The organism is Alcaligenes phenolicus (assembly GCF_032063905.1).
Lineage (GTDB): Bacteria > Pseudomonadota > Gammaproteobacteria > Burkholderiales > Burkholderiaceae_B > Alcaligenes > Alcaligenes phenolicus.
In genome coordinates this window covers 1-54,926 of the sequence record NZ_DAMBOE010000011.1, presented here as the reverse complement: position 1 = coordinate 54,926, position 54,926 = coordinate 1, and the positions used below count along the sequence as shown (strand labels likewise).

At 56.2% G+C, this 54,926-nt stretch carries 48 protein-coding genes and 4 tRNA genes; 22 read left to right on the top strand and 30 right to left on the bottom strand.

Annotation, left to right across the window (positions count from 1 at the left end; translation table 11 throughout):
• The first annotated feature begins 344 nt into the window (after window positions 1-344).
• From U2949_RS18705 to bioD, 5 genes are all read left to right on the top strand, one after another.
• On the top strand, window positions 345-1,589 hold the full coding sequence (locus tag U2949_RS18705) for a benzoate/H(+) symporter BenE family transporter (RefSeq protein WP_321289355.1): 1,245 nt from the start codon (window positions 345-347) through the stop codon (window positions 1,587-1,589).
• A gap of 269 nt (window positions 1,590-1,858) precedes the next feature.
• Window positions 1,859-3,055, top strand: coding sequence for a cytochrome P450 (locus U2949_RS18700; protein ID WP_321289354.1), 1,197 nt, complete (start codon window positions 1,859-1,861; stop codon window positions 3,053-3,055).
• The gene (locus tag U2949_RS18695; RefSeq protein ID WP_321289352.1) at window positions 3,052-4,218 is read left to right on the top strand and encodes an aminotransferase class I/II-fold pyridoxal phosphate-dependent enzyme; all 1,167 of its coding nucleotides are present in this window, start codon (window positions 3,052-3,054) and stop codon (window positions 4,216-4,218) included. Before U2949_RS18700 ends, U2949_RS18695 begins: the two co-directional genes overlap by 4 nt.
• Window positions 4,219-4,224: 6 nt before the next feature.
• Window positions 4,225-5,565: an adenosylmethionine--8-amino-7-oxononanoate transaminase gene (gene bioA / locus U2949_RS18690; protein ID WP_230019105.1), complete on the top strand. Its 1,341-nt coding sequence runs from the start codon at window positions 4,225-4,227 to the stop codon at window positions 5,563-5,565.
• Entirely contained in the window at window positions 5,562-6,254 is a 693-nt protein-coding gene (bioD, locus tag U2949_RS18685) for a dethiobiotin synthase (protein WP_321289349.1), read from the top strand. The genes bioA and bioD overlap by 4 nt, the downstream gene beginning before the upstream one ends.
• A 16-nt stretch (window positions 6,255-6,270) precedes the next feature.
• Here bioD and U2949_RS18680 read toward each other — a convergent pair whose 3' ends face one another.
• From U2949_RS18680 to U2949_RS18655, 6 genes are all read right to left on the bottom strand, one after another.
• Window positions 6,271-6,645 carry a FecR/PupR family sigma factor regulator gene (locus U2949_RS18680; RefSeq protein ID WP_026485273.1) on the bottom strand — a complete coding sequence of 125 codons (375 nt, stop codon included), beginning with the start codon at window positions 6,643-6,645 and terminating at the stop codon, window positions 6,271-6,273.
• Between the two features lie 10 nt (window positions 6,646-6,655).
• Complete coding sequence (locus tag U2949_RS18675; protein WP_257723497.1) at window positions 6,656-6,976, bottom strand: sigma-70 region 4 domain-containing protein; 321 nt, start codon at window positions 6,974-6,976, stop codon at window positions 6,656-6,658.
• Between the two features lie 427 nt (window positions 6,977-7,403).
• Window positions 7,404-8,537, bottom strand: coding sequence for an outer membrane protein assembly factor BamC (gene bamC, locus U2949_RS18670; protein WP_026485271.1), 1,134 nt, complete (start codon window positions 8,535-8,537; stop codon window positions 7,404-7,406).
• Window positions 8,534-9,439, bottom strand: a complete 906-nt coding sequence (dapA, locus tag U2949_RS18665) for a 4-hydroxy-tetrahydrodipicolinate synthase (RefSeq protein WP_009457899.1) — start codon at window positions 9,437-9,439, stop codon at window positions 8,534-8,536. Before dapA ends, bamC begins: the two co-directional genes overlap by 4 nt.
• A 79-nt stretch (window positions 9,440-9,518) precedes the next feature.
• Window positions 9,519-10,169, bottom strand: coding sequence for a site-2 protease family protein (locus U2949_RS18660; protein ID WP_022983510.1), 651 nt, complete (start codon window positions 10,167-10,169; stop codon window positions 9,519-9,521).
• A gap of 159 nt (window positions 10,170-10,328) precedes the next feature.
• Complete coding sequence (locus U2949_RS18655; protein WP_009457902.1) at window positions 10,329-10,955, bottom strand: L-threonylcarbamoyladenylate synthase; 627 nt, start codon at window positions 10,953-10,955, stop codon at window positions 10,329-10,331.
• Window positions 10,956-11,150: 195 nt separating this feature from the next.
• Here U2949_RS18655 and U2949_RS18650 point away from each other — a divergent pair.
• The 4 genes from U2949_RS18650 to paaX all read left to right on the top strand — a co-directional run bounded on the left by U2949_RS18650 (window position 11,151) and on the right by paaX (window position 14,420).
• Window positions 11,151-11,226, top strand: a tRNA-His gene (locus U2949_RS18650).
• A 364-nt stretch (window positions 11,227-11,590) separates the two neighbouring features.
• Window positions 11,591-11,827: a hypothetical protein gene (locus tag U2949_RS18645; RefSeq protein ID WP_035275551.1), complete on the top strand. Its 237-nt coding sequence runs from the start codon at window positions 11,591-11,593 to the stop codon at window positions 11,825-11,827.
• Window positions 11,828-11,831: 4 nt separating this feature from the next.
• Window positions 11,832-13,301 (top strand): phospholipase D-like domain-containing protein, encoded by a 1,470-nt coding sequence (locus U2949_RS18640; RefSeq protein WP_026485269.1) that lies wholly within the window; start codon window positions 11,832-11,834, stop codon window positions 13,299-13,301.
• Window positions 13,302-13,460: 159 nt separating this feature from the next.
• A complete protein-coding gene (paaX, locus tag U2949_RS18635) occupies window positions 13,461-14,420 on the top strand; it encodes a phenylacetic acid degradation operon negative regulatory protein PaaX (protein ID WP_022983507.1) in 960 nt (319 codons plus the stop codon).
• 189 nt (window positions 14,421-14,609) lie between these two features.
• Here paaX and U2949_RS18630 read toward each other — a convergent pair whose 3' ends face one another.
• The 3 genes from U2949_RS18630 to U2949_RS18620 form a co-directional block, all read right to left on the bottom strand.
• Window positions 14,610-16,328 (bottom strand): cation acetate symporter, encoded by a 1,719-nt coding sequence (locus U2949_RS18630; protein ID WP_026485268.1) that lies wholly within the window; start codon window positions 16,326-16,328, stop codon window positions 14,610-14,612.
• Window positions 16,325-16,633, bottom strand: coding sequence for a DUF485 domain-containing protein (locus tag U2949_RS18625; RefSeq protein WP_026485267.1), 309 nt, complete (start codon window positions 16,631-16,633; stop codon window positions 16,325-16,327). The genes U2949_RS18630 and U2949_RS18625 overlap by 4 nt, the downstream gene beginning before the upstream one ends.
• 215 nt (window positions 16,634-16,848) lie before the next feature.
• A tRNA-Arg gene (locus U2949_RS18620) sits at window positions 16,849-16,925 on the bottom strand.
• A gap of 328 nt (window positions 16,926-17,253) precedes the next feature.
• Here U2949_RS18620 and U2949_RS18615 point away from each other — a divergent pair.
• The gene (locus U2949_RS18615; protein ID WP_022983506.1) at window positions 17,254-18,495 is read left to right on the top strand and encodes a phospholipase A; all 1,242 of its coding nucleotides are present in this window, start codon (window positions 17,254-17,256) and stop codon (window positions 18,493-18,495) included.
• Between the two features lie 6 nt (window positions 18,496-18,501).
• On the opposite strand, the gene U2949_RS18610 is transcribed toward U2949_RS18615, so the two are convergent.
• The gene (locus U2949_RS18610; protein ID WP_257723522.1) at window positions 18,502-19,455 is read right to left on the bottom strand and encodes a LysR family transcriptional regulator; all 954 of its coding nucleotides are present in this window, start codon (window positions 19,453-19,455) and stop codon (window positions 18,502-18,504) included.
• Between the two features lie 127 nt (window positions 19,456-19,582).
• On the opposite strand from U2949_RS18610, the gene U2949_RS18605 reads away from it, so the two are divergent.
• From U2949_RS18605 to U2949_RS18590, 4 genes are all read left to right on the top strand, one after another.
• Window positions 19,583-23,140, top strand: coding sequence for an indolepyruvate ferredoxin oxidoreductase family protein (locus U2949_RS18605; protein ID WP_321289343.1), 3,558 nt, complete (start codon window positions 19,583-19,585; stop codon window positions 23,138-23,140).
• A gap of 242 nt (window positions 23,141-23,382) precedes the next feature.
• Window positions 23,383-25,272 carry an LTA synthase family protein gene (locus U2949_RS18600; RefSeq protein ID WP_026485263.1) on the top strand — a complete coding sequence of 630 codons (1,890 nt, stop codon included), beginning with the start codon at window positions 23,383-23,385 and terminating at the stop codon, window positions 25,270-25,272.
• A 59-nt stretch (window positions 25,273-25,331) separates the two neighbouring features.
• Window positions 25,332-25,408: transfer RNA gene (locus U2949_RS18595), tRNA-Pro, on the top strand.
• Window positions 25,409-25,527: 119 nt separating this feature from the next.
• Window positions 25,528-25,788, top strand: a complete 261-nt coding sequence (locus U2949_RS18590) for a hypothetical protein (protein WP_026485262.1) — start codon at window positions 25,528-25,530, stop codon at window positions 25,786-25,788.
• Window positions 25,789-25,822: 34 nt separating this feature from the next.
• On the opposite strand, the gene U2949_RS18585 is transcribed toward U2949_RS18590, so the two are convergent.
• The 3 genes from U2949_RS18585 to U2949_RS18575 are packed head-to-tail and all read right to left on the bottom strand — an operon-like array spanning window position 25,823 to window position 28,378.
• A complete protein-coding gene (locus U2949_RS18585; RefSeq protein WP_009457931.1) occupies window positions 25,823-26,317 on the bottom strand; it encodes a DUF421 domain-containing protein in 495 nt (164 codons plus the stop codon).
• Between the two features lie 19 nt (window positions 26,318-26,336).
• Entirely contained in the window at window positions 26,337-26,753 is a 417-nt protein-coding gene (locus U2949_RS18580) for a c-type cytochrome (RefSeq protein WP_026485261.1), read from the bottom strand.
• Window positions 26,754-26,755: 2 nt separating this feature from the next.
• Window positions 26,756-28,378, bottom strand: a complete 1,623-nt coding sequence (locus U2949_RS18575) for a flavin monoamine oxidase family protein (RefSeq protein ID WP_035275549.1) — start codon at window positions 28,376-28,378, stop codon at window positions 26,756-26,758.
• Window positions 28,379-28,664: 286 nt separating this feature from the next.
• Here U2949_RS18575 and U2949_RS18570 point away from each other — a divergent pair.
• Window positions 28,665-28,741 (top strand) — tRNA-Pro (locus U2949_RS18570).
• Between the two features lie 70 nt (window positions 28,742-28,811).
• Here the strand turns inward: U2949_RS18570 and U2949_RS18565 are convergent.
• Window positions 28,812-29,249, bottom strand: coding sequence for a PACE efflux transporter (locus tag U2949_RS18565; protein WP_009457937.1), 438 nt, complete (start codon window positions 29,247-29,249; stop codon window positions 28,812-28,814).
• A gap of 97 nt (window positions 29,250-29,346) precedes the next feature.
• Here U2949_RS18565 and U2949_RS18560 point away from each other — a divergent pair, with 97 nt between their 5' ends.
• The gene (locus tag U2949_RS18560) at window positions 29,347-30,252 is read left to right on the top strand and encodes a LysR family transcriptional regulator (RefSeq protein ID WP_026485259.1); all 906 of its coding nucleotides are present in this window, start codon (window positions 29,347-29,349) and stop codon (window positions 30,250-30,252) included.
• Here U2949_RS18560 and U2949_RS18555 read toward each other — a convergent pair.
• On the bottom strand, window positions 30,236-30,961 hold the full coding sequence (locus tag U2949_RS18555) for a transporter substrate-binding domain-containing protein (protein WP_026485258.1): 726 nt from the start codon (window positions 30,959-30,961) through the stop codon (window positions 30,236-30,238). The two genes, U2949_RS18560 and U2949_RS18555, sit on opposite strands and share 17 nt — an antisense overlap.
• 82 nt (window positions 30,962-31,043) lie before the next feature.
• Here U2949_RS18555 and U2949_RS18550 point away from each other — a divergent pair, with 82 nt between their 5' ends.
• Window positions 31,044-31,445, top strand: a complete 402-nt coding sequence (locus tag U2949_RS18550; protein ID WP_009457944.1) for a DoxX family protein — start codon at window positions 31,044-31,046, stop codon at window positions 31,443-31,445.
• A 232-nt stretch (window positions 31,446-31,677) separates the two neighbouring features.
• Here the strand turns inward: U2949_RS18550 and U2949_RS18545 are convergent, their stop codons facing one another.
• Genes U2949_RS18545 through U2949_RS18535 form a run of 3 tightly spaced genes read right to left on the bottom strand, consistent with a single transcriptional unit; the run spans window position 31,678 to window position 34,251 of the window.
• A complete protein-coding gene (locus U2949_RS18545; RefSeq protein ID WP_321289335.1) occupies window positions 31,678-33,039 on the bottom strand; it encodes a sensor histidine kinase in 1,362 nt (453 codons plus the stop codon).
• Window positions 33,036-33,701 (bottom strand): response regulator transcription factor, encoded by a 666-nt coding sequence (locus U2949_RS18540; protein WP_321289333.1) that lies wholly within the window; start codon window positions 33,699-33,701, stop codon window positions 33,036-33,038. Before U2949_RS18540 ends, U2949_RS18545 begins: the two co-directional genes overlap by 4 nt.
• Window position 33,702: 1 nt before the next feature.
• A complete protein-coding gene (locus U2949_RS18535; protein WP_321289331.1) occupies window positions 33,703-34,251 on the bottom strand; it encodes a PepSY domain-containing protein in 549 nt (182 codons plus the stop codon).
• Window positions 34,252-34,473: 222 nt separating this feature from the next.
• On the opposite strand from U2949_RS18535, the gene U2949_RS18530 reads away from it, so the two are divergent.
• Both U2949_RS18530 and U2949_RS18525 read left to right on the top strand, forming a co-directional pair.
• Window positions 34,474-34,890 carry a hypothetical protein gene (locus tag U2949_RS18530; protein ID WP_321289329.1) on the top strand — a complete coding sequence of 139 codons (417 nt, stop codon included), beginning with the start codon at window positions 34,474-34,476 and terminating at the stop codon, window positions 34,888-34,890.
• Between the two features lie 209 nt (window positions 34,891-35,099).
• Entirely contained in the window at window positions 35,100-36,725 is a 1,626-nt protein-coding gene (locus U2949_RS18525; protein ID WP_321289327.1) for an acyl-CoA synthetase, read from the top strand.
• 230 nt (window positions 36,726-36,955) lie between these two features.
• On the opposite strand, the gene pstB is transcribed toward U2949_RS18525, so the two are convergent.
• The 5 genes from pstB to ppk1 form a co-directional block, all read right to left on the bottom strand.
• Window positions 36,956-37,735: a phosphate ABC transporter ATP-binding protein PstB gene (gene pstB, locus U2949_RS18520; RefSeq protein ID WP_009463840.1), complete on the bottom strand. Its 780-nt coding sequence runs from the start codon at window positions 37,733-37,735 to the stop codon at window positions 36,956-36,958.
• A gap of 33 nt (window positions 37,736-37,768) precedes the next feature.
• Window positions 37,769-38,632, bottom strand: coding sequence for a phosphate ABC transporter permease PstA (pstA, locus tag U2949_RS18515; RefSeq protein WP_051316439.1), 864 nt, complete (start codon window positions 38,630-38,632; stop codon window positions 37,769-37,771).
• A gap of 12 nt (window positions 38,633-38,644) precedes the next feature.
• Window positions 38,645-39,583 (bottom strand): phosphate ABC transporter permease subunit PstC, encoded by a 939-nt coding sequence (pstC, locus tag U2949_RS18510; RefSeq protein WP_026485253.1) that lies wholly within the window; start codon window positions 39,581-39,583, stop codon window positions 38,645-38,647.
• A 220-nt stretch (window positions 39,584-39,803) separates the two neighbouring features.
• Window positions 39,804-40,847 carry a phosphate ABC transporter substrate-binding protein PstS gene (gene pstS, locus U2949_RS18505; RefSeq protein ID WP_321289324.1) on the bottom strand — a complete coding sequence of 348 codons (1,044 nt, stop codon included), beginning with the start codon at window positions 40,845-40,847 and terminating at the stop codon, window positions 39,804-39,806.
• Window positions 40,848-40,943: 96 nt separating this feature from the next.
• On the bottom strand, window positions 40,944-43,016 hold the full coding sequence (gene ppk1 / locus U2949_RS18500; protein WP_026485251.1) for a polyphosphate kinase 1: 2,073 nt from the start codon (window positions 43,014-43,016) through the stop codon (window positions 40,944-40,946).
• 239 nt (window positions 43,017-43,255) lie between these two features.
• On the opposite strand from ppk1, the gene U2949_RS18495 reads away from it, so the two are divergent.
• Window positions 43,256-44,746 (top strand): Ppx/GppA phosphatase family protein, encoded by a 1,491-nt coding sequence (locus tag U2949_RS18495; RefSeq protein WP_026485250.1) that lies wholly within the window; start codon window positions 43,256-43,258, stop codon window positions 44,744-44,746.
• Window positions 44,747-45,058: 312 nt separating this feature from the next.
• Here U2949_RS18495 and U2949_RS18490 read toward each other — a convergent pair whose 3' ends face one another.
• From U2949_RS18490 to U2949_RS18470, 5 genes are all read right to left on the bottom strand, one after another.
• Window positions 45,059-45,841, bottom strand: coding sequence for a GNAT family N-acetyltransferase (locus tag U2949_RS18490; protein WP_026485249.1), 783 nt, complete (start codon window positions 45,839-45,841; stop codon window positions 45,059-45,061).
• A 68-nt stretch (window positions 45,842-45,909) separates the two neighbouring features.
• The gene (glmM, locus tag U2949_RS18485; RefSeq protein WP_009463095.1) at window positions 45,910-47,253 is read right to left on the bottom strand and encodes a phosphoglucosamine mutase; all 1,344 of its coding nucleotides are present in this window, start codon (window positions 47,251-47,253) and stop codon (window positions 45,910-45,912) included.
• The gene (gene folP / locus U2949_RS18480; RefSeq protein WP_257723502.1) at window positions 47,250-48,092 is read right to left on the bottom strand and encodes a dihydropteroate synthase; all 843 of its coding nucleotides are present in this window, start codon (window positions 48,090-48,092) and stop codon (window positions 47,250-47,252) included. The genes glmM and folP overlap by 4 nt, the downstream gene beginning before the upstream one ends.
• Window positions 48,093-48,118: 26 nt before the next feature.
• Window positions 48,119-50,032, bottom strand: coding sequence for an ATP-dependent zinc metalloprotease FtsH (gene ftsH / locus U2949_RS18475; protein ID WP_009463092.1), 1,914 nt, complete (start codon window positions 50,030-50,032; stop codon window positions 48,119-48,121).
• 107 nt (window positions 50,033-50,139) lie between these two features.
• On the bottom strand, window positions 50,140-50,778 hold the full coding sequence (locus U2949_RS18470) for an RlmE family RNA methyltransferase (RefSeq protein WP_009463090.1): 639 nt from the start codon (window positions 50,776-50,778) through the stop codon (window positions 50,140-50,142).
• A gap of 17 nt (window positions 50,779-50,795) precedes the next feature.
• On the opposite strand from U2949_RS18470, the gene U2949_RS18465 reads away from it, so the two are divergent.
• Window positions 50,796-51,392, top strand: a complete 597-nt coding sequence (locus U2949_RS18465; RefSeq protein WP_026485246.1) for a YhbY family RNA-binding protein — start codon at window positions 50,796-50,798, stop codon at window positions 51,390-51,392.
• A 96-nt stretch (window positions 51,393-51,488) separates the two neighbouring features.
• Here the strand turns inward: U2949_RS18465 and greA are convergent, their stop codons facing one another.
• Both greA and U2949_RS18455 read right to left on the bottom strand, forming a co-directional pair.
• On the bottom strand, window positions 51,489-51,965 hold the full coding sequence (gene greA / locus U2949_RS18460; protein ID WP_022983494.1) for a transcription elongation factor GreA: 477 nt from the start codon (window positions 51,963-51,965) through the stop codon (window positions 51,489-51,491).
• A gap of 407 nt (window positions 51,966-52,372) precedes the next feature.
• Window positions 52,373-53,698 carry a solute carrier family 23 protein gene (locus tag U2949_RS18455; RefSeq protein WP_035270974.1) on the bottom strand — a complete coding sequence of 442 codons (1,326 nt, stop codon included), beginning with the start codon at window positions 53,696-53,698 and terminating at the stop codon, window positions 52,373-52,375.
• 319 nt (window positions 53,699-54,017) lie between these two features.
• On the opposite strand from U2949_RS18455, the gene U2949_RS18450 reads away from it, so the two are divergent.
• Entirely contained in the window at window positions 54,018-54,656 is a 639-nt protein-coding gene (locus U2949_RS18450; protein ID WP_257723503.1) for a histidine phosphatase family protein, read from the top strand.
• The last annotated feature ends 270 nt before the right edge of the window (window positions 54,657-54,926 follow it).

The window sequence follows — 54,926 nt, the reverse complement described above, 5'->3', positions numbered from 1 at the left end:
CGGTTGCGGTTGCGGTTGCGGTTGCGGTTGCGGTTGCGGTTGCGGTTGCGGTTGCCACAGCATTATTCACGCCGTACAGCAAAAAAAGTACTATCATGAAAACCGCAATTCACAGGCCGAGCAACTTGTCATAAAGCCGCCCTTAGTGGCTTTGCAGTTTCGCTTCAAGCCATCTCGGGCCACACTCAAAAATTACGTAGCCACCCCACTCCGTATAGTCAGGCACCTACCCAACTCAAAAGTGGTCTGCTCTATATTCAGAAAGCGTCCTATCAGGCCAGTCCATTTAGTCGCTATAAATAGTGCTCGTTTGTCATCTCTCCTTTTGGAAAGCGCAGAGCACTATGTCTACCTCACGATCGACCTCATCCTCTCTAGTCAGCGACCTGATCCCGCCTATCGTGGCCGGTCTGATCTCGGTCATCGTCAACTACGGCGGCACATTTATTCTGGTTTTCCAGGCCGCCAAAGTAGCCGGCCTCAGCCCCGAGCTGACCGCCTCCTGGGTCTGGTCAATTTCCATTGGTGTGGGTGTTACCGGTTTGCTCTTGAGCTGGGTTTCGCGCGAGCCCATCATCACCGCCTGGTCCACGCCTGCCGCTGCATTTCTGGTTACGGCTCTGGCCACCACGCCATATGAAGAAGCTGTCGGCGCCTACCTGATCTCGGCCGCCGCCTTTGTCATCCTGGGCCTGTCCTCCTACTTCGAGCGCCTGATCCGCCTGATTCCCAACGGCATCGCTGCCGGTCTGCTGGCTGGCATTCTGCTGCAATTTGGCATTGGCGCATTTGGCAGCATGACACTGGACCCGAAACTGGCAGGTCTGCTGATTCTGGCCTACCTGATCATCAAACGCTTTTCCGCACGCTACGCAGTGGTAGGCATTCTGATCCTGGGCCTGAGCTTCCTGCTGCTCGAGCATCGCGTAGACCTGAGTGGCCTGAAACTGGAGCTGGCCACGCCGGTATTCACCATGCCAGTATTCACCCTGAATGCCTTGCTAAGCGTCGCCTTGCCCTTATTCCTGATCACGCTGACCGGCCAATACATGCCCGGCATGCTGGTCCTGCGTAACGACGGTTTTCGTACCAGTGCCAACCCGATTGTGTGGGTGACAGGACTGGGTTCGCTGATCATGGCTCCCTTTGGCTCCCATGCCATGAACGTAGCCGCCATTACCGCCGCTATCTGCACCGGGCCGGAGGCGCACCAGGATCCTTCCAAACGCTGGGTTGCCGGGATTGCCGCCGGTGTGTTCTACATTCTGGTCGGCGTTTTTGGAGTAACCCTGGCCGCTGTGTTCATGGCCTTCCCTGCAAGCTTTATCACCACTCTGGCGGGCTTGGCGCTGCTGGGCACCATCGGCGGCAGCCTGGCGGGAGCCATGGCAGACGTCAAATCACGTGAAGCAGCCTTGATTACCTTTTTGGCATCAGCCGCCAATATCACCCTGTTCGGGATTGGCGGGGCTTTCTGGGGTCTGGTGATCGGTCTGCTGGCGTACTTTATTTTGAATGGGAAGTTGCCGCAGCGTAAAACGGAAAAGCTGGGTACTGAGGGGCTTCCAGCGGCGTCTGATGCTCGGTAACTCATAAAAACCTATTCGGGCCAGAACAGTATTTCTGGCCTGAATGGCAGGAACATTCCCCTTGCCCATGCAGGATTACTGCCTTGAACAACACTGATTTTATTGTAAAAATTAGTCACAAAAAACCCAGCAATAAGCCCTATAAGTATGCAACTTAGCCCTACTGCAGGCAAAAAACCCTGTAAGAATTAATAGACACAATCTATTGACTGCCTCTTCCACGCTCAAGTGCTAGCCTGCGCTGGCTTTGATCTTCAGGAAACGGTGTCATGTTTGGCGATTTCGATCTTGCGTCACCCTACGCGGCTTATGCCCGTCTTCGTCAGGGGCCGCCTTTGGTTTGGGATGCGGATTTCTGCGGTGGGGCGTGGTTAGTTCATAGGCACAGCGATGTACAAGCCGCCCTGCGCAATCCCGATTTAAGTGTGCGGCGTGTTGGCGGGTGGGTGGCCCAGGCGGGCGCTGACCCCTCCCCTCGTCTGCAAGCCTTCAAGGGCTTGATGGCCAGGACGCTGGTCTTTCTGGACCGCCCCCGTCACACACGCGTCAGACGAGTAGTGAATGCGGCTTTTAGTGCGAAAGCTTTGGAAACCCTGCACAGCACGATTGAAAAGCGCGTTACGCACATCCACCTGGAGTTAAAAGACAAGCTGCGACACGGTTCAGTGGATCTGGTTGATGAGGTCTGTCGCCCGCTCCCCGCCTTGGTCATGATGGACGTGCTCGGCTTGGAGCAACTGCCTTTGTCTGTTTTTCAGGCCTGGTCAGAGCAACTGGCAGGTTTTATCGGACAAGCCACGCCGGATCTGCCTTTGCTGAGAAGCACCCAGGACGCCTTGCTGGATATGGCTGACTTTCTAGGCAACAGTGCCAATCTGCAAGAAGGCGGGTTGGCCTGGCGGCTTTTGCATGATGAGCAGCTTTCCCTTCAAGGCAGGCGCGAACGCTTGGCACAGTCCTGTATGTTGCTCTTTGCAGGCTATGAAACCTCCCGGCATCTGCTCAGCTCCCTGTTTCAAACACTGCTTGCCGCCCCCACAACGCTGCAGGACTTGCTATCGAATCCGCAGAAAATTCCTGCCGCGATCAAAGAGGTGCTGCGTCACGACAGCCCGATTCAGTACACGGCCAGACGTTTGATGCATGACCAGCACTGGCATGGTCAGCATTTGCGCAAAGGACAGTTGCTGCTTTTGCTCTTGGGCGCTGCCAACCGCGATCCGGCGGTGTTTGCCAATCCTGACGATCTGGACTTCAGCCGCAACAATCAGGCCGAGCTATCCATGGGACACGGAATTCATCATTGCCTGGGAGCCGGTTTGTTTCAGCTGGAAGCCAAGCTCGTACTTGAGCAATTCCTGCCTTTGCTCCCTCGCCTGCAATTGACGCAAGGTGAACGTATTCGGCTCCCCGCCTATCGGGGCTGGAACCGCTTGCCAGTTCAATACCGGGCGGCACAGTCATGAGTGCTTTTCTCGCCCATCTGAATCAACAACTGGAGGCTTTGAAGACCAGGAAACTGTGGCGGCAAAGAGCAATCAGCCGCCCCTTGCCAAACGCCCATATCGAACGCAATGGCCAGGTCTTGCTGAATTTCGCCAGCAATGACTATCTGGGCCTTAGTCAGCATCCACAACTCAAACTGCTTAAAGCACAAGACGTCGCCGGAGCGACGGCATCCCCGCTGATTTGTGGGCATCATGCGCTGGCTCAAGCACTGGAGCAGGAGCTGGCAGACTGGAGTGGCTTCGAGGCCAGCCGTCTTTTTGTCAGTGGCTATCAAGCTAGCTTGGGCGTGATTCCCGCACTGGTCGGCACGGGCGACACGATCTTTTGTGACAGGCTGAACCACGCCAGCCTGATTGATGCCAGCCGCCTATCCGGCGCTCGTTTACGTGTGTATCCCCATAGGGATATGGCACGGCTGGATGATTTGCTCGGCAGGCCAGCGCCGGGCTTCAAGCTGGTGATTTCGGACAGCCTGTTCAGCATGGACGGCACGATTGCCCCGGTCGATGAGCTGATCGCCTTATGCGAACGCCACGATGCCTTGCTGTATCTGGACGATGCACATGGTTTGGGAGTTTTGGGTGAAAACGGACGCGGTGCACCTGAGCATTTCCAGCTCACGGCCACGCAGCGGCGGCGTCTGATTTACCTGGGGACTTTTGGCAAGGCGGCCGGTCAAGGCGGTGCATTTGTTGCCTGCTCCCACAAGCTGGCCGACTGGTTCACGCAATCCGCCCGCAGCTATGTGTACAGCACCGGCTTGGCCCCGGCGCATTGTGCGTCCTTGCTGGCCTGTCTGCAGCTGCTCAAACAAGCCCAGCCCCAGCGGACCCTGTTGAAAGAGCATATTCAGACGCTGCAAACCTTGAGCCAGGATCTGCCCTGGCGTCTAGCTCCCTCCGATACGCCCGTGCAAAGCCTACTGGTTGGCGAGGTAGAGCCTGCTTTGCAACTGGCCGAAACCCTCCTGCAAAAAGGTATTTGGGCACCGGCCATACGCCCGCCTACCGTTCCCCGCCATCAAGCCCGATTACGCATATCCCTGTCTGCCGCCCACCGGCAACAGGACATTGAAAAACTGGTCCAGGCACTACATGAAGCCACCCACTCTTTACGGTGATTTGCCATGAACTCAAACTCCTTTCCCCTTTTGGCCCAACGCAGCCTGCAAGCGGTCTGGCATCCTTGCACTCAGATGCAGCATCACGATCAAGGCGTGCCGCTACTGGCAATCAAACGCGCCCAAGGCGCCTGGCTTCATGACGCCAACGGCAATGCCTATCTGGACGCTATCAGCTCCTGGTGGGTGAATCTGTTTGGACATAGCCACCCGCATCTGGTGCAGGCAATTAGCGATCAGGTTCAGCAACTGGATCACATCATGCTCTGCGGACTGACCCATGAGCCGGTTGTGCAGCTTTCCGAACGATTGGCCGCCTTGAGCAGCCATCGTTTAGGCCATGCTTTTTATGCCAGCGACGGTGCTTCCGCGGTAGAGATTGCCCTGAAGCTGAGTGTGCACTACTGGCGCAATCAAGGCCAGGAACACAAGCACCGCTTTGTAGGCATCGCACAGGGATACCACGGCGAAACAATAGGTGCCTTGGCCGTGACCGATGTGCCCTTATTTCGGGAAAACTACGGCACACAGCTGGGCCAGCAATACACCGCAGCCAGCCCCGATCTGCGTCAAGCCACTAGCCCGGACGAACACAGGCAGGTCACCGAAAGCGCACTCCAATCGCTGGAGCAGATTCTGGATGGTCATCAGGACATTGCCGCCGTCATTCTGGAGCCGCTAGTGCAATGTGCGGCGGGCATGCACATGCATTCCCCCGACTATCTGCGCGGTGTGCGCGAGCTGTGCGACCGCTATCAGGTGCATTTGATTCTGGACGAGATTGCCGTGGGTTGCGGCCGTACCGGCACGTTCTTTGCCTGTGAGCAGGCCGGTATCTGGCCTGATCTGCTGTGTCTGTCCAAGGGAATTACGGGCGGCACGCTGCCCTTGTCCGTAGTGCTATCCAGCCCTACGATTTATCAAGGGTTTTATGACCAGGACTTGCGTCGGGGCTTTTTGCATTCCCATTCCTACACCGGCAATCCTTTGGCCTGCCGAGCCGCGCTGGCCACTCTGGACTTGTTCCAGCAATACCCCGTCTACGAGCTGCAAAAAACGCTCGGACAAGCACTCGATGAAGGTTTACATAGACTGAACCGGCAGTATCCCAAGGTGCAGCATCTGCGCCGCTGCGGGGTAATCTGGGCCTTTGATCTGGATACGGGCCCAGCTCGCTACGATCACCAGGGCTTTGCCCGGCGCTTTTACCGCTCTGCTTTGCAACAGGGACTGATGCTGCGCCCTATCGGCAATACGGTGTACCTGATGCCGGGCTATCTCTGGGGCACAAAAGAGGTGGAGCATTTGCTGAATGGTCTGGGTCGTCTGCTGAAGGAATACGCATGAGGGCCTGCTTTGTGACGGGCACCGATACGGAAATTGGCAAAACGCTGGTCAGCTCGGCTTTACTTCATTTACTAGGCCAAAGCGGTGCGCGCACGCTCGGCATCAAGCCCATTGCTTCGGGAGCCGTAGACATAGAAGGACGTTTGCATAACGAAGATGTGGATGCACTGGCGCGGCATTCCAGCCTGAAGCTCGCTCCCGAAACCCTGACTCCATACTTGTTCAAGCCCGCTGCGGCACCCCATATTCTGGCTGAACAAGCAGGAATCGAAATAGACCCGGCTCTGATCAAAACAACGGTTCAAACGGTGGCGGAGCAGGCCGACTATGCAATCGTTGAAGGAGCAGGAGGCTTCATGCTGCCCTTGGGGCAAGGGCGGACAGGCGTAGATTTAGCACAAGCCTTGCAACTACCTGTGGTGCTGGTTATCGGTCTACGTTTGGGTGCCTTGAATCACGCTTTGCTGACGGCTCAAGCCATACGCGCCAGCGGCTTGAACTTGCTGGGCTGGGTCGCCAACCACATAGCGCCGGAGATGAGTTATGCCCAGGAGAACCTGCAAACGCTGCATGACTATCTGCCGAGCCCTTGCCTGGGTGTCATTCCAAGACTGAATGCCACCACACTGGATGATCGTATCCAGCAAGCAGCGCAATATCTGCGCTCACCATGGGGAGACAAGAACTAGGCGCTTTGCACCAGGCTTATAGAAAGTAGCTACCTACACTCCCCAGAAACGCCACGCCTAGCAGTAGACACACTGCGCCACCCAAGGCAAAGCGCAAGGCCGGGTTAGTGGACCAGGCGTCCAAACAGCTATTTAGCAAACGCTGACGCCATGTCCCCGGCCCTGCCGCGCCTGCGGCTTGCCGGGAGTTTGCACGCAAACGACTCAGATGCTCCTCGCTGATTCCATCCATGGCTTCCCACTCCAGTTTCCAGCGCAAGAAAGCGGCCTGATGCTCAGGATCAATGGACAGCCAGGCCCGGAAAGCAGACTGGCTGCGGGCATCGTTCTGATGTTTGGGGTCGTGCTGTTTGAGCAGCCAGCTCAAGGCCTGCTCATCAATGTGCTGCATGTGTTCGTCCTTAGACATACGAACCAGCCGGACGCGGCACTGCCCCGTCCGCCCGATTGACCGGTGCCGGATTATGGCGGCACGCCAGCATGGCCATGCGGATATAGTGCTCAACCACTCGGGGGCTGGTGCCCATACGAGTCGCGATTTCCTTGTAGTTCAGGCCCTCGAAGCGATGCAGCACAAAGGCTTCACGACGACGGCGGGGCAAGGCCTCGATCATGGCCAGCATACGAGCACCCGGTTCTGAAGGAGCATGAGCAGAGGCTTGTGTGCCACGCAGCATACGCAGGCAAAAACTTAAACCGTTACGGCAAAACGATTTCAGCATGGGCCACTCCCTAAAACACATTAAATGATAATGGTTCCTATTATCTTTACTGTTTTAGAGAAAGTCCAGCCCTGCTCAAGAAAGATTAACTCTGCTCACAAAAAAAGATGGCCCCTCTCAAGTCTCTGCCAAAGAAAGGCTTTGCGCCATTTCAGGGAGCACCGCAATACAGGCGCTACAAACAGAGCGCAACGCAGCCTGGAAAAGAGACCGTGTCCTTTCAGGAAATACCCCCAATCACCTCTTCTTCTGTAAAGGGAAAGCCAGTGCTAATCGCGCTGACCTCGCCAGATTCCTGGCTCCTATTGGCTCCTGTTCGATAAGAGAAAAAGAGCCAAGGTAACTCAGAAAAGGGCTAGGGCATAAAAAAAGCCCTGGCATGAAACCAGGGCTTTTTCCAGACGGCCCGCAGGCCGACTCAAAACAATCAGTTGCCGGGGCGCAGATTGGTAGACAGCACATTGATGATGCGCTTGGCTGTCGGCGTGGTCTGCTCCTGACCTTGCTGATCCAGCACCGTTACGCGAGTGCCAGCACCTTGGGCGCTCAGCTTGATGCGGAAAGGTGTGGCTTCGGCGGTGTTGCGGCTGCCGAAGATACGGCCAATGATGTTTTGCTGCTCGATCTTCTCGCCGGTATCCGAATCCAGATAGCGGATGAAGAACTCGCCAGCGGAACGGTCACGATCCTCAACCGAGAAACCGGCGGAGTCGATGGCTACGCCAACACGACGCCATGCACGATCAAAGGACTCGTTCAGCATCAACTCAGCCTGATCGCCCTTGTCCGACGCCTGGACCTGAACGCCGGAAGGATCCTTGGAGGCGTTGGCCACTTGTTCACGTGCTGTTTCAATATCCGAGCCCAGGAAGACCATCATGCGAGCCAGCATGGCCGCATTCAGACCTGGATCTTCTTTGGCGAACACCCATTTAAAGGCGGAACCGTCTGCCGTAGGTGTTTCTTCCATGTGCTGGTGGGACACATAGATTTCGGTCTTGTTGCCGACGCGCTCAAAGCGGGTACGGAAGCGGTCACGTTCGCCGCTATCAAAGACCTGGTCAATGATGGAACCCAAGGCACTGCGTATCCAGCTTTCTGGAATCTTGGCACGGTTTTCAGCCCAGTCGGTCTGAATCAAGCCGGCACGGGGGTCCTGGGACTGAATGGTAAAACCATGCTCACCCCAGAAATCGACGATGCGGGGGAACAGGTCTTCCACGGGGCGGTCTACGACCAGCCAGCGCAGATCGCCATCGCGCATCACCTTGATGGCATCAGACTGAGGCAGGATCGTATCGGCACCGCCCTTGGCCTGCTGCGCGGTTTGACCTTGCGAGTAGACCGAGTAAGACGTGGCACCTTCTGGCGCACGGTAATGTGCGTCGCGGTTGGCCTGGGTCAGATCCGGCGGAATGCTCAAGGGATCGCCTGCTACCGTACTCTTGTAATTAACCGACTCGCCCTGGCCCATAATCTGGTCCATCGTCGAGCAGCCCGACAGCACCAACAGGCTCAAAGACAGCCCGATCAGGCTTTTATTAACTGGCTTTGCAATCATGGAAGAAGATCCGCAAGTTTCAAAGATTGACGCAGCAACTCGTGATGCTGTGCATTTAACGGCGTCAATGGTAAACGATATCCCAGCTGAGTAAGGCCCATTTCTGCAACTGCCCATTTCACGGGGATGGGGTTAGCCTCAACAAACAGGTTCTTGTTCAGACCTGCCAGATAGGCATTCAAACGGCGTACCGTCGGTACGTCCATATCCAAAGCGGCCTGGCACAACTGGCTCATCAGGCGTGGGGCCACGTTGGCCGTCACGGAGATATTGCCTTTGGCGCCAAGCAAGATATACGAAGCAGCGGTAGGATCATCGCCGCTGACCACTATGAAATCTTCGGGGGCATCACGCAGCAGCAAGCCGCCACGAGCCAGATCGCCCGTTGCGTCCTTGATACCGATGATGTTGGGGATTTGAGCCAGACGCAGCACGGTGTCGTTCTGCAGATCGGCCACGGTACGACCCGGCACGTTGTACAGGAACTGCGGCAGATCCACCGCTTCTGCAATGGCGCGGAAGTGCTGGTACATGCCTTCCTGAGTAGGACGGTTGTAGTAAGGCACCACCGACAAACCGGCGTCTGCACCCACTTCCTGGGCGTGACGCGACAGTTCGATGGCCTCGCGAGTGGAGTTGCCCCCCACACCGGCAATCACGGGCACACGGCCAGCAGCGTGTTCAACGGCTACCTTGATCAGTTCAGCGTGCTCATCAACCGACACCGTGGGCGATTCGCCCGAGGTTCCAACGACCACCAGCACACGCGTTCCTTCCTGAATGTGCCAGTCGATCAGCTTTCGGTAAGCGGCAAAATCCAGACCCCCATTGGGATCCATGGGTGTAACAAGGGCAACCATGCTGCCCTGAAAATTGGAAATAGCAGAGTCCGAACTTGCCATGATGAGATGAATCTCCGGGTTTAAGGCCCTATAGCCGAAAAAAAATATGACTCACAAGTTTAACGGATAAGCCGTTAAATCATAAGAACCATTTCAATATGCCTTCGCCCAGCGCAATCAAGGGACTCATCAGGGTCCACAGTACGCCGGTAAACATCAGCAGGATCAGAATGACCATGCCATAAGGCTCGATACGAGAATAATGATAGGCCAAACGATTAGGCAATAGACTAAATACAATGCGACCGCCATCCAAAGGCGGCAAAGGCAGCAGATTCAGCGCCATCAGAACCAGGTTGACCTGCACACCAGCCACCGCCATGCCCATCCAGAAGCGGCTGTCACCCTGCCCGATCTTGACCATCAAATGAGCATACAGAACCCACAAAATAGCCATCAGCATATTGGAGGCCGGTCCGGCCAGAGCAACCCAGAGCATGTCGCGCTTGGGATTGCGCAGGCGGCCCCAATCCACAGGAACGGGTTTGGCCCAGCCAAACAGAATGCCGCCCATGCCCATCATGGCGCTGGACAGCAACAGCACCGCCGGCACCACAATCGTGCCGATAGGGTCGATATGACGCAGTGGGTTCAGGCTGATACGACCGGCCAGCATGGCCGTCGGGTCGCCAAACATGCGGGCGACATAGCCGTGGGCAGCTTCATGCAGCGTAATACCGAAAATGACTGGTAAAGCATAGACCGTCAAGGTCTGTATAAAAGAGTCCATGGTGATCCTTGGTCCAGGCCGGGGACTTATCCCCTACTTTTTCAAGACGATAAGTCGCCTGTCATCAGCCTGTCTGATTGGGACAGCGAGTGCTGCCCCAAGGTTCAGAATTGAAACACGGATAGGCACCTGGACGCGAGTTTTGTGCAAGCCCGCAGATCAGGACAGGCCCAAAGTGGCAGGATCACCCGAGCCACGACGCAACACCTCCGGCGTAGGACCGGTCAGATCGATCACGGTAGTGGCCTGCAAGGGGCAGGGTCCACCATCGACAACCGCCGCCAACTGATGGGCATAACGGTCCAGAATTTCCTGGGCGTCGTTCAAGGGTTCGTCTTCGCCCTCAGGAATCAGCGTGGTGGAAATCAAGGGGCTGCCGACTTCTTCCATCAGGGCCAGGGCCACTTTCTGGTCGGGCACCCGAATACCAATGGTTTTGCGCGAAGGGTGCGACACGCGGCGCGGCACTTCCTTGGTAGCTTCCAAAATGAACGTCCACGGGCCAGGGGTGGCCATCTTCAACAAGCGATACTGCGGGTTATCCACTTTGGCAAAGTGGCTGATCTCGGCCAGATCACGACACAGCAAGGTCAGATGATGACGATCATCCAAGCCACGCAAACGACGCAGGTTGTCAGCGGCGGACTTGTCATCCAGGCGGGCGACAACGGCATAACTGGAATCGGTAGGAATGGCGAGCAGCCCTCCTTTAGCCAATAGTTCGGCTGCTTGAGCCAATGCGCGGGGTTGAGGATTTTCGGGATGAACGACGAATAATTGAGACATTTCGCGCTTCCTTGCTATTACGAGGGGAAATCATTAAACCTGAGTCACGCTCTAACCGGCAAGACCGGAGCAAGACTCAGGGTCGAAGTATTCTTGCACGAGTGTTGCATTCTTTAAAAAAAGCATGCTAGAATACATTTTTTACTTCACAGCCCACCTTGATGTAGGCCAGAAGCAAAAAAGCAGTAAACAGTGGTGACCGTAGCTCAGTTGGTAGAGTCCCGGATTGTGATTCCGGTTGTCGTGGGTTCGAGCCCCATCGGTCACCCCAGAAATTTACCGCTTCCAAGGTTTTGCAGATCTCCTTAAATGGTGACAAGACCAGGAACTGGAAAAAACATACTTGAAAGCCCGCCACGCAGCGGGCTTTTTTGCGTTTGTTCATCGTAACAAGTTTGCCGCCTTCGCACACCCCACGCAAGTTCAGGCTGGACAATAAACTGTGTTTGATTGTGAACCCCAGGCCAGTCCTGGCTTTCGCCTGCGACCCAGCCCTTCGAGTTGGCAGGCCCGCACAGCAAAAGCCCCTCCCCATCAAACACCCGACATTTCAGCCCGCCTCCTCTGTAATAGAAACTGGCACAAAACCACGCTTTCTTATACTCTAATCTGTCCCATTTTCTGGAAGTTTGCTGATGACACTCGGTTTCCCCTGCTGGGATCAGGCACCCGCCAATTGGGACTGGCTTGCACAGGATGAAGACGGCCAATGGTTCTGGTATGGCGTCCAGCCCTCGCCTGGCATAGGTGGTGGCGTATGGCGCTCTCCCTCCCGCCTGCAGCAGTTTGCCGCCCGCGGCGCACCGAACCCGTCCTGGATGCACAGCCTCTACCAACGCCCGGACCTGCCTGACAAGAAACGTAGCACCTGAACCCATGCAAGAGCATCTGATACACCTGCGCTCCCTGCTGCACGATTACTGGCCGCATCTAGCTTTGGCGCTCAGCGTGATACTGGGCGCTTCCGCGGCCATTCATGCCGCCATGACCAAAAATGATGTCCGCGCCGCCATCAGTTGGGTAGGCGTCATCATCATGTCGCCACTGCTCGGGCCATTCCTGTATTTGATTGCCGGGATCAACCGCGTACGCCGACAAAGCCTTCTGGAACAAAGTGCAGACGTGTTCTATGAACAGGTCACGTATCTGCACCCTCCCGTCTCGGACATTGGTGCCCTGGTCGGCGCACCGTTTCGCTCCTTACAAATTCTGGGTGACCGCGTCAGCCGCAGCCAACTGCGTAACGGCAATAATGTGCGCGTTCTGGTCGGCGGCGATCAGGCTTATCCCGCCATGCTGGAGGCCATTGATCAGGCCCACAGCACCATTGCCTTGCAAAGCTACATCTTCGATAGCGACCGCCTGGGACGCGAATTTGTCAGCGCCCTGTCGCGCGCCCATCAACGTGGCGTGCAGATTCGCGTACTGGTCGATGCCATCGGGGCGAAATACTCGCGCACGCCGATTGTGCGATTGCTGCGGCGGGAAGGCATACGCTGCGCTTTGTTCATGACCAATCCGCTGGGTTTTTTGCGCATGCCCTACGCCAATCTGCGCAGTCACCGCAAATTGCTGATTGTGGATGGCACGGTGGGTTTTACCGGCGGCATGAATCTGCGTGAATCCTTTATGGCGCAGTACAGCGACGGCAAGCCCTCTCAAGACACCCATTTCCGCCTGGAAGGCCCGGCAGTCATGCAATTGCTGGCTTCTTTCCGCCACGACTGGCAGTTCACGACTCGCGAAGACCTATCGCCCGCCTACTGGCATGCCAGCTCCTCGCCCGCCCCCAGACCTCATGTTCCGGCTCGCTGCATTGCTTCGGGCCCGGATCGTTTCATGGCCAGTACCCACCACATGCTGCAAGGGGCGTTTGCCATTGCTCAGCGCCATATCCGTATTCAGTCTCCTTACTTTCTGCCCGATCAGATCCTGTTGGGTGCCTTGAACACCGCCGCCCGACGCGGCATTCAAGTGGATATCGTCATCCCCGGACAAAACAATCTGCGCCTGGTCAATTACGCCATGACAGCCCAACTGGATCAGGTGCTGCGCGCAGGCTGCCGGGTCTGGCGCGCCAGCGGCCCCTTCAACCACTCCAAGCTCATGACGATTGACGGAGTCTGGTCTTATATTGGTTCGTCCAATCTGGACCCGCGCAGCTTGCGATTGAACTTCGAGCTGGACGTAGAAATCTACAGCCGCGACACGGCCCGCCAAATCCAGAACCTGATTGATCTGGAAATTGAGGACGCCGAAGCCGTCAGCCTGGAGTCCTTAAGTTCAATTGGCTTTGGCAAGCGCTTGCGCAACCGCCTGATCTGGCTGGCCAGCCCCTATCTGTAATGTGTGCGCACCCGAAACTGTTACAAGCTTCAAGAAAGCCCCTGGCTTGCACAATCTTTCAATGCGCTTGCGCACCCACCCTTTATAATCAAGCGCTTAAACGGTCTACACAGACAGGCGTGCCGTTCCCATACAGACTTGAGCGCCATTAAAAAAACAATGTCCGAGCTTCCTTATTCCGACCTGGCCCAATGGGCCGCCCACCATCTGGAAAACCGCCCTCCCCGAGCCAAGTCCCTGGTCATGACCTTGTTTGGCGACGTGATTCGCCCACATGGCGGCAAACTTTGGCTAGGCAGTTTGATTCAGTTGCTGGCCCCCTTCGGGATCAGCGACCGACTGGTGCGCACCAGCGTGTACAGGCTGGCCGAGGAGGGCTGGCTGAGCGCGCAGCGCGAAGGGCGACGTAGCCAGTACACCTTGCGTCCCGAAGCCAGCCAGCGCTTCGAACACGCGTATCAACGCATCTACACCCCAACCTATCTGGCCTGGGACGGGCAATGGACGCTGATCTTCAGCATGCCCAGCTTGATGATGAACTCCAAACAACGGGCAGACCTGCGCAAGGAGCTGCTATGGGAGGGCTTTTGCGCCTTGTCACCCACGGCTTTCCTGCACCCGAACCCGGATCACACGATTCTGGATTACATCCTGCAGGCGACACAGGCGCAGTCGCAGGTGTATGTGGGCAAGCTGGAACCGTCCCAACTGCCGCAAACCCGCCCTCTATCCCAACTGATTCAGGACAGCTGGGATCTGGCCCAGGTGGCCAGCGGCTACGGTCAGTTCATCCAGCGCTTTGCGCCCGCTCTGGCCATGCTGGATGCAGGCCACGACTATAACGACGAGCTGGCCTTTGTGATTCGCACCCTGCTGATTCACGAATTCCGCCGTATTCAGTTGCACGACCCGCAACTGCCTATTGAGCTACTGCCAGCAGGCTGGGCAGGAAAGCAGGCTTATGAGCTGTGCCGGGATGTATACCGTCAGGTCTGCGGCAAGGCCGAGCGCTATATTCTTTCCACCTTGCGAGCCGAGGATGAACAGGCACCGGAGGCCGCCGCCTACTTCTACGAGCGTTTTGACGGCCTGCCTGTCCCGTCCGAGACCCAAGCCTGAAGCTGAATCCCTGAATAGAGAGACTGACTGCTGTGTGCTTGATATCCGCAGCACACGACCAGCAGTACTGACAGCAAGAGCGGCATGGGCAAATAAAAAACCCGGTGTGATCTGAATCACACCGGGTTTTTTGCACCCTTGACAATCAGGCTCAGGCACGGGCAAACAAGCCCGGCCTGTCAGAGCAGATTAGTGCGCAGACGCTGCCTCTGCACCCACACCTGTCTCGGAGCGAACCGACTGAGCCTCGAAACCGGCACGGTCGATCTCGGCACGTGGGCTACGGTCAGTGATCGAGAAGAACCAGATCGCCACGAAAGCCATAGGCATGGAGAACAGCGCTGCCGACGCATAGGGGAATGGCGAAGAACCGGCTGGATTGCCCAAAGTAGCTTCCCACACCGAAGGCGAGAGCAAGGTCAGCAGCAAGGCAACGATCAAGCCCAGGAAACCACCAATCGTGGCACCACGTGTCGTGCAGCCTTTCCACAGAATGGACAGGAACAGGACCGGGAAGTTAGCCGAGGCAGCAATCGCGAAGGCCAGAGACACCATGAAGGCGATGTTCTGCTTCTCGAAAATAATGCCCAGCAACACGGCAACCACACCCAGAATCAAGGTGGTAGTGCGCGATACACGCATGACTTCCTCGTTCGTAGCTTCGCCCTTCTTGATCAGCGTGGAGTACAGGTCGTGCGACACGGCGGATGTACCGGAGAGCGTCAAACCAGCCACCACAGCCAGAATCGTGGCAAACGCCACTGCCGACATAAAGCCCAGGAACACGTCGCCACCAACAGCATCAGCCAAGTGCACAGCGGCCATATTGGAACCGCCAATCAGATCGCCGCCAACTTCCAGGAAGCGGGGATTGGTGGACACCAGCACGATAGCGCCGAAACCAATAATGAAGGTCAGGATGTAGAAGTAACCGATCCAGGTGGTTGCCCAGAACACGGATTTACGTGCTTCTTTTGCATCAGGCACGGTAAAGAAACGCATCAGGATGTGTGGCAGACCAGCAGTACCAAACATCAGAGCCATACCGAAGGAAATCGCGCTGATAGGGTCCTTGATGAAGTTGCCGGGGCCCATGATGGCTTGACCAATTGTGGAGGCCTGGACAGCATCTTTACCGGCTGCAATAGCGGCATCGGTTTTGACCTGCACAGCCGCGGCGAACAGTTTTTCTGGCGAAAAACCATATTGTGCCAACACCATGATGGCCATGAAGGAAGCACCGAACAGCAGCAGGCCAGCCTTGATGATCTGCACCCAGGTGGTGGCTGTCATGCCGCCAAACAGCACGTAGACCATCATCAACACGCCCACCAGCACCACGGCCACCCAGTACTCCAGGCCAAACAGCAGCTTGATCAACTGACCGGCGCCTACCATCTGTGCGATCAGATAGAACAGAACCACAACCAGCGTGCCCGAGGCGGCGAAAGCGCGGATAGGACCTTGACGGAAGCGGTAAGCGGCTACGTCAGCAAAGGTGAATTTGCCCAGGTTACGCAGCTTTTCTGCCAGCAGGAATGTAATGATGGGCCAGCCGACCAGAAAGCCGATGGAGTAGATCAGGCCATCGTAGCCATTGATCATCACCGCCGCCGAAATACCCAAAAAGGAAGCCGCAGACATATAGTCACCGGCAATGGCCAGGCCGTTTTGAAAGCCTGTAATACCGCCACCTGCCGTGTAAAAGTCAGAGACCGACTTGGTGCGGGCAGCCGCCCATTTGGTAATCCACAAGGTCGCCAGCACAAAGACCGCAAACATGCCAATCGCAGTCCAGTTGGTCGGCTGCTTTTGCAGCTCGCCCAGGTCGCCGCCAGCCGCCAGCAAGGCGGGGCTGGCCAGCATCAGGCCCAGAGCCAGGCCGGAACGAAGATAGGAATGCTTCATTTACGCACCTCCTCAAGGACTTCCTTGGCCATCTGGTCAAACTTGGTATTGGCGCGCCAGACATAAATGCCCGTAATGACAACAGCCAACACAATGACTCCAAAACCAATAGGAATACCCAGGGTCATGACGCCATCACCCAAGCGCTCTGCAAACAATTCCTTGTCGAAAGCAATAATGCCGATATAACTGTAGTAAGCCACCAGCATGACGATGGTGAGTATCCAACCCAGCCGCAACCGGGTCTTGACCAGATTCTGATAGCGAGGATTGGCCGTAATCCGACCTACAAGGGGGTCTTGCATAGTTTGTCTCCGCATTGTTCTGAACGCCTTATTTTGCTGGCGTATCTTATTGAACCGGCCCAGCCTGAAAAGGCTGAAAACGGCGCTATGAAGACGCCTGCCGACGTCTATGCGGTGAACATTAGAGCCCGACACTTACACCATACTTACTAAATGCATCGGCTCAGGGTAATGCCTAGGAGCAGAAAAGCACGCAAGAAAAAGGGGAGTAAGGTTGGCGCGGGTGGAGGGGTTCGAACCCCCGGCCCCAGGCTTAGAAGGCCTGTGCTCTATCCAACTGAGCTACACCCGCCAGGTGATGGTGGCATCGTCAAAACCATCAGGCGATGCAAGGTCCGAGATAACGGTCCGTAAGGAATAAGGACCGAATTCAAGGCCCATTTTTTGTAAAAAACAGACCTGAAAAGGACAATCGAATATTCTAGCCTGAAAATCTGTTTTAGATAAGCAGCACTCTGGTCAGAGTGTCAATACTGTAAGAAAAATAATTATAGGTAGTATTTTTAGTCGCAAATGGTACAGTCGTGTACGGATTAACCCGTTTTCCTGGACTTTTCTCCATGCCGACCAAAAAGAAACTAAGTAAGCACTCTTTAATACTATCGGCCCCCTTTCTTATCTTGAGCGCAGTCCTGAATACCGCACAGGCAGGTATCAGCTATCAGTTGCGCCAAGTACAGGCCAGTTCTGGTGAAACCGTCGATATTGACGCTATCGTCTACAACGACACAGGCAGCTTGATGAGCTGGACCGCCCCGCAAAACCTGGTTTTGCAGTGGCGCGACAATAACGGCAACGTCATCCGCAGCCTGGCCGAGCTGGTCAGCCCGCGGCCCCGAGCATCCATCCCCATCAACAACTTCACCGCCTACAGTTGGCGAGCTGTGGTCCCCAATGGTTTGACCGGCTTGCAAGCCGTCAATATTGAAGGCGAGCGTGTGATGTTGGCGCTGGACACCAATCCGGAAGGCCAAAGCCCGATTACCTCGCAACCGGCAAACGCCGCCGTGGTGAACGCAGGTGCTGGCCATGACCCACGTGTCATTGACCCTGCTCTGCCCTATGCCCAGGCCGTCGCGGCCGGCGCACAGCGCGAAGGGCCAGCCATCAATAACGGGCAAGGCCTGAAACCGGCGAATTCCAGCTTCGAGAACTTCAGCAATGCGATTTCAGCTCACGACCCGACCTACTTTATTGTCGGCAATAAAGGCGGCACCAATGCCCGCTTCCAGCTGAGCTTCAAGTACCGTCTGCATTCGCCGGATGATCCTAGCAATCCGAAGTTCTACGATCACTTCTACATTGGCTATACGCAAACAGCCCTGTGGGATCTGCATGCCGACTCCAAGCCTTTTGTAGACACCACCTACCGCCCCAGCTTCTTCTGGCGTAAGGACTCCATCTGGGAATCCGAGCAGAAACGTCTGTTCATGGGTCTGGCCACCGGCTACGAACACGCTTCTAACGGCAAGGCCGGTGATGACTCGCGCTCCATGAACGAAGTCTTCATTCAGCCCGAGTTCAATTACCGCTTTGATCACGGTGCCACACTGACGTTTGCCCCACGCATCAAGCACTATGTGTTCATGGGCGAGAACGCAGACTGGGCACACTACCGTGGCCGTTACGACTGGAAAGTCCGCTACGCCCAGGATAACGGACTGGTACTGTCTGGCATGTACAACAAGGGCGCGGGCAGCCGCAATACGCATGAGTTCACGATTGCCTGGCCGCTGAACCGCACACCTTTGAACATGAACGGCTATCTCTACGGCCAGTACTTCTCGGGCTATGCGGAAACCATGCTGGGTTACCGCGATCGCTCCTCGCAGTTCCGTATCGGTCTGGCGCTGGTGCCGTAAGCCCGGCTACAACAGTCCCCCACCGCGTCGGCTTCCCATGCCGGCGCGGGCCATATCATGATCACAGGCCTGAATCAGAAAACGCTGAAACAAGGCCACCAATCCTTCCGGCTCACGTCCTTTGGGCCACAACAAACCCACCTCTACCGACTCCACGTGATCACTGATTCCGATCGCGTGAATACGCTTGCCCTCCAGGGACCAGGGTCGGTAAACCATATCGGACAAAATCGTCACACCAAAGCCGTAAGCCACCAAACCGCGCACTGCCTCCAGAGAGCGAGTCCGCATAGCCACACGCTCCGGAAAGCCGGGGCTGCCCCAATGACGCATGGCCGCCGTATCGGCATCGTCTACCGTCAGAAAGATGTAGGGATAGTTGTTGATCTGCTCCAGGGAGACACTGGACTCATTGGCCAGGGCATGCTGATCCGACACCCATAAGCGCCGGCGGGAACTGCTCAGGCGATGGTGCCCAAACATGGCCAAATCGGTGATATTCGACAAAATAGCAACACCCAGATCGATACGCTCGCCTTCCAGGGCTGCCTCCATCTCGGGGCGCTCCATATCAACCAGTTCGATATCGATATTGGGATAGCTATGCTTGAAACGACTGATCAGATCAGGCAAGAAATAGCCTAGAACCGTATAGCCCGCGGCTACCCGAATCTGCCCTTCGATATTCTGTCGCCGCAAATCTGCATGGTTCAGTGCATCGCTGACTGCATCAATCACGTGATGAGCGTGGTGAAAGAACGCCTGTCCCTGTGGCGTTAACTCCACGCCGTGGGGCAAACGCTCAAACAAGGCCACATTCAGCTGACGCTCCAGACTTTGCACCGCATTACTGATGGCCGACTGGGAGACGTTCTCCGCCTGGGCCGCCGCCGAGAACTGCCCGCTGACCGCCGCAGCAATGAAATACCGAAACTGCCTCAGTGTCACTTCGTGCTTCATAGCCATCCGTTTTTCAGATATCAGGTACACGTAAATTTGATTTTACGATAACAAAAAGCTGCCCTAGACTAAAGAACAAACGACAACAACTTGCACGAAAACCATCCTTCTTGCAGGAGACAAACTCATGAATGCCCCACTCAACAAACCTTACAAGGCCATGTTGGAATCCGTGTCCCTGGATGACAAATACACTGTCACCAAGGGCCGCGCCTATATGAGCGGCACCCAAGCCCTGGTGCGCTTGCCCATGTTGCAGAAAGAACGGGACCGGCGTGCGGGTCTGAATACGGCCGGCTTTATCTCTGGCTACCGGGGCTCCCCATTAGGGAGCGTAGACCAGGCTCTGTGGCAAGCCAGCAAACATCTAAAAGAACACGACATCGTGTTCAAGCCCGGTCTGAACGAAGATCTGGCCGCTACCGCCGTCTGGGGTAGCCAGCAAACCAATCTGTACCCCAGTGCCCGTTTCGATGGCACCTTTGCCATGTGGTACGGCAAGGGCCCTGGCGTGGACCGTTCCATGGACGTGTTCAAGCACGCCAACTCGGCCGGCAGCGCCCGCCACGGCGGTGTTCTGGTGCTGGCAGGCGATGACCACGGTGCCAAATCCTCCACCGTTGCCCACCAGTCCGATCACGTTTTCGCCGCCGCCGGTATCCCCGTGCTCTACCCGGCCAACGTGCAGGAATACCTGGACTTTGGCCAGCACGGCTGGGCCATGAGCCGTTTCTCCGGCCTGTGGGTAGCCTTGAAATGCGTCACCGAAGTGGTGGAGTCAAATGCCTCGGTCGATCTGGACCCGGACAGCCTGAACATTGTCCTGCCCGAGATCGAGGACATGCCCGCCGATGGCCTGAACATCCGCTGGCCAGACCCGCCACTGGCGCAAGAAGCCCGCATGATGAACCACAAGTGGTACGCCGCTTTGGCTTATGTGCGCGCCAACAAATTGAACCGCGTCGAGATTGATTCGCCCGAAGCCCGCTTTGGCATCATGACGGCCGGTAAAGCCTATCTGGATACCCGCCAGGCACTGGCCGATCTGGGTCTGTCCGACGAGCTATGCGCCGAGCTAGGCATCCGACTATTTAAAGTGGGCTGTATTTGGCCCCTGGACGGGCAGGACGCACGCCAATTCGCAACCGGCCTGTCCGAAATTCTGGTGGTGGAAGAAAAACGCCAGATTCTGGAATACGCACTTAAAGAAGAGCTGTACAACTGGCGCGATGACGTACGTCCCAAGGTCTACGGCAAGTTTGACGAGACCGAACACGGTGGCGGCGAATGGTCCAGCTTGCGCTCGCCCTGGCTACTCCCTCCTCAAGGTGAACTGTCTCCTGCGATTATTGCGCGCGCCATTGCCCGCCGCTTGTGCACCATGGACATTTCCGAGGAGCTGCAAGCCCGCATCCAGGCCCGTCTGGCCATTCTGGATGCCAAGGACCGCGAAGCCCGTATGCCGCGCGTCAGCGTAGAGCGCAAGCCCTGGTTCTGTTCGGGCTGTCCGCACAATACCTCCACTCGCGTGCCCGAAGGCTCGCGCGCCATGGCCGGAATTGGCTGCCACTACATGACGGTCTGGATGGATCGCAGCACCTCCACCTTCAGTCATATGGGCGGCGAAGGCGTCGCCTGGATTGGCCAGCAACCCTTTACCGATGAAAAACACGTCTTCGCCAACCTGGGCGATGGCACGTATTTCCATTCGGGGATTTTGGCAATCCGGGCCTCGATCGCGGCCAACTCCAATATCACCTACAAGATTCTGTATAACGATGCCGTCGCCATGACAGGCGGCCAACCCGTAGACGGGATCTTGAAAGTCACCGACGTCATTGCCCAGGTCCATGCCGAGGGCGCTCGCAAGATTGTGGTGGTCACCGACGAGCCCGAGAAATTCAAGGGCGTTACCCTGGCTGGCAACCCGCCTGTGTATCACCGTGATGAGCTGGACCGTGTACAGCGCGAGCTGCGCGAAGTGCCCGGCACCACCATCCTGGTCTACGACCAGACCTGCGCCACGGAAAAACGCCGTCGCCGCAAGAAAGGGACTTATCCCGACCCCGCCCTGCGCGCCTTTATCAATGACACGGTCTGTGAAGGCTGCGGGGACTGCTCGGTCAAATCCAACTGCTTGTCCGTTGAGCCTCTGGACACCCCCATGGGTTCCAAGCGCCGCATCAACCAGTCCTCCTGTAATAAGGACTTCTCCTGCGTTAACGGTTTCTGCCCCAGCTTTGTCACCCTGAAAGGGGCGCAAGTCCGCAAGCCGGAAGCTCAGGGCCGTTCGCTGGAATCCTTCAATCTGGCCGATCTGCCTTTGCCCAAACTGCCGGATCTGGACAAGACCTACGGCATTCTGATCGCTGGTATTGGCGGCACGGGTGTCGTGACGGTAGGTGGCCTGCTGGGTATGGCCGCTCATATCGAGCAAAAAGGCGTCAGCGTTCTGGATATGGCCGGTTTGGCCCAGAAAGGTGGTGCGGTGCTGAGCCACGTGCAAATCGCACGCCAGCCCGATCTGCTCCATGCCACCCGCGTTCCAACGGGCGAGGCCTCCTTGCTGATTGGCAGTGATGCTCTGGTTAGCGCCTCCACGGATGTACTGAGCCGTGTCAGCCGCGATCGCACCCACACCATTATCAACACCGCAGCCAGCCCGACTTCGGACCTGATCGGCAATGCGCACTGGAAGTTCCCGCTGCAAACCGCCTGCACGGATATTGAAAATGCCGTGGGCAAGGAAATCCGCTATCTGGACGCCAATGCCCTGGCCGTACACGTTATGGGCGATGCGCTCTATGCCAACCCCATCTTGCTGGGCTATGCCTTCCAGCGCGGCTGGATTCCGCTGCATATGGACAGCTTGCTGCGCGCGATCGAACTGAACGGCGTCGCTGTCAAAGCCAACCGTGAAGCCTTCCAGTGGGGCCGTCTGGCGGCTGAAAAGGGTATCGAAGCCTTGATGGAAGGTGCGACACCCAAAGCCCGCGAAGTCACTTTCCCTGAAAGCGTGCAGTCCCTGATCAAGCGCATGGAAGAGCACCTGACTGCGTATCAGAACCCGGCCTGGGCCAAGCGCTATCGCGACGCTATCAACAAGGTCATGGAACGCGAGTCGCGCCTGAATCAGGACAAGGCTCTACCCCTGACTCGCATCGCCGCCACGCAACTGGCCAAGCTGATGAGCTACAAGGACGAGTACGAAGTGGCCCGCCTGTACACCGACCCGGTCTTCCTGGACAAGCTGCGTGCCCAGTTTGCAGGTGAACCCGGCAAGGACTACCAGATTGAATACCATCTGGCCCCGCCCTTGCTCGGTCGCAAGAACAGCCAGGGCCAGCCAGTCAAGAGCAAGTTCGGTCCTTCGACCCGCAGCTTGTTCAAGATCCTGGCCCGTCTGCGCGGTTTGCGTGGTGGTGCTCTGGATATCTTTGGCTACACCCAGGAACGCCGTCAGGAACGCCAGAATATTGAAGACTATCTGGCCGACCTGAATGAAGTCAGCGCCCACCTGGATGCGGACAATATGGAAGTGGCCCAGCGCTGGTTGAACTACCCGGATCTGATCCGTGGCTACGGCCATGTCAAAGATGCGGGCCACGTCAAAGCCTACGCCCTGCGTGAACAACAACGCAGCCAGTTCCGTTCCCGTACCGAACCCAGCCAACGCGTTGCCTAAACCTATCGCCAGCCCTGGGAACGCAGGGCTGGCTCCCCTTAACTCCTCCTTAGCGGCAGGCTGTCTTTCAAAGCGGCCTGCTTTTTTTTCGTCTTTAAACCCTGAACCGGCATGCGGCCACACTTCCCCGAGAAGCCCAAGCGTTTAGCAAGATAGTTTGCTCATTAAACTGACATACAATCGTGCAATTCGATGCCAGTGCCACCGTCCGTGGCAATTAGGTCGACCAGGACCACATTCTTATGCGCCATCTTGTTTACGTTTTTGTTCCTTCAGCCCTGATTTTGCTGACCGCTTTCAGGCTGGCTTTTGCCTTGTGGCAATGGCCGCGTGTGCGTCAGGCCGGGGGTCTGCTGCCCATCCTGATTGGCGGCTTGCGTATTGACGCCCTGATGATCGCCGCGCTCAGCGCCCCCGTGGTCTTGCTGGCCCCCTGGCTAGGACACTATCCCGTCATGACGACGGTCGCCGCCATCTGGTTTACCTTCGCCTGGTTCCTGCTGACCTTGCTGGAAGTTTCCACGCCCCAATTCATTATTGAATACGACACCCGCCCCAACCGGCTGTATGTGGACTATCTGAAGCACCCTCAAGAAGTAGTAGGCATGCTCTGGAAAGGCTACAAGCTGATGATAGGCATCGCCCTGATTGGCCTGGGGCTGATTGTGTATTCGGGCTGGTCTATTTTTGGCCATGTGTCTGCCGACCCTGTCATGAGCTGGTGGCTGCGTCCCATCTGGATGCTGATTGGCGCGGCCCTGTGCGCTCTGGCGATTCGTGGCACTTTGGCCCACCGCCCCATCAACCCCTCTTCGGTCGCCTGGAGCAGCGACAGCATGCTCAACACGCTGCCCTTGAACTCGCTGTACAACGTGGCCTATGCCATCTACAGCATGAAAAACGAGCGCTCGGCCGAGGATATTTACGGTGGCCTGGACGTTGCAGAAATGAACCAGATCGTGCGCGATGCGGCTGCCTTGCCGGCTGGCCCTGACACACTACCCACCCTGCACCGTCAGACGCCAGTACAAAAACGTGAGCGCAAACCCAATCTGGTCCTGATCGTGGAGGAGAGCCTGGGGGCGCAATATGTCAGCAATCTGGGCGGCGCCAATCTAACCCCCGAACTGGACAAACTGGCCCAAACGGGCTGGAACTTCCGCCGCGCCTACGCTACCGGCACGCGTTCGGTAAGGGGTCTGGAAGCGGTTTCTGCCGGTTTCCCCCCAACCGTGGCAGACGCTGTACTGCGCCTGCCCGGCTCGCAAACCCGCTTTTTTACCCTGGCCCAATTGCTCAAGGAACAAGGCTACCGCTCACGCTTTATCTATGGCGGCGAAGCCCACTTTGACAATATGAAGAGCTTTTTCCTGGGCAATGGCTTTGATGAGCTGCATGAGCAATCCAGCTTTGAGTCCCCCGAGTTCGTCGGCACCTGGGGCGCTAGCGACGAGGACATGTTCAACAAGCTGCACCAGTTGCTAAGCCAGGACAAGGAACAACCCACCCTGACGCTGGCCTTCTCCGTCAGCAATCACTCGCCTTGGGAATACCCGGCGGGCCGTATTCAGGTGGAAGGCGATCCCGCTACGGTAGAGAACACGGTACGTTACGCCGATTGGGCCATTGGGGACTTCTTCAAGAAAGCGCGTGAATCCGACTATTGGGACAACACAGTATTCTTGATCGTGGCCGACCATGACTCGCGCGTGGGCGGTGCCAATCTGGTGCCTGTGCGTCACTTCCATATTCCTGCCCTGATTCTGGGCGCAGGCGTTCCCAGCCGTCAGGACGAGCGCATCATCAGCCAGATTGACCTGGCCCCCACCCTGCTATCCCTGATGGGCATTGAAAGCGAGCACCCCATGATCGGGCGCGACCTGACCCAGCAGGACAGCGACCGGGCCATGATGCAGTACTTCGAGAACTATGGCTATTTGAAAGGCGACATCCTGACCGTGCTGATGCCACACCTGCCGCCTTGTCAGTATCGCTATACCGCGCCGGACAAGTACGAGCCGCTGGAACAGATAGACGAAGTGCTGGCCAAGGAAGCCCTTGCCCACGTGCTCTGGCCTAGCTGGGCGTATCACGAACAGGCTTACACCCTGCCCCACCTGCAAAAACGCTAAAACCGAGGGTTCAGGGCTTGACGAAGTCCTGAATTCGTTCTACTATGCTTGTCTTTAGTCGGGGCGTAGCGCAGCCTGGTAGCGCATCTGGTTTGGGACCAGAGGGTCGCGAGTTCGAATCCCGCCGCCCCGACCATTAAAGAATTAAAGGCTTAGTTCATTGCACAGTGAACTAAGCCTTTTTCTTTGCCTGCTCCCAGAGCATCGCCTTATTTGCGTTATGCTCTGACGACCTACCCTGATCAGGAATCGGAAATGAGCAATTCAAAAATACTCGGTCTGAGCAGCCTGGCCTTGTTGCTGTGCCTCCTGACTGTTCCTACCCTGTTTCTGCTCCTGCCGGTCTTTCTGTTCCCCCTGATCGCCTGCCTGATCGGCCTCTACGTTTACAAGCGTGGCCTGCGCGGACAAACACGCAGTCTGGCTATTCGGCTTTTTGCCCTACTGCCCTTCCCCGTAGCTGTGTTCACCTTTATTTTCTGCATGCAATGGATTTCGCAGGGCTATCGGGCCTGAGCCTTCGACCCTGCCTGTTCCCGACCCGTTCAAACTACACGGATGTGTCCTTCAAAAAGCTGAGTTTGCCATTAGGCTCGATATAAGCCGCCGCTACCTCTTCCAGCGACTGGATTCCGGCCAAACGCATTTCACTCAGGATTTCATCGCGAGTCACAAACTCCCGACGCATATTGCGCCACTGCAATTGCCCGTCCCTGACCACACACACTTTGCGCGGAGTGGCCAGTGCATTGAGCGCCGGGAATCGGTACATCAGCCAATCGACGATGTACCCCCAGGCCACAATAGTTGCAGCCACCAGCAGACCATCCGTCAAGGAATTGCTGCCGCCTGACATCGCGTTACCACTGGCATCGGCAATCAGCAAAAGAATCAACAGGTCCGCGACGCCCAGCGATCCCAGTTCACGTCGTCCTGCCAGCCGTAGCAGGACGAACAGAACGAAGTAGACCACTGTGCCTCGCAGCACGGACTCCAACACGGGTATTTCCAGTGCGAAGACCGTGCTCCAATCAGGTGTCAGCATGACGACAAGCAGCCTTTGATCAGTTCAGATCAAAGTACTGGTGGTCCTTGGGACGCTGGCCTGCCACGTCCTTGGCCGTAATCTTGTCACTGAACTCGTTGCCCAAGTGAGAACGCACATAATTGACGACTTCGGCTATTTGCTCGTCATTGAGTACGCCACCAAAACCAGGCATGCCCTTATTGCCCTGGTTCACCATGAACACCACATACGCAGGCGCCCCCAGTTTCGGATTCTTGGACAGGGACGGATACATGCCCGCCCCTTGAGCGCCCTTGCCATCGATCATGTGGCAAGACGCACAGACCTGCTCATAAATTTCCTGGCCGGTTTTCTGGGTAAAGACCACCGTATCACCCCCTACCACCGCCGTATCCGCATGGCTGATGGTCAACAGTCCCGAGGCCAGAAAAACCGCTAGAGATCGCATCATCATGACTAGGCTCCTTTGGAATCGGCTTGTTGATTACCCACAATATGGCTATGCAGGCGGGAAATCGCGTTCAGGGACGACAGGATCGCGCCTTCCTGCCAGGCGTTGACGTAAGAAGCGTGCTCACCCGCCAAAACCAGTCGACCATCAATCTGGCACAGGTTCTCGTAATGCGCGGCCCGTGTCTGGTCCGTCCACATGCCATAGCAGCCCAATGTCCAGGGAACGCGGTGCCAGGCGACCGCCACCCCACTCTCGAACTCATCCTTATATTGAGGGTGGATTTGCGCACCATATTCCAGGGCCTTCTTGACCCGATCCTCGGGACTGAGCGACGACCATTCCACAGCGCTGGGACCGAACATATAGCCCCCCAGCAAGACGCCTTTGCCACCGGCCATCATGCCGCCACTGGGGTAAGAAATTTGTGTGATGGGCAGGTCGGTATAACTGATGCCGCCATAGATCGCGTCATCATCTTCCCAGAAGCGCCGTTTGAACTGCAGCCCGATCTTGACCGAAGGAGCGTAAGGCACAGCGTCAATGGCAGCGTGCATTTCCTTGCTGGCATCCAGATCTATCTGGCTCAGAATCGACAAGGGAATGGTACATACGCACCAGTCTGCCGTTTCAGTGTGCTCGCTGCCTTTGCTTTGATCCTTGTAGCTGACCGTCACCTTGCCATCGCTCTGCTTGATCGCAGTGACCTTGGCATTAAAGGTAAACAGACCCTCCAGCTCTTTGCCAAAAGCAGCGCCGATCTGGTCCATCCCGCCAACCGGCTGAAACATGGTCTGCTGAAACTCGTACAAATCATGAATGCCCATATTGTGCCAAACACTGGAGCGCACAATATCGGCCAATTTCAAAGGCTCGGAAAACTCGGGTTGAGCATTCAGACCACCTCCCGGATCACGCTCAAAACCACGCACCTCGGAACTGGCATGGCCTTTCACATAAGCCATGTTCTTGTCCAAGGCCCCCCAACTGCGCAAGGCTTCCAGCAGTTTTTCCTGATCTTCCTTGGACAAAGGTGCATCCAGCGACTGAGTATTAATGGCTTTGGACAAGAGCTCGGAGACCTGCCCCTGAAAATCCGCGTGGATATGGCGAAACCGCTGAGGCTTGCCACCAAAATGCTCTTTGCTATGCAGATAGGCGTTGTAGTTGTACTGGATAAACGGCTCCAGCCTGACTTTCAGCCGCTTGCAATAATCCAGCAAGGCCCGGTGATGGAAAGGAATTCGCCACGGGCCGGGGTTGATGTATTGATCCTTGTCGAACTTGACATCCTGCTTGGCGCCCCCCAGCTCGGTATAGCTGTCCCCGCCGTGCAAGGACCAGTTGCGCCCCCCCACTTTTTCCCGAAACTCCAGGATTCTGACTTTGTACCCTGCATTGCGCAGCTCCAAAGCGGCCACCATGCCAGCCAGACCCGCTCCCAGGATCACCACAGAGGTCCCTGGCTTGGGCTTGCCTTCCAGGCGAATCGGGCCATCGTAACTGCCCTCCGCCGCATGGCCCAGACGCATCATGGCCTGATACATGGCCGCGCCACCTGCGGCATACCCCACCATGGTCAGGAAATGTCGCCGTGTCAGTATTCCACCCTGTGAAACTTGGCTCATCGTCCTTTCTCCTTTTGGAAAAATGATGAGCAGCATTCGCCCCCAACTTCTTTGCCTGCCCCCGGTACATGAATGCTACTCGTGTGGAAAAAAACAAAGAACACAATGCCTTATGATCAGCTTGTCACTTAACTATAAGCACCTAAAATGTTTAAGCCCAACATAAGAAACACATCTTTACAGGGCTGAAAATTAGCTGACTCCTGATAAATGCGTACAAGCCCCTTTTTGATGTGGGCCCATGCTTGCCAAGTTCACCACGACGGGATATAATTTTTTTCTTAGTCGGGGCGTAGCGCAGCCTGGTAGCGCATCTGGTTTGGGACCAGAGGGTCGCGAGTTCGAATCCCGCCGCCCCGACCAAAAAATTCAAAGGCCTTGCAGAGCAATCTGCAAGGCCTTTTAGTTTTGCCGGTTCGGTTCACTGCGTCATTTAACTTTGGCTGGCGCTCACACCCACCGAGTCGGGCAAACCAAAAATAGAATCAAATGCCCAGTTGTAGATAAAGGCGAAGATGGGAAAGAAAGCCAGTAACACCGCCTCCATCAAAAAAGCTTTCCACAAGCTGACATTCAGCCACCACGCAATCAGCGGGATCAGCAAAGACACCAGCACAATCTGAAAACCGGCCACATGCAGCACCCGGTGCCAGAACGTACGCGCCTGAATCTGACGACGGCGCTCCCAGGCTTCAAACAGCATGTTGTAGAACAGGTTCACCGATACCGCGCAGGTGCTGATCATGAAAGACAGCATCCCGCTTTCCATGGCCCCTGCCCCACTCAAGTGCCCTAATACAGTTGCCGCTACCATCATGCCCAATAACTCGAACATACCTATGTAGACAACTCTTCTTTTCCATCCCTGCACAATAAATATCCTTGATCAAAAGCTCAGAAAGCATGATTATCCGCAGTACAGCTTCTAGAAAAAGTCAGATTCCATCAGTTTTACTTATGGTTTAGCCATGCTTACCAGTGATCATCTTGAGCTCTTGCTTGCCGTGGTTGAACACGGCTCCTTCTCCGCCGCCGCGCGGGCGTTACGCCGCACACAATCGGCCGTCAGTATGGCCGTGGCCAATCTGGAGGCCGAGCTGGATCTGTCGCTTTTTGACCGCAGCCGCCGTGAACCTGTGCCCACGGCCGAGCTACTGGCCATGCTGCCCGACGCCAAGCTGATCGCCAGCCGCTTGCAGAGTTTGCGACTGCATTTGCAGGAATTATCGGGGGGACTGGAAAGCCATTTACGGCTGGGTATCGTGTGCGATGTCGATCCCGAACCGGCGTTGATTGCCTTGCAGGCTCTGGAGCAACGCTATCCCGGTCTGGACATAGAACTGCGAACCGCGCCCCAAGACGCACTGGTCGAAGCATTGCAAAAGCGCGAGCTGGATCTGTGCATTGCCTATGGCGGGCGGGAACTGGAAAGCGTGGGGATTGTGCAATCGCTGTGGACCGAAACCATTAGCGCTGTCGCTGCACCCGGCCATCCCTTGCTACAAGACAGCCCCAGGCCCCTGGAAGATTTGAAAGCCTACAGGCAGATTGTGATTACCAGCCCCGACAAGGATATACGCAAGGACCGCTCCATGCTCAGCCTGCGTCAATGGAAAACGGACAGTCTGCCCATGACACTGGAACTGGTGGAACGGGGATTAGGTTGGGCGAATCTGCCCTTGTCTTGCCTGCGACCCTCACTGGAGTCTGGCCGATTGCATCGTATCCAGTTCTCTACCGGCAGCAATGGTCTGGACTTGCCCATTTATCTTCTGCAATCCAAGAGACAGGATGTAGGCAAGGCGCAGGCCCTGTTCAGACAGGCCCTGCAAGACGAATTGAATACGCGCCTTGCGCCTATTCCGGTACGGTGACATTCGCCTGGCCGCTATCAGCCAGGAACTGCGCCACCATCCCTTCCTTTTTCTGCCGGGCAATAAAGGCCTCGACCCAGGCATGGGCCAGCGTACGCTCCGACGGCACCGCCATGGCCTGACGAATCACAGTGAAACTATCGGGCAGCACACGCAAGCCGCTGCGGGAACGGGCATAGCGCTCCAAAGGCTGTCGTACGCCCGCAGCGGCATCCAGCTCTTCTTCCACAAACAGATCAATCGCAGCGGCAGAGGTCGTCGCCCGCACCAGATCGGCATGCTTTAAATGACGGCTCAGAAACAAATCGTAGGCCGCACCTTTACCAACGGCAATGCACACGCCTTGCTGATCCAGCTGATCCACGTTCTGAAAGGCGGACTCGTCACGCACCAGATAGGTGCCTTCGATATGCACATAGGCTTCACTAAAGCGAATCTTTTCCGCACGCTTGGGATCAATCGCCAAAAAAGCCAGATCCCACTCGTCCCTGTAGACCGCCTCTACGACGGCCTGGGCCGCATCGTAGCCATGAAATTGCACGCTCAGACCCAGCTCTTGCGCCACACTGCGCGCCAGGTCCGCCGAGACCCCTTTGGGCGACTGCTCATTGGCACCGCGTTGGGCCAGGACGGGATTGCCATAATTCATGGCAACACGCAAAACCCCGCTGGGGGCCAGTTCTGCTGCGACAGCCTGCTTTTGTGTCATGTAAATGCTCCGTCATACTTTTAAGAACCCGGTCTTCTACAATAACGCACCTTCCTGTCCCACTACATAATGGAGCGCCTGTATGTCTCGTGATGATCTTGGAAAACTCTTGCTGCGTGTCACGGTCGGTGTGTTGATCCTGCTGCACGGCATCGCCAAGATACGTTATGGCATCGGAGGAATCGAAAGAATGCTGATCGCCAACAATATGCCCGGCTTTCTGGCCTGGGGCGTGTACATAGGCGAAGTGATTGCTCCTGTCCTGATGATTCTGGGCTTTTACGCCCGTGCCGGCGGTTTGATTGTAGCCATGAACATGGTCATTGCCTTATTACTGGCCCATAGCAACCAGATCGGCAGTTTCAATGCTCAAGGTATTTGGGCCTTGGAGTTGCAAGGCATGTTCCTGATTGGCGCGCTCACAGTCGGCTTGATTGGCGCCGGACGCTACAGTCTGGGTGGCGATGGCGGCCCCTGGAACTAAGGTCGGTCCGAGTCATGTGCTGGAAAACGCCCGCTTCGCCGGGCGTTTTTAATGGATGATCAAGCTTAACCCCTACCTGCCCCCCTTGTTCGCCCTAGCCACTCAGTCCGCTGGCCTCTGGTAGCTCTACGCTCGACAATACTGCCCTTGCACGGGAGTTAAAGTTGGCGTTGGCGTTGGCGTTGGCGTTGGCGTTGGCGTTGGCGTTGGCGTTGGCACCTAGCTTCCTGCCTTAACTCGCCAAGGTCAAATCCAGCCGCAAACCACCTTTTTCCGACGCACTGGCTTGCACCTTCCCCTGATAGCTGCGCGCCAATTCACGCACAATATCCAGTCCCAAGCCAAAGCCTGGATGCCGCTCATCCGCACGCTGTCCACGGCCAAACACTCGCTCCAGCTGCTCCGGCTCCAGGCCAGGACCATCATCTTCCACCACCAGATGCAGCACATTGTCCTGCTGCCACACCTGACACCACACATTCTGTGTCGCCCATTTGCAGGCGTTATCCAGCAGGTTCCCAGCCATCTCCTGCAAGTCCTGCTCTTCGCCTTTAAAGACCAACTCCTGATCGGGTAAATCCAGATGAATCTGCTTGTCGCTATGCAAACGCCCCATCACCCGACACAGGGACTGCAGACAACTAGACACATCCGTACGCACACCTATGGCGCGTACCGCCATGGCCCGTGCACGAGACAAGTGGTGGTCAACCTGACGCTGAGCCAAGGCCACTTGCTCACTGACCAAAGTCGCCAGATGCGGATCTTCGGCTTGTGCGGCGTTGCCCATAATCGTTAGCGGGGTTTTGACCGCATGGGCCAGATTTCCCGCCTGCGCCCGTGCGCGGTCCACCATGCCCGCATTAGCACTAAGCACGGCATTGAAGTCGTCCACCAAGGGTTGAATTTCACTGGGGAAATTGCCACTGACTTGTGGCTCCCGCCCCTCCTGCACATCCAGTAAACGGCGTCGCAGAAGATGCAAAGGATACAAGGCCAGCACCACTTGCAAGATTGCCGCCAGGATCAAACCCACGGCCAAACCACCTAGCGACAGGAACAGAATCCGCTCAAAACGGGCTAATGGCTCGGCCAGAAGCTCCCGGTTGCCGGCCACCATGATCTGCAAGCTTTGTCCCTTGTCATTCACCTCGTCCAGCTCCTGCCGCAGTACAACCAGACGCTGCTTTTCCGGCCCCGTCAACGACAAGACGCCATTGGGCGTATCCGGAGCATTCACATCCAGCGCCTCGTCCCACAAGGAGGTTGAGCGCAAAACCACCGTCCACTGCTCACTGCCCGCTTCCTGGCGCGCAATTTGCCAGTACATGCCCGAATAAGGCTGTTCAAATAAAGGATCGCTCAGACGCGATTGCAGAGTCACCCCATCCGCATTGTCCAGATTCACGTCCGCCATGATCTGGTCCAGATGAGTTTGCAAACGCTGTTCGAACTGACGGTAAACGTGGTCTTGAAACAGGCGGTTCAGGCCCAAACCGGCCAGAACAATACTGATCAGAATCCAGGCCAAAGTCCCCAGCAGCAAGCGGCCACGCAGGGAGCCCAGAATGGTATGACCCCGCAAGGCAATCATGCTTCTGGGTCCACCAGACGGTAGCCCATACCTCGCACCGTTTCGATATAACCAGCGGGCAATTTCTTGCGCAGACGGCCAATAAAAACCTCGATGGTATTGGAGTCGCGCTCGAAGTCCTGAGAGTAAATATGCTCGGTCAGTTGAGTACGCGACAGCACTTGGCCAGGGTGATGCATCATGAACGCCAGCAAACGGTATTCATGACTGGTCAGCGACAAGACCATGCCCGCACAACTGATGGAGGACGAGCGCGCGTCCAGCTCCAATTTGCCCAGTTGCAAACGCGGGTTCGCCTGACCGGCCGCACGCCGTAGCAAGGCGCGCATACGAGCCAGCAATTCTTCCATGTGAAAGGGCTTGGCCACGTAATCGTCGGCACCGGCATCCATACCTTCGACCTTGTCGTGCCAATCATTGCGGGCCGTCAGAATCAGCACCGGCATATTGATGTCCGAAGCACGCCAACGACGCAAGACCGATACCCCGTCCATGCCCGGCAAACCCAGATCCAGCACTACAGCATCAAAGGCTTCTACCTCACCCTGGTAATGGCCTTGCTCACCATCCTGAGCCACCTGAACGGCATAGCCGGCCCGTTCCAGCGCCTGCTGCAATTGCGCTGCCAGGGTAGGCTCGTCTTCAACAACCAGTATCCGCATCTTAATGTCCTCGGGAATGCGAGCGTTTCACGCCGCGCACAAGCAGCACTTTGGCGGTCAAGGCGTCCACTTTCAGACGCAACAGGCGGTTGTCGTCAACCAGCATGCGCAAGTCATACACCCAGAGCTCAAAGCGCTCGTCATATTCAAACTGCACACGCAGCACTCGTCCGGGATAGGTCTCGCGCACCCGCTTCAGGACTTCCCGCAGCGGCAAGGCTTCTCCACGGCGCACGGCTTCGCGGGCCTGATCGTGGCCCCGATAGGCCGGGCCCGGAGGCCAATACGGGCTGGGGCCGAAACGCTCGTTAGGAGGGGGAGGCGGGGGTGGAGGCGGCGGAGGGGGCAAACGACGAAAACAGTCATCGTCCCCGAGGTAATCATATCCTGACCAATCCGAACGCTGCTCCCTGTCCCACGACGAATCACCCTTCTGCTTTTTGCTGCCGCAGTCGGGGTAATCGTGAGAATGGGCCAGTGCCAATGGCATCACCGCCGTCAAAACGGCGGCCAAACTCATCAGCAAGGCGGATTGTTTAATGGACGTCATAAGAATCAGTACGTGCAGAAAAAAAGAGGGATCAAACGATCACTCCCCCTTATATAGCAAGCTGCGGATGAACATAACATGAACAGCGGCTTCAGTTTAGATTCAGAGCCACCTGTCCATAATGGGCACCAGGCTGACAGGACAAACAAACCTTCCCACCTCAAAAGGAAGCTACCCAGGAATCTGACAGCACCACTTTTTGATTACATGAAGGAGCTATACATGAAACGCACTTCCCTCTTTTCTGCCCTGGTATTGAGCGCAAGTCTGTTGGGTGGCACCGCTGCCATTGCACAGGAAGCCACAAGCGCGGCTCAAACACAAAGCACCCAGAAACAAGCCCGTCAGGCCCGCGACCACAAACCGCTGACCGCTGATCAAGTCACCGATATCGGTCCCGCCTACCAGCGTCTGAAAGATGCCGGCTACACCAAAGTGGGCAGCCTGCACCAGCGAGGCGACAACATCATGGCCATGGTGGTCGATAAGGACGGTAAGGTTGTACGTGTCCGTTCCGAAGGTGCCAATGGCGAGTTTACGGTTGTAGAGCGCAAGAACGACGGTCAGCATCGTCGCGGCCACCGCTCCGGTCACGATCAGCAAGGTGACAGCGCCACGAAAGAGGCCACCAAGTCCTGATCATCACATCACTTTCCCCTAAGCAGTTGATGTTCGCAAGCAGTAGAAGTGACAACTCGCAGTTGTTTCAGCAGTAGAAGTCGGTAGCAGGACGAAAAACGGCGCACCCCCAGCGCCGTTTTTCTTTTCTACTGATTAGCCCGGATAGGGTCATCCCGCTCAAGGCGTTAGGATGGGAGTCTGTTTCACCTTTGGGAAAAGTGTCTCTCATGCTGTCTGCTGATTCGGTTTACTCACAAAGCTACTCGGAATTTCACTGGTCCATCCCCGAGCACTACAACATCGCTCACGACACCTGCGACAAATGGGCTGACGGGTCCGGGCGTCTGGCCCTGATCCAGCAATTGCCCGATGGTCAGATCAAGCGCTACACCTTCGATCAGCTCAAAGCCTGGTCCGATTCTTTAGCGGCCGCCTGGCAAGCCCAGGGTATCCAGGCAGGCGACCGTATCGCCATCTTTCTGGCGCAGGGGCTGGAAACAGCGCTGGCGCATTTGGCGACCTACAAGATTGGCGCCATTGCCATGCCCTTGTTCACCCTGTTTGGCACGGACGCGCTGCGCTATCGCCTGAATGATTCCGGCGCCAGCACCTTGATTACCGATCAACAAGGCCTGGAGACGGTGTTGCCCCTGCGCGAGCACCTGCCACAGCTCAAACATCTTTACCAAAGTGATAGCCAGCAGGATCAGGGCGAGGCCCTGTCCCTGTGGCAAGCCATTGCCGCTCACCCTGAACCGGCACCGCGCACATTGAACACCCGTGCAGACGACCCCGCCGTGCTCATCTATACCTCCGGCACCACAGGTTCGGCCAAAGGTGCTCTACATGCCCACCGTGTACTGCTGGGGCATCTGCCGGGCGTAGAGATGTCGCACAACTTCCTGCCCACAGGCGAAGGCCTGATGTGGACACCTGCCGATTGGGCCTGGATTGGCGGCTTGCTGGATGTGCTGCTACCGGCCTGGCATCACGGCATACCCGTACTGGCCTACCGCTTCCCCAAATTCGATGCCGAGGCCACCTGGAAGCTGATGTCCGAGCACGGTGTCACGCATACCTTCCTGCCCCCTACTGCCCTGAAAATGCTGCGTCGCAGCCAATGGTCACGCGAGCAATGGCCTTTGAAGCTGCAATCCATTGCCAGCGGTGGGGAGTCTTTGGGTGCGCAGTTGCTGGATTGGGCAAAACAAGAACTGGGCATCACCATCAACGAGTTCTACGGACAAACCGAGTGCAACATGATCGTGTCCTCCTGCTCGGCCTGGTTTCCGGGCCAGGCAGGCAAGATCGGCAAGGCCGTGCCTGGTCACAAGGTCGCGATTGTGGATGATCAGGGGCAAATTCAGAAACCCGGCATCGAAGGCCATATTGCCGTGCGAGCACCCGATCCGGTTATGTTCCTGGGCTACTGGCAACGACCCGAGGCCACTCGCGAGAAATTTGTAGGCGACTGGCTGCTGACCGGCGACAAAGGCATGCAGGACGAGGACGGCTATATCCAGTTCGTAGGCCGCGATGATGATGTCATCACCAGCTCCGGCTACCGCATTGGGCCCGGCCCGATTGAGGATGGCCTGATGGGGCATCCCGCTGTCGCCATGGCGGCAGTGATTGGTGTGCCCGACCCCGAACGCACCGAAGTCGTCAAAGCTTTTGTGGTGCTGAAGGAGGATATCGAACCGTCCCAGGAGCTGATCAAGGAGATTCAGGAGCACATCAAACGCCGGGTAGCTGCACATGAGTACCCACGGCTGATTGAGTTTGTCGATGCCCTGCCCATGACAACCACCGGCAAAGTCATACGTCATGCTTTACGCAAATTGAGCCAGTAAAGGCACAAGCTGCAGGCGGCACCCGCACAACACAAGGCCGTTGCTACTCCCTTTACTGGAGCCAACACAGCATCGCCGCCCCTATGGATAAAAAAACACCCCAATCATTGGACATAAATCCAGCGATTGGGGTGTTTACCACACAGGAACGACTGTCCCGATGTGGAGGCATGGTTTTATTCAAACTCCAGGCAAAGCGCCGCAAGGCCGCTCTGCCCGCATCCGTCTGATTAACCGAAACGACCCGTGATGTAGTCTTCGGTTTCCTTGCGAGCGGGCTTCACGAAGATCTGGTCAGTTTCACCAAACTCCATCAACTCGCCCAGATACATATAGGCGGTGTAATCCGAGCAACGTGCCGCTTGCTGCATGTTGTGGGTCACGATCACCACGGTGTAATCCGCTTTCAGTTCAGCAATCAGCTCTTCAATCTTGGCCGTGGAAATCGGGTCCAGTGCCGAGCAAGGCTCGTCCAGCAGCAGAACTTCGGGTTTGATCGCCACACCACGGGCAATACACAGACGCTGTTGCTGACCACCGGACAGGCCGTTACCACTTTGGTGCAGCTTGTCTTTCACTTCGTTCCACAGCGCAGCTTTGGACAAGGCCCATTCCACACGCTCGTCCATTTCGCCTTTGCTCAGGCGCTCGAACAAACGCACGCCAAAGGCCACGTTGTCATAAATGCTCATGGGGAACGGTGTCGGCTTCTGGAACACCATGCCCACTTTGGCGCGGATCAGGGAAATATCCTGCTTGGACGTCAGCAGGTTCTCATTGTCCAGCAGGATTTCACCTTCAGCGCGCTGGCCGGGGTACAGCTCGTACATGCGGTTCAGCGTGCGCAGCAAGGTGGACTTACCGCAACCGGATGGTCCGATAAAAGCCGTGACCTTCTTTTCCTTGATAGACATGTTCACATTGCGCAGGGCATGGAATTTGCCATAGAAGAAATTCAGGTTGCGGATTTCAATCTTGGTCGATTCGTCGGAGGTAATAATTTGACTCATAGCGTTGGCCGACTAGGGCGCTCCGTGAAAACGTTATTTTTGGCGGAAAAGGCTGCGAGCCAGGATATTGATACCCAAGACCAGCAAGGTAATCAGCACCGCACCTGCCCAGGCCAGACGGTTCCAGTCCTCAAAGGGGCTGGCAGCATATTGGAAAATCACCACCGGCAAGTTGGCCAGCGGCGCATTCATGTTCAGGGACATGAACTGGTTGTTCAAGGCGGTGAACAACAAGGGAGCCGTTTCACCCGCAATACGAGCCACAGCCAGCAGAACGCCCGTCACGATACCAGGCAAGGCTGCACGGTAGGAGATGGACATCACAATCTTCCACTTGGGGCAGCCCAGGGCCGCCGCGGCTTCGCGCAGACCGTTGGGAACCAGCATCAGCATATTGTCTGTGGAACGTACCACCACGGGGATCACCAGAATGGCCAAAGCCAGAGCACCGGCCCAACCCGAATAGTGACCCACCTGTGCCACATACACGGCATAGATGAACAGACCAATAATGATGGACGGTGCCGACAACAACACGTCGTTCAAAAAGCGGGTGGCCGGGGCCAACCAGCCACGCTGACCGTATTCGGCCAGATAGGTGCCGGCCAGAATGCCGATAGGTGTGCCGATCAGGGTACCGACGCCAGCCATCATGACACTGCCAACAATGGCGTTCAGCAAACCACCCTCACCACCAGGAGGCGGGGTGCTTTCAAACAGCAGGGACCAGGCCATGGCACTGCTGCCCTTTTCAATCAGGGTCCAGATGATCCAGAACAGCCAGAACAGGCCGAAGATCAAGGCAGCAAAAGACACACCCAGCATCAGGCGGTTAAACACCTGCCTGCGTTTGTAAATCGGGTTGCTCAGACTAATTGCGGATTTTTTATCAAACATGGTAGGTGATCCTTAACGCGACGTGCCTTCGTTCTTGGCCAGACGCAACAAGAGCAACTTGGAGATCGCCAATACAACCGTGGTGATCAGGAACAGGATCAGACCCAGCTCCAGCAAGGCGGATTTCTGCATGCCACCGGCTTCGTTAAACTCGTTGGCCAGTGCAGACGCAATCGAGTTCGAGGGCGAAAACAGCGAGCTTGGCAAGTTAAAGGAGTTACCAATCACAAAGGTGACAGCCATGGTTTCACCCAAGGCGCGCCCCAGACCCAACATGATCCCGCCAATCACCCCGTTCTTGGTGAAAGGCAGCACCACACGCCACATCACTTCCCAGGTCGTGCTGCCCAGACCATAAGCGGACTCCTTGAGCATGGGAGGCACCAGCTCGAACACGTCGCGCATCACGGCGGTAATGAAGGGGATCACCATAATGGACAGAATCAGACCGGCGGTGAACACACCAATCCCGAAGGGAGGGCCCGCAAAGATCTGACCCAGCACTGGCACTCCGTCAAAAAAGGAGATCAGGCCGGGCTGTACATAGCGCTGGAACAGGGGCACAAAGACAAACAGGCCCCACATACCGTAAATAATGGAAGGAATCGCAGCCAGCATTTCAATGGCCGTCCCCAAGGGGCGACGCAACCAGGCTGGCGAGAGCTCTGTCAGGAACATCGCAATGCCAAACGAGACTGGCACGGCAATACAGAGTGCGATGAAAGAAGTCAGCAAGGTACCGGCGATAGGCACCAATGCGCCATATTCGTTATTGACCGGATCCCAGTTATTCGTCCAGAGAAAAGAGAAACCGTATTCGGCAATGGATTCCCGGCTTCCATAGATCAGGGAAATAGAGATGGCAGCCAGCAATATGAACACGAGAAACGCAAACGAGCGTGTCATGTTCTTGAAAATGCCGTCCATAAAGGCGTTCTGATTTGATTTCATGTAGACAGATGAAGGGTCAGGCCGGAATAGGACGAACGCACTGCAACCGATTCACAGATTCTGTAACAGCCAAGGCTGCTCCAGCCCAACAAACCGGATAACGCTACGCGCTGTGCGTTCAAGACAAAACCGTAATTTTTACATAATAAAGACGGCACCACCTAGAGGTGGGCCGTCTCGCAGGATCAATTTACAACTGACCTGTATTTGAACACGAATCTTACTTCCAGATCGCAGCGCCGTCTTTGGACTTGATCTCCGATGCCCAGGCCGCCTTGATCTGGTCGGTTACGTCCTTAGGCAACGCAACGTAATCCAGCTCTTCAGCAGATTTGGCACCGTTCTCGAAGGCCCAGTTAAAGAAGTTCAGCACTTCTTTACCGTTCTCGGGCTTGTCCTGCACCTTGTGCATCAGGATGAAGGTAGCCGAAGTGATAGGCCAGGATTTTGCGCCAGGCTCTTCGGTCAGAATCACACCCATGCCAGGCGTACCGGCCCAGTCTGCGTTGGCAGCGGCGGCTGCAAAGCTTTCCTGACCAGGCTGGACGAATTGGCCGTCCTTGTTCTGCAGCTGGGTCCAGGACAGTTTGTTTTGCTTGGCGTAAGCGTATTCAACGTAGCCGATCGAGTTCTGCAGCTGGCGCACGTAAGCAGCCACGCCTTCGTTACCCTTGCCACCCTGACCGGTAGGCCACTTTACAGCCTTGCCTTCACCAACCTGGGACTTCCAGTCTGGGGACACTTTGGACAAGTAGTTGGTCCAACCGAAAGTGGTGCCCGAACCGTCGGAGCGGTGAACCACCACGATGTCCTTGTTAGGCAAGGTCAAGTCGGGGTTCAGTTCCTTGATGGCTGCATCGTCCCACTTGGTGATCTTGGCCAGGTAGATATCGCCCAGTACTTTACCGGACAGTTTCAGCTTGCCAGGCTCAATGCCTTCGACGTTGATCACAGGCACCACACCACCGATCACGGCGGGGAACTGCAACAGATTTTCTTTTTCCAGTGTTTCGACCTTCATTGGGTCGTCCGAAGCACCAAAATCCACGGTCTTGGCAATAATCTGCTGCTGACCACCACCCGAACCAATCGACTGGTAGTTGACGCGGTTATTCGTTTGTTTGGCGTATTCAGCCGCCCATTTGGCATAGATTGGGTAAGGGAACGACGCACCAGCACCGGTTACGTCTGCAGCTGTGGCAGTGGCCGCAAAAGCGCTGAACGCCAGAGCAATACTTACCTTGTTGAATACACGTTTTAACATCGAGAAATCCTCTTGATGATAGTCAGATCACAGGCCCACCCTGTATGTGTCGTCATAGTAAACAGACTATATGACACGTTCATGACAGTCTGTATTTCACACACCGCCCAAGCGCTGCATCATGCTCAGATGCAGATTGAACGGGGCACCGCGACTGCGGATGCGGTTATAAGTGCCATCCGGATTGGCCTTCCAGGACAGCTGATTGTCACGCAAGGCATAGGTGAAGGCTTCGGCAATAACCCGCTTTTTCAGGCTGCGATCCAGCACCGGCACACCCAGCTCCACGCGACGGAAGAAGTTGCGGTCCATCCAGTCAGCCGAAGAAATAAAGACCTCTTCCTGGCCGCCATTGTAGAAATAGAAAACACGCGAGTGCTCCAGAAAACGTCCGATGATTGAACGCACCTGGATATTCTCCGACAAGCCCTTGACTCCCGGACGCAAGGCGCAAGCACCCCGCACGACCAGGTCTACCCTGACTCCGGCCTGGCTGGCGTCATAAAGCGCCTGAATGATCTTGGGCTCCAGCAGGGAGTTCATCTTGGCCATGATGCGGGCTTTCTTGCCTGCCAGAGCACGCTCGGTTTCCGCCTGGATGCGATCCATCATGCTGTCATGCAAGGTGAACGGCGACTGCAGCAAGCGCTTCAAAGGTCGCCAGGCACCCAGCCCGGTCAGCATGGAAAACACCTTGTCCATGTCCTCGCAAATTTCCTGATTGGCGGTAATCAGGCCAAAGTCCGTGTACAGGCGAGCGGTGCGCGGGTGATAGTTACCGGTACCCAAATGGCCATAACGCCGGATCGAGCCCCCTTCACGACGCAGCACCAGGGCCATCTTGGCGTGAGTCTTGTGGCCAACCACCCCGTAACTGACGTGCGCTCCCACCTCTTCCAGCTTGGCGGCCCAATTGATATTGGTCTGCTCATCAAAACGAGCCATCAGCTCCACCACCACGGTTACTTCTTTACCTGCACGCGCCGCCGACAGGAGGATATTCATCAACTCCGAGTCTTCACCAGTACGGTAAATCGTCTGCTTGATACCGACGACTGCCGGGTCCGCCGCTGCGGCACGCAAGAAGCTCAAGACGGGCTGGAAGGACTGATACGGATGGTGCAGCAGTTGGTCTTTGCGGGAAATCGCCTCAAAAAACTGTGCGGGGGATTCAAATGAAGAATCAAACGGCGCCGGAATAGGCGCACGGTAATCCGGGAACAGAAGATCCGGACGGTCTGGCACATTACACAGCTGCATCAGGCGCGTCAGATTGACCGGGCCGCTGACGCGATAAGTATCTGGCACATCCAGCGAAAACTCGCTTTGCAAAAAGCGCTCCAGGCGCTCGGGCATGGAACGGTCAATTTCCAGACGTACGGCCGCACCAAAGTTACGTTGCGACAGCTCGCCCTGCAAGGCGGCGCGCAAGTTGGTGACTTCTTCCTCGTCCACAAACAGATCACTGTTACGGGTAACGCGCCACTGATAGCAGCCCTTTACGTCCATGCCGGGAAAAAGCTCGCCCACAAAAACGCTGATCAGGGAAGTCAGCAGCATATAGCCCTGGGGAATGCCGGCGATATCGTCTGGCACACGAATCACACGTGGCAAGGCACGGGGTGCCTGCACAATGGCAATCGTGCCGGTGCGGGCAAAGGCGTCTTCACCGCTCAGCTCAACAATGTAGTTCAGGCTTTTGTTGTAGACGCGCGGAAAGGGATGCGCCGGGTCCAGACCAATAGGCGTGAGCAAAGGCATAACGTCACGCAAAAAGGTTTGATACGCCCACTCACGCTGAGCAGGTGTCCATAGCGCGGTCAGCAGCAACCCTATGCCTTCATCCATCAAGGTCGGCAAGACCTCGTCCATCAGCAAGTCGTTTTGTTTCTCGACCAATTGATGAGCCGCAGCCTGCACCTTGTCAAACGCTTGTTGAGGCAAAAACCCGTCATCCCCCACTTGATGAGGATTTTGCAAAATCTGTTCTTTCAGACTGGAAATACGAATTTCAAAGAATTCATCCAGGTTAGAACTCACGATACAGATGTAGCGCAAGCGCTCCAGCAAAGGCGTGGTCGAATTTTCGGCCATGGCCAGCACTCGCTCATTGAACTTGAGCAAGGACAACTCACGGTTTAGCAAGGTTGAATCTGGAGAAGGCAGCATGGTGAGGTCGTTAAAAAGCCAAAGAAAATGGGATCGTGAGACTTTTACTACATGAATGTTACAGCTCTATGACCCGTAGCAATTCAAGTCTAAAACAGCTCTGCCTGGCAGGAGCGCAAATATCACGTAGCCGTTCCCAAGATGCTTTCGTCTAACTTTTCTTAATTTTCCGGTTCATGTAACAAAACCCATGATTAATGTCCTTATAATCGCACAGTAATCATCCCGAGCGATGCCTCATGGAACAACTTCTTGCCGCTGTGGACCTGGGCTCCAACAGCTTTCGTTTATCCATTGGACGAGTGGTTCAGCACAACGGTCATGCCCAGATCTACACCATTGACCGCCTTAATGAATCCGTCCGACTCGCCGCCGGCATGGGCCCCGACAAGTACATTAGTCCCGATGCCATTGAACGTGCGGTAGTCATCCTGAAACGCTTTAACGAACGTCTGGCCGGTTTTCACCCCAATCGCGTTCGTGCCGTGGCCACCAACACCTTTCGGGTGGCACGCAATTTAAGCGAGGTTTTGCCGGCTGCCGAGGCGGCCTTTGGCTTTCCTATCGAGGTCATCTCCGGCCACGAGGAAGCCCGCCTGATTTTCTCTGGAATCAGCAACGAGCTGCCTCCCTCCCCCAATCGCCGTCTGATGATCGACATCGGCGGCGGTTCGACCGAAGTCATTATTGGCAAGGGCCTCAAACCTCTGCTCCTGTCTTCGCTCTACATGGGCTGTGTCAGCTATACCGACAAATTCTTCTCCGATGGCGTGATCACTGAAGAGCGCATGAGCAATGCAATCCTGACGGCTCGTCGCGAGCTGGAAGGAATTACGCGCCAATACCGCAAAACGGGCTGGCAGGAAGCGTATGGCTCCTCCGGAACCGCCAAGGGCCTGATCGCCATCCTGCAAGAGAACGGCATGTCCAAAAAGGGGATTACCCTGGAAGGCATGGAGTTGCTGCGCAAACGCCTTGTGCACGATGGCAAGGTGGACACACGCAATCTGAGCGGCATCAAACCACACCGCGCGCCCGTGCTGGCAGCAGGTCTGGCCATTATGATGGCCGCCTTCCAGGAACTGAAGATTCGTCAGATGCTGCCTGGTGAAGGCGCACTGCGTGTGGGTGTGCTCTACGACATGCTGGGGCGCGAATCGGAACACGATCAGCGTGACCAGACCGTTCAGCAAATGATGAAGCGCTATCAGGTCGACACACGCCAGGCCCATCGTGTGCACGACGCGGCGATGAAGTTCTTCGCACAACTGAAGCTGCCCGACACCCCTGAAGTGCAGGAACTGCAGCGTCAATTGGGCTGGGCCGCCGATCTTCACGAAGTGGGCCTGAGCATTGCACACGCGGATTACCACAAGCACACGGCCTACGTGCTGGAACATGCCGATATGCCCGGCTTTTCCAACGACGACCAAGCCTTGTTGAGCTTCCTGAGCCTGGGTCACCAGGGCAAGCTGGGCAAGCTCAAGCGCTTTGAATCCAATAACGCCTGGTGGCTGACATTGCTGAGCCTGCGTCTGGCCGTCATGCTGATGCGTCGTCGCGAGGACAGGGAAACCCTGCCGCTGAGCCTGCAAGCGCGTGGCAAAACCGTCATGATTCATCTGGATCATGAATGGATGGCCAGCCATCCCCTGTCCCAGGCCTCCTTGCTGGCTGAAGTACAGGCTTGGCAAAGCGATATCAATGATCTGAGCCTGGAGCTGGTCTGACAAGGCCTGCTGGACGTGTAGAGGCTGGGTAGGTCTGTTGAACAACACTTCACCCAGCTTGCAGCCACGATAGCCTTGCTGACAAGCCCGTTGATTGGAGTATGGCTGACGCTAGCTGGCCGAGCCGCTCATTGACAGCGCCAAAGCCAGCCAAGCCAAGCCAAGCCAAGCCAAGCCAAGCCAAGCCAAGCCAAGCAGATCATCAGAACCTAAAAAACCCCCGAAAGTTGGATTGCCATCCAACTTTCGGGGGTTCTTTTTATTCGCAGGCCCTATTCAGGCCCGACTTGTTCAGGCCTGAGCAGTACGCAATCAGACCAGGCCAAAGTGACGTTTATAGCGCTCGTCCATGGCTTCCAGATCCAGCAGGACAGGAAAGTCTGCCGTATTGAAGTCCGGATCCCAGGCAGGCTCCCCACAAATCGTGGCCCCCAGCTTCAGGTAACCTTTGATCAGCGGTGGAATGCGCGCTGGCAAATCGCTGTCCAGTCGTTCAACCGGATAGCGATTCAAGGGTTGCACATGCGGAATGTGCTTGTTGTCCTGCATGGACTTCTGGGCCACACGCCAGACTTCGGCGGCGGTGACGCCATCGTCACGCAAACTGACACTGGCACAACCCAGAAGGTAACGGTAACCGCCTACACGCGTCAGGGCAGCAATGCCACCCCACAGCATCATGATGGCCGAGCCATTACGGTAGTCGGGGTGGATGCAGGAGCGCCCAACCTCAACCAGGCTGGGACGCAGCGCATCCAGGGCGCTGATATCGAATTCGGACTCTGAGTAATAGCCGCCCGCTTTATTGGCATTTTCAGGGGTCAGCAAGCGGTAGGTTCCTACAACCCGGTTTTCTTCGGGTTCGGTAACCATGAAATGCTCGCACCAGGGGTCGAAGCGGTCTATATCCAGACCATTGTGCTGGTCTGGAAAGACGGCGTTCATTTCCTGGGTGAAAACCTGAAAACGCAAGCGCTGAAGGCATTCAAGCTCAGCCTGGGTACGAGCCAGGCGCAAGGCCAGGCCTCCAACGGTATGACCTGCCCAAGTACTCGCCCAATCCACTTCAGTACGTTCGCGCTCAAGATTTAGCATCGTGATGACTCCAAACACTTTCGTGCATCATGCACAAACAATGTTTCAGGTATTTGATAGCCACATTACTATTTCATTAAATCCACTGCAAGCAAGGTATCGATGCCTGCTTGAGCCAGATCGGCCTGTTCCGCTTCCACCATCAAGCGCAGCTTGGGTTCTGTGCCTGATGCGCGAATAAGCACTCGCCCACGGTCACCCAACATTTGCTCCACTTCACGGGTTGCCTGTTGCAAACCTGCATGGTTTTTCCAGTCCTGGCCCGCTTGCAATGGCACGTTAACCATAATTTGCGGGTACATCTTCAGGCCTTCCATCAATTCTGGCAGGCTCTTGCCGCTATGGCACAGAGCGGTCAGAACTTGCAGGGCGGCAATAATACCATCGCCTGTGGTGTGCCAGTCCAGGCACAGCAGGTGTCCGGAGCTTTCGCCACCGAACACCCAGCCGTTTTGCTGCATCAATTCCAGCACGTAGCGGTCGCCCACTTTGGCTCGGGCAAACTCCACGCCCAATTCCTGCATTTTTTTCTCGAAACCCAGGTTGGTCATCAACGTGCCAACCACGCCTTTTACAGGCTGGGTCTGCAGATGATCAGCAACAATTAGATACAATAGTTCGTCGCCATTGTAGATGCGCCCCTGGGAATCGACCATTTGCAGACGGTCTGCGTCACCATCCAACGCAATACCCAAATCTGCGCCGTGCTTGCGTACTTCTTCGGCCAGCTTCTCGGGATAAGTCGCGCCCACTTCCTGATTGATGTTGAACCCATCAGGCTGAACACCCACGGCAACCACTTCGGCACCCAATTCGCGGAATACGTGCGGAGCGATGTTGTAAGCTGCGCCATGAGCGGCATCCACAACAATCTTGAGCCCGTTCAGGTTCAAGTCGTTCGGGAAGGCACTCTTGCAAAATTCAATATAACGGCCAGCCGAGTCAGCCAGACGACGGGCGCGGCCCAGGGACTCGGACTTCACCCAGTGCATGGGCTGGTCAATGGCTTGCTCGATTTTCAGCTCGATCTCGTCAGGCAGCTTGGTGCCCTGTGCGGAAAAGAACTTGATGCCGTTGTCGTAATACGGGTTGTGCGAGGCAGAGATCACGATACCGGCCGTCAGGCGCAAGGTACGTGTCAAATACGCCACAGCGGGCGTCGGTACAGGGCCTGCCAGCAATACATCGATCCCGGCAGCCGACAAACCGGCTTCCAGCGCCGATTCCAGCATGTAGCCGGAAATACGGGTGTCCTTGCCAATCACTACGGTGGGGCGGCCGGTACCTTCATACTGGGCAGCCAGAACCTGCCCGGCAGCGTAACCCAGGCGCAAAGCGAACTCGGGGTTAATCGTTGGGCCACCTACTTCACCGCGGACACCATCGGTGCCGAAATACTTACGATCGCTCATTCAGAGACTCCACATTCAACCGCGTTCCACACATCCAGCGCTTCGCGCGTGGCGGCTACATCATGGACACGGACAATTTTTGCGCCCCGTGCCACGCAGGCAAGGGCTGCCGATAGACTGCCAATCAAACGCTCACTGGCGGGTTTCCCCGTGACATGGCCAATCATGGATTTGCGCGACAAGCCGATCAACCAGGGGTAACCAGGCACTGCCGCCTGCTGCAAATCCCGTAGCAACTGATAATTATGTGCCGCTGTTTTACCGAAGCCAAAGCCGGGATCCAGCATGATACGCTCGGATTGAATGCCTGCGCTCACTATGGCGTCACATCGTTGTTGCAAAAAATGACGTACATCAACGACCACATCATCGTAGTGAACCTGCTCTTGCATGGTCCGGGGCTCACCTTGCATGTGCATGATGCACAGACCGCAATTGGAGTCCTTGACGGCCTCGATGGCACCGGGCATGCGCAAGGCATAGATGTCATTGATCATGTCTGCACCGGCCGTCAGGCTGGCGCGCATGACCTCAGGCTTGAACGTATCCACCGACAAGGCCACACCGCTGTCGCGCAAACCCTCGATCAGTGGGATGACACGCTCAAGCTCTTGTTCCAGGGAAACGGGTTCAGCACCGGGACGAGTCGACTCGCCACCAATATCCAGAATGTCTGCGCCTTCGGCGATTAATTGACGGGCGTGGTCCAGCGCCCGAGGCAAATCATTGTGTGCATTGCCGTCATAAAAGGAGTCTGGGGTGACATTCACAATCCCCATAACCAAAGGGCGCTCCAGCCCAAACTGGAAGCGCCCACAAGACCACTCAGGGTAATTCATGAAATAGGCATGGCCTATGTTGTAAGTTAAGCAACCGGCGTTGTCGCCGCGGCACCCTTGTCATCAGCTGGGCGAGGACCAGCGGCTGGTGGCGTGGAGCCATCGGAGGGGGTGTTGTCATTGCTGTTGGGCACGTGTGGCGCCCGTGGTGGCAATCCTTTCATGATGTCGTCGATCTGGTCGGCATCAATGGTTTCCCACTCCAGCAAGGCCTTGGCCATGGCATGCATCTTGTCCATATTGTCTTCGATCAGCTTGCGGGCAACCGCGTACTGTTCGTCGATAATCTTGCGGATTTCGAAGTCCACTTTCTGCATGGTGGCTTCGGACACATGCGTGGTTTTGGTGACGCTACGGCCCAGGAACACTTCGCCTTCGTTCTCGGCGTACACAACAGGCCCCAGGGAGTCTGTCATGCCGTAGCGAGTCACGATGTCACGCGCAATTTGCGTGGCACGTTCAAAGTCGTTCGATGCGCCCGTGGTCATTTGATTCATGAACACTTCTTCAGCGATACGACCACCGAACAGCACGGCAATCATGTTCAACAGGCGCTCTTTGTCCATGCTGTAGCGATCGCCTTCCGGCAATTGCATGGTGACACCCAACGCACGACCACGAGGAATGATGGTGACTTTGTGAACCGGGTCCGTCTTGGGCAGCATGCAAGCTACCAAGGCGTGACCGGCTTCGTGGTAAGCGGTGTTGCGACGCTCTTCCTCGGGCATGATCATGGTGCGACGTTCTGCACCCATGATGATCTTGTCCTTGGCGCGTTCGAAGTCCTGCATATCCACGGTGCGACCATTTCGGCGCGCAGCGAACAAAGCGGCTTCGTTGACCAGGTTGGCCAGATCAGCACCGGAGAAACCGGGAGTACCACGAGCCAGCACCACAGCGTCCACGTTGGGAGCCAAAGGCACTTTGCGCATGTGCACTTTCAGAATCTGCTCACGACCACGGATGTCAGGCAGGCCAACAACCACTTGACGGTCAAAACGGCCAGGACGCAGCAAAGCGGGGTCCAGTACGTCAGGACGGTTGGTTGCAGCAATGACCAGTACGCCTTGGCCGGTTTCAAAACCGTCCATCTCGACCAGCAACTGGTTCAGTGTCTGTTCACGTTCGTCGTTACCACCGCCAAGGCCTGCGCCACGCTGGCGGCCCACGGCGTCGATTTCGTCGATAAAGATGATGCAAGGCGATTGCTTCTTGGCGGTCTCGAACATATCGCGAACGCGGGAAGCACCCACACCCACAAACATTTCGACGAAGTCGGAACCGGAAATGCTGAAGAAAGGCACTTTGGCTTCGCCAGCAATGGCACGAGCCAACAGGGTCTTACCTGTACCCGGCGAGCCAACCATCAGGATACCGCGTGGAATGCGGCCACCCAGACGCTGGAAGCGGCTTGGGTCGCGCAGAAAGTCCACCAATTCCTGTACGTCTTCCTTGGCTTCGTCGCAACCGGCCACGTCCGCAAAGGTAACAGGGTTGGAGTTCTCGTCCAGCAAACGTGCACGGGATTTACCGAAGCTGAATGCCCCGCCCTTGCCGCCACCTTGCATCTGACGCATGAAGAACACCCACACGCCAATCAGGAGCAGCATGGGGAACCAGGAGATGAACAGGCTGGTCAGGAAGGAAGGCTCTTCACGGGCTTTACCCGATACCTGCACACCGGATTTCACCAGTTCAGGCACCATCCACAGGTCACCGGGGGACGTCAGCGAGTAGCTGCGGCCAGAATCCGGCGTGACATGCAGGGTATCGCCCTGAATATCCACCTTGCTGATGCGGCCGGAGCGGGCATCATTCATGAATTGTGTGTAAGTGACGCCATCAGTGGCTGGTGGCCGGCCGTCAAACTGCTTGAAAACAGTAAACAGCACCAGCGCAATAACCATCCAGATCGCGACTTTGGAAAACGAATTGTTCAAAGCCAATCTCCTGCGATTGCGATAACTTGCTCCATATGCTTACACATACCTGAACAAGCGCCATACATAGTTCATTCTACCCGATTCAAAGCCCGGCAAGTCATAAATTACCTGCGCTTCAAGCCACGGGCAACGAGAAAGGTTTCGGAGGATTTATCACGCGAAGCCTTGGGTTTACGCTCGACGACTCTGACAAAATTCTGCTTGAAAGACTCCACGATCTGGGAAAACCCGCTGCCGTGGAAGGCTTTGACGATCAGTACCCCTTCATCGGTCAGATGCTGCAGGGCAAATTCCTGTGCCAGCTCGCATAAATGCTGGATGCGGGCGGAATCGGCCGATGCCACACCAGACAAGTTGGGGGCCATATCCGAAATCACAAGGTCTACCGCCGCACCTTTTAAGGAATCTTGCAATTGCTCCAGTACAGAGTCCTCGCGAAAGTCGCCTTGCATGAACTCTACCCCGGCAATTGGTTCCATTTCCAATATATCCAGTGCGATAATGCGACCATTGAGCACGCCGCCAGGGCCGACCATGCGTTCCCGTATCAATTGCGACCAGCTGCCCGGCGTAGACCCCAGGTCCACCACCACCTTGCCCTGAACCTGAATCTTCTCCAGATCCAATATTTCACTGAGCTTGAAGGCCGCACGCGCGCGATACCCTTTTTGTTGCGCCAATTTGACGTAGGGGTCATTTATATGCTGCTGAACCCACTCTTTAGAGAATTTTTTCTTGGCCATTCCCGTACAATCTCTTTATGCCAAAACTCAACCTTACACCTCATGAGCGCAGCGAACTTCGTGCTGCTGCTCACGCTCTGCGCCCAGTTGTCCTGATTGGAGACAATGGCCTGACCGACGCCGTGATCAAGGAAATCACCGTCCACCTGCAGGCTCACCAGCTCATCAAGATCCGTGTGGCCGGTGATGACCGTCAGGCTCGTCTGACCATGTTAGAACAAATCTGCGATGCGCTCGATGCTGCCCCTATTCATCATCTGGGCAAAATCCTGACCATCTACAGACCCAATATCGAACGCCCCCCTGTTTTGGGAGCGCCTGTTGAAAAACCTACCCGTGCGGTGCGCAAGCCTTCGGAGCCTTACACGCCCAAAAAGCTGGCCGCTTCCGGTGTTCAGCGTACGCGCAAGACTGAACGTGCTCGCCGTGCTGAAATGCAAGCTGAACGCAGCAGCACCCAGGAGAAGAAAGCCTCGGCCGCACCACGCAGCGTTCAAAAGTTCTCGGCAGTCAAACCTGCTGCCGCGCCCCGTAGCAATACCAACCGTCCTGGCAGTGCCATGTCCTTGCGGGCAGGTGCTCGTCGCGGACTGGGCGGTTCGGGCAAACGCTAAACTGCCGTAAATTATAAGGCCCCCGCACAATGTGCAGGGGCCTTTCTTTTGCGTGCTCGAATCAACAGCAGGGCAAGCCTGCTGTCAGAAGCAGGGTCAAACGTAACTGATCGACAGGATTTCGTATTCACGAATACCGGCGGGCGCCTTGACCTCGACCACATCGCCTTCGCTCTTGCCAATCAGGGCACGAGCCACAGGGCTGGAGATGGAGATCTTGTTCGCACGGATGTCGGCCTCGACGTCACCCACGATCTGGTAAGTCACGGTATTGCCGGACTCCAGATCCTCGATTTCAACCGTGGCACCAAACACGATGCGGCCATCCGCCTGCAGCGCGGCCGGTTCGATAATCTGGGCATTGGACAAAGTGCCTTCCAATTCGGCAATCCGACCCTCGATAAAGCCTTGGCGCTCGCGCGCGGCATCATACTCGGCGTTCTCGGACAAATCGCCTTGGGCTCGCGCTTCGGCGATGGCGTTAATTACATCCGGGCGTTCCACCGTCTTGAGGCGGTGTAATTCGACTTGCAAACGTTGTGCGCCCTGCGCAGTCAATGGGATCGCAGACATAGTATTCCTGCTCAACAAGTAAAAGACGCTCCGTAGCAGGAGCGCCTGGAAGATAGGGGGATAACGATGATGGGGCAAACAATCAAACAGGTTGAATCGGCCGACTTGAAAGTCCTGCTGACCCTACAGCGTACATTCAAACACACTGCTCAAGCCAAACCTGCCGGCTGCCCCAATATGGCTTTTCCGACACAGAGAAATTCTGCGGCAGAAAAAAACCCCGCGAAGAACCGGGGTGTGAGATCTATTGTCGGCAAACTGCCTGAAAATAGCAAGCCCCTGAAACCCCTGTGTAAAAAAACAGAAGCTCAAGGGCCACGGGTTTAGAGCAGGCTATTTCAAGACTGGCTACGGGCTGATGGCCAAACTTGTCAGAGCCAGGCCAGTCTTGATCCGCCTTGGCCCGACTACACCATATTCTGGCGACGGCCTCGCAACAAAGCGTGCAGCAAAATGGCACCAAAGGTGGCGCAGCCAATGCCGTCCAGACGAATCACGCCAAACTGCAAGGAGAAGTTACCAGCCCCCAGAATCAGGGTGACGGCTGCCACCAGCAAATTGCGGTTATCGCTGAAATCCACCTGGTTCACCACCCAGATACGGGCGCCGGCAATAGCGATCAAACCAAACACCACGATGGACATGCCACCGAGCACAGGACCAGGAATGGACTGGATCACGGCACCAAACTTGGGCGAAAAGCCCAGGAAAATCGCGATCACGGCAGCAAAGGCAAACACCAGCGTCGAGTAGATACGAGTAGCGGCCATCACGCCGATATTCTCAGCGTAAGTCGTCACACCGGTGCCGCCTACGGAGCCGGACAGCATGGTCGCCACGCCATCACCCACGAAGGCACGACCCAGATAACCATCCAGATCCTGACCGGTCATGGCGCTAACCGCCTTGATGTGACCCAGATTCTCGGCCACCAGAATAATGGCTACCGGCACAATTACGGTCATGGCATGAGCCTGGAACACAGGCGCAGAAAAGCTGGGCAGACCCAGCCAGGCGGCTTCAGCAACCGGCGCAAAGTTGATTGGGGTGCCGTAGCCCATCACATTGGTGAAAACCCAGTACAACACGCAAGCCAGAGCCAAACCCACCAGAATAAGCAAACGCTGAGCCACCCCACGGGTATAGACCGCAATACCACCCACGCACAACACGGTCATCAAGGCCATCATGGAATCGAAGGTGCCGCTACCCATCGCGCCCTTGGCCGCAATAGGAGCCAGATTCAGGCCAATCACCGCCACAATCGAGCCGGTAACAACCGGAGGCATCCAATGGTTGATCAAACGCGCTGCCCCACCTTGGGTACGGGCATTGAACACCCAGACCAGTACACCGATCAGCGTATAGACCAGACCACAGATAATAATGGCCCCCAAGGCCACGCCAATATTGGGATTCGGGCCGCTGCCGGCATAGCCGGTAACCGCAATCACACCGCCAATAAATGCAAAACTGGAACCCAGGTAGCTGGGAACCCGGCCACCGACAAACACAAAGAAAATCAGCGTACCAATACCGGACATCAAGATGGCCAGATTGGGATCAAAGCCCATCAACAAGGGTGCCAGAATGGTGGAGCCGAACATGGCCACAACGTGCTGCGCACCCATGGCAATGTTTTGCGGCGTGGCCAGACATTCGTCGGGCTGCACAACCGCACCGGGTTCGCTGCCGGACACTCGGCGCCAACGCGGGAAGTAAGACTGAGACATAAAGGGTTCCAGAAAAGGAATAAAGAAATACAGCGCAATTGGTCAGACGGTCGCGCAGTGCTCCCTGAGGCACTGGCTGATTCGTTGAGGCATGATTTTAAACGTGAAAGACTCAACAAGGCACCTGAAAATAAGGCAGTACGCGGTAAACCCCAACATGGATCCAGCTAGTCCAGGTTTCAAACTGCCTTTTGGCTTCGATGCTCGCGCTATATGCGGTATATACCCCCTCTATCTGCCTGTGCTTGACTGGCCCATTACAATAGACAATCAGCCTGCCTTTGGCAGTCCGATTCCCTAGCAGAGTGATTACGCCAGCATGAGTACGTCTATTTGTCTGATCCGCCATGGTGAAACTGCCTGGAACGCCGTACGCCGTTTACAGGGCTGGCAGGATATAGAGCTGAACGAGACCGGCCGCGAACAGGCCCGTGCCCTGCAGAGTTACCTGAGCTCCCCGGCGTTTCACATGCCTGTGGATGCCGTCATCAGCAGTGATCTGCAACGCGCCTCGGAAACTGCGGCAATTGCCTGTCAGCATTGGGATATTGAAATCCAGCAAGTCCAGGGACTGCGCGAACGCGGCTTTGGCAAGCTGGAAGGCCAGGCCTGGGATGCAGCAGGCCGCCATGGGCCGGATCAGCCCGACGACACCGTCGATATCGACTACGCGGTAGAAGGTGGTGAGTCGCTACGCCAATTCCAGACGCGAATACTGAGCTGCTTTGAAGAGCTGTCCCAGCAAAATGCAGGCAAGAACCTGCTGGTTTTTGCACACGGTGGCGTTATTGATATGGCCTGGCGCAAGCTGAACCAGCAACCGCTGAATGCAAAACGCACTCACGCAATTCTGAATACCAGCCTGAACTTCTTCAGCATTGATGCGGACTTGAAGTGGACCTGTACGCAGTGGGGGCAGTTGCCACATCTGAATACGGCACTGGACGAGCAAGTCTAAGCCATACATAGCCATGATCAGGCTGGTATACACAGATCGGATTAGCTGCAGCGTTCGATAAACCAGCCTGAGACTTGTGCGGAGTCCTGTCAGGAACTGACTCACCTCATCAGTTCCTGACAGTGTCTCCAGCGCCACGCCCGCAAGCTTTATCCTTACGATAGCGACGGCCCTCTACCAGGAAGAGCCACAGGCACTATCGCGGTTGCGGTCGCGGTTGCGGTTGCGGTTGCGGTTGCGGTTGCGGTTGCGGTTGCGGTTGCGGTTGCG

Excerpts from the sequence above, each read along its gene's own strand:
- U2949_RS18705 (WP_321289355.1), top strand. The coding sequence starts at position 345 with ATGTCTACCTCACGATCGACCTCATCCTCTCTAGTCAGCGACCTGATC.
- U2949_RS18700 (WP_321289354.1), top strand. The coding sequence starts at position 1,859 with ATGTTTGGCGATTTCGATCTTGCGTCACCCTACGCGGCTTATGCCCGT.
- U2949_RS18695 (WP_321289352.1), top strand. The coding sequence starts at position 3,052 with ATGAGTGCTTTTCTCGCCCATCTGAATCAACAACTGGAGGCTTTGAAG.
- bioA (WP_230019105.1), top strand. The coding sequence starts at position 4,225 with ATGAACTCAAACTCCTTTCCCCTTTTGGCCCAACGCAGCCTGCAAGCG.
- bioD (WP_321289349.1), top strand. The coding sequence starts at position 5,562 with ATGAGGGCCTGCTTTGTGACGGGCACCGATACGGAAATTGGCAAAACG.
- U2949_RS18680 (WP_026485273.1), bottom strand. The coding sequence starts at position 6,645 with ATGCAGCACATTGATGAGCAGGCCTTGAGCTGGCTGCTCAAACAGCAC.
- U2949_RS18675 (WP_257723497.1), bottom strand. The coding sequence starts at position 6,976 with ATGCTGAAATCGTTTTGCCGTAACGGTTTAAGTTTTTGCCTGCGTATG.
- bamC (WP_026485271.1), bottom strand. The coding sequence starts at position 8,537 with ATGATTGCAAAGCCAGTTAATAAAAGCCTGATCGGGCTGTCTTTGAGC.
- dapA (WP_009457899.1), bottom strand. The coding sequence starts at position 9,439 with ATGGCAAGTTCGGACTCTGCTATTTCCAATTTTCAGGGCAGCATGGTT.
- U2949_RS18660 (WP_022983510.1), bottom strand. The coding sequence starts at position 10,169 with ATGGACTCTTTTATACAGACCTTGACGGTCTATGCTTTACCAGTCATT.
- U2949_RS18655 (WP_009457902.1), bottom strand. The coding sequence starts at position 10,955 with ATGTCTCAATTATTCGTCGTTCATCCCGAAAATCCTCAACCCCGCGCA.
- U2949_RS18645 (WP_035275551.1), top strand. The coding sequence starts at position 11,591 with ATGACACTCGGTTTCCCCTGCTGGGATCAGGCACCCGCCAATTGGGAC.
- U2949_RS18640 (WP_026485269.1), top strand. The coding sequence starts at position 11,832 with ATGCAAGAGCATCTGATACACCTGCGCTCCCTGCTGCACGATTACTGG.
- paaX (WP_022983507.1), top strand. The coding sequence starts at position 13,461 with ATGTCCGAGCTTCCTTATTCCGACCTGGCCCAATGGGCCGCCCACCAT.
- U2949_RS18630 (WP_026485268.1), bottom strand. The coding sequence starts at position 16,328 with ATGAAGCATTCCTATCTTCGTTCCGGCCTGGCTCTGGGCCTGATGCTG.
- U2949_RS18625 (WP_026485267.1), bottom strand. The coding sequence starts at position 16,633 with ATGCAAGACCCCCTTGTAGGTCGGATTACGGCCAATCCTCGCTATCAG.
- U2949_RS18610 (WP_257723522.1), bottom strand. The coding sequence starts at position 19,455 with ATGAAGCACGAAGTGACACTGAGGCAGTTTCGGTATTTCATTGCTGCG.
- U2949_RS18605 (WP_321289343.1), top strand. The coding sequence starts at position 19,583 with ATGAATGCCCCACTCAACAAACCTTACAAGGCCATGTTGGAATCCGTG.
- U2949_RS18600 (WP_026485263.1), top strand. The coding sequence starts at position 23,383 with ATGCGCCATCTTGTTTACGTTTTTGTTCCTTCAGCCCTGATTTTGCTG.
- U2949_RS18590 (WP_026485262.1), top strand. The coding sequence starts at position 25,528 with ATGAGCAATTCAAAAATACTCGGTCTGAGCAGCCTGGCCTTGTTGCTG.
- U2949_RS18585 (WP_009457931.1), bottom strand. The coding sequence starts at position 26,317 with ATGCTGACACCTGATTGGAGCACGGTCTTCGCACTGGAAATACCCGTG.
- U2949_RS18580 (WP_026485261.1), bottom strand. The coding sequence starts at position 26,753 with ATGATGATGCGATCTCTAGCGGTTTTTCTGGCCTCGGGACTGTTGACC.
- U2949_RS18575 (WP_035275549.1), bottom strand. The coding sequence starts at position 28,378 with ATGAGCCAAGTTTCACAGGGTGGAATACTGACACGGCGACATTTCCTG.
- U2949_RS18560 (WP_026485259.1), top strand. The coding sequence starts at position 29,347 with ATGCTTACCAGTGATCATCTTGAGCTCTTGCTTGCCGTGGTTGAACAC.
- U2949_RS18555 (WP_026485258.1), bottom strand. The coding sequence starts at position 30,961 with ATGACACAAAAGCAGGCTGTCGCAGCAGAACTGGCCCCCAGCGGGGTT.
- U2949_RS18550 (WP_009457944.1), top strand. The coding sequence starts at position 31,044 with ATGTCTCGTGATGATCTTGGAAAACTCTTGCTGCGTGTCACGGTCGGT.
- U2949_RS18545 (WP_321289335.1), bottom strand. The coding sequence starts at position 33,039 with ATGATTGCCTTGCGGGGTCATACCATTCTGGGCTCCCTGCGTGGCCGC.
- U2949_RS18540 (WP_321289333.1), bottom strand. The coding sequence starts at position 33,701 with ATGCGGATACTGGTTGTTGAAGACGAGCCTACCCTGGCAGCGCAATTG.
- U2949_RS18535 (WP_321289331.1), bottom strand. The coding sequence starts at position 34,251 with ATGACGTCCATTAAACAATCCGCCTTGCTGATGAGTTTGGCCGCCGTT.
- U2949_RS18530 (WP_321289329.1), top strand. The coding sequence starts at position 34,474 with ATGAAACGCACTTCCCTCTTTTCTGCCCTGGTATTGAGCGCAAGTCTG.
- U2949_RS18525 (WP_321289327.1), top strand. The coding sequence starts at position 35,100 with ATGCTGTCTGCTGATTCGGTTTACTCACAAAGCTACTCGGAATTTCAC.
- pstB (WP_009463840.1), bottom strand. The coding sequence starts at position 37,735 with ATGAGTCAAATTATTACCTCCGACGAATCGACCAAGATTGAAATCCGC.
- pstA (WP_051316439.1), bottom strand. The coding sequence starts at position 38,632 with ATGTTTGATAAAAAATCCGCAATTAGTCTGAGCAACCCGATTTACAAA.
- pstC (WP_026485253.1), bottom strand. The coding sequence starts at position 39,583 with ATGAAATCAAATCAGAACGCCTTTATGGACGGCATTTTCAAGAACATG.
- pstS (WP_321289324.1), bottom strand. The coding sequence starts at position 40,847 with ATGTTAAAACGTGTATTCAACAAGGTAAGTATTGCTCTGGCGTTCAGC.
- ppk1 (WP_026485251.1), bottom strand. The coding sequence starts at position 43,016 with ATGCTGCCTTCTCCAGATTCAACCTTGCTAAACCGTGAGTTGTCCTTG.
- U2949_RS18495 (WP_026485250.1), top strand. The coding sequence starts at position 43,256 with ATGGAACAACTTCTTGCCGCTGTGGACCTGGGCTCCAACAGCTTTCGT.
- U2949_RS18490 (WP_026485249.1), bottom strand. The coding sequence starts at position 45,841 with ATGCTAAATCTTGAGCGCGAACGTACTGAAGTGGATTGGGCGAGTACT.
- glmM (WP_009463095.1), bottom strand. The coding sequence starts at position 47,253 with ATGAGCGATCGTAAGTATTTCGGCACCGATGGTGTCCGCGGTGAAGTA.
- folP (WP_257723502.1), bottom strand. The coding sequence starts at position 48,092 with ATGAATTACCCTGAGTGGTCTTGTGGGCGCTTCCAGTTTGGGCTGGAG.
- U2949_RS18470 (WP_009463090.1), bottom strand. The coding sequence starts at position 50,778 with ATGGCCAAGAAAAAATTCTCTAAAGAGTGGGTTCAGCAGCATATAAAT.
- U2949_RS18465 (WP_026485246.1), top strand. The coding sequence starts at position 50,796 with ATGCCAAAACTCAACCTTACACCTCATGAGCGCAGCGAACTTCGTGCT.
- greA (WP_022983494.1), bottom strand. The coding sequence starts at position 51,965 with ATGTCTGCGATCCCATTGACTGCGCAGGGCGCACAACGTTTGCAAGTC.
- U2949_RS18455 (WP_035270974.1), bottom strand. The coding sequence starts at position 53,698 with ATGTCTCAGTCTTACTTCCCGCGTTGGCGCCGAGTGTCCGGCAGCGAA.
- U2949_RS18450 (WP_257723503.1), top strand. The coding sequence starts at position 54,018 with ATGAGTACGTCTATTTGTCTGATCCGCCATGGTGAAACTGCCTGGAAC.